The 57,671-nt window shown below is 42.4% G+C and carries 51 protein-coding genes, 7 tRNA genes and 1 pseudogene; 12 read left to right on the forward strand and 47 right to left on the reverse strand.

The window, feature by feature from the left end; translation table 11 throughout:
* Both AB5642_RS06435 and AB5642_RS06440 read right to left on the reverse strand, forming a co-directional pair.
* A pseudogene (locus tag AB5642_RS06435) lies at positions 1 to 318 on the reverse strand (AI-2E family transporter); the annotation flags it as partial.
* 249 nt (positions 319 to 567) lie between these two features.
* The gene (locus tag AB5642_RS06440; protein WP_368371506.1) at positions 568 to 654 is read right to left on the reverse strand and encodes a DUF6783 domain-containing protein; all 87 of its coding nucleotides are present in this window, start codon (positions 652 to 654) and stop codon (positions 568 to 570) included.
* Between the two features lie 43 nt (positions 655 to 697).
* On the opposite strand from AB5642_RS06440, the gene ilvB reads away from it, so the two are divergent.
* The 3 genes from ilvB (at position 698) to AB5642_RS06455 (ending at position 3,970) form a co-directional block, all read left to right on the forward strand.
* Positions 698 to 2,416 (forward strand): biosynthetic-type acetolactate synthase large subunit, encoded by a 1,719-nt coding sequence (gene ilvB, locus AB5642_RS06445; protein WP_148461747.1) that lies wholly within the window; start codon positions 698 to 700, stop codon positions 2,414 to 2,416.
* Between the two features lie 19 nt (positions 2,417 to 2,435).
* Positions 2,436 to 2,948: an acetolactate synthase small subunit gene (gene ilvN, locus AB5642_RS06450; protein WP_118579761.1), complete on the forward strand. Its 513-nt coding sequence runs from the start codon at positions 2,436 to 2,438 to the stop codon at positions 2,946 to 2,948.
* A 68-nt stretch (positions 2,949 to 3,016) separates the two neighbouring features.
* Positions 3,017 to 3,970: a DMT family transporter gene (locus AB5642_RS06455; protein WP_202031446.1), complete on the forward strand. Its 954-nt coding sequence runs from the start codon at positions 3,017 to 3,019 to the stop codon at positions 3,968 to 3,970.
* 82 nt (positions 3,971 to 4,052) lie between these two features.
* On the opposite strand, the gene AB5642_RS06460 is transcribed toward AB5642_RS06455, so the two are convergent.
* The 6 genes from AB5642_RS06460 to hflK form a co-directional block, all read right to left on the reverse strand.
* On the reverse strand, positions 4,053 to 5,963 hold the full coding sequence (locus AB5642_RS06460; RefSeq protein ID WP_118579764.1) for an ABC transporter ATP-binding protein: 1,911 nt from the start codon (positions 5,961 to 5,963) through the stop codon (positions 4,053 to 4,055).
* Entirely contained in the window at positions 5,960 to 7,717 is a 1,758-nt protein-coding gene (locus AB5642_RS06465; protein WP_237925656.1) for an ABC transporter ATP-binding protein, read from the reverse strand. The genes AB5642_RS06460 and AB5642_RS06465 overlap by 4 nt, the downstream gene beginning before the upstream one ends.
* 23 nt (positions 7,718 to 7,740) lie before the next feature.
* Positions 7,741 to 8,241 carry a MarR family winged helix-turn-helix transcriptional regulator gene (locus tag AB5642_RS06470; protein WP_237925655.1) on the reverse strand — a complete coding sequence of 167 codons (501 nt, stop codon included), beginning with the start codon at positions 8,239 to 8,241 and terminating at the stop codon, positions 7,741 to 7,743.
* A 190-nt stretch (positions 8,242 to 8,431) separates the two neighbouring features.
* On the reverse strand, positions 8,432 to 8,704 hold the full coding sequence (locus tag AB5642_RS06475) for an acylphosphatase (RefSeq protein WP_195392020.1): 273 nt from the start codon (positions 8,702 to 8,704) through the stop codon (positions 8,432 to 8,434).
* Positions 8,705 to 8,766: 62 nt separating this feature from the next.
* Positions 8,767 to 9,630, reverse strand: coding sequence for a protease modulator HflC (hflC, locus tag AB5642_RS06480; RefSeq protein ID WP_330638288.1), 864 nt, complete (start codon positions 9,628 to 9,630; stop codon positions 8,767 to 8,769).
* Between the two features lie 38 nt (positions 9,631 to 9,668).
* The gene (gene hflK / locus AB5642_RS06485) at positions 9,669 to 10,619 is read right to left on the reverse strand and encodes an FtsH protease activity modulator HflK (protein WP_195392019.1); all 951 of its coding nucleotides are present in this window, start codon (positions 10,617 to 10,619) and stop codon (positions 9,669 to 9,671) included.
* 585 nt (positions 10,620 to 11,204) lie between these two features.
* Here hflK and AB5642_RS06490 point away from each other — a divergent pair.
* The 4 genes from AB5642_RS06490 to AB5642_RS06505 all read left to right on the forward strand — a co-directional run bounded on the left by AB5642_RS06490 (position 11,205) and on the right by AB5642_RS06505 (position 16,241).
* A complete protein-coding gene (locus AB5642_RS06490; RefSeq protein WP_195392018.1) occupies positions 11,205 to 11,882 on the forward strand; it encodes a response regulator transcription factor in 678 nt (225 codons plus the stop codon).
* The gene (locus AB5642_RS06495) at positions 11,875 to 12,774 is read left to right on the forward strand and encodes a sensor histidine kinase (RefSeq protein ID WP_368371500.1); all 900 of its coding nucleotides are present in this window, start codon (positions 11,875 to 11,877) and stop codon (positions 12,772 to 12,774) included. Before AB5642_RS06490 ends, AB5642_RS06495 begins: the two co-directional genes overlap by 8 nt.
* 134 nt (positions 12,775 to 12,908) lie before the next feature.
* The gene (locus tag AB5642_RS06500; protein WP_272105113.1) at positions 12,909 to 13,580 is read left to right on the forward strand and encodes an ABC transporter ATP-binding protein; all 672 of its coding nucleotides are present in this window, start codon (positions 12,909 to 12,911) and stop codon (positions 13,578 to 13,580) included.
* Positions 13,581 to 13,595: 15 nt separating this feature from the next.
* Positions 13,596 to 16,241, forward strand: a complete 2,646-nt coding sequence (locus AB5642_RS06505; protein ID WP_368371501.1) for an ABC transporter permease — start codon at positions 13,596 to 13,598, stop codon at positions 16,239 to 16,241.
* Between the two features lie 152 nt (positions 16,242 to 16,393).
* Here the strand turns inward: AB5642_RS06505 and ade are convergent, their stop codons facing one another.
* From ade to uxaC, 16 genes are all read right to left on the reverse strand, one after another.
* On the reverse strand, positions 16,394 to 18,091 hold the full coding sequence (gene ade / locus AB5642_RS06510) for an adenine deaminase (RefSeq protein WP_148461756.1): 1,698 nt from the start codon (positions 18,089 to 18,091) through the stop codon (positions 16,394 to 16,396).
* 253 nt (positions 18,092 to 18,344) lie between these two features.
* Positions 18,345 to 19,103, reverse strand: a complete 759-nt coding sequence (locus AB5642_RS06515; protein WP_195392065.1) for an RNA polymerase sigma factor region1.1 domain-containing protein — start codon at positions 19,101 to 19,103, stop codon at positions 18,345 to 18,347.
* 301 nt (positions 19,104 to 19,404) lie between these two features.
* Positions 19,405 to 19,485, reverse strand: a tRNA-Leu gene (locus AB5642_RS06520).
* Between the two features lie 62 nt (positions 19,486 to 19,547).
* A tRNA-Lys gene (locus tag AB5642_RS06525) sits at positions 19,548 to 19,620 on the reverse strand.
* 8 nt (positions 19,621 to 19,628) lie between these two features.
* Positions 19,629 to 19,700, reverse strand: a tRNA-Gln gene (locus AB5642_RS06530).
* 9 nt (positions 19,701 to 19,709) lie between these two features.
* Positions 19,710 to 19,783 (reverse strand) — tRNA-His (locus tag AB5642_RS06535).
* 5 nt (positions 19,784 to 19,788) lie between these two features.
* Positions 19,789 to 19,862, reverse strand: a tRNA-Arg gene (locus AB5642_RS06540).
* 20 nt (positions 19,863 to 19,882) lie between these two features.
* Positions 19,883 to 19,953 (reverse strand) — tRNA-Gly (locus AB5642_RS06545).
* 33 nt (positions 19,954 to 19,986) lie between these two features.
* Positions 19,987 to 20,061: transfer RNA gene (locus AB5642_RS06550), tRNA-Pro, on the reverse strand.
* 287 nt (positions 20,062 to 20,348) lie between these two features.
* Positions 20,349 to 20,828 carry a metallophosphoesterase gene (locus AB5642_RS06555; protein WP_148461758.1) on the reverse strand — a complete coding sequence of 160 codons (480 nt, stop codon included), beginning with the start codon at positions 20,826 to 20,828 and terminating at the stop codon, positions 20,349 to 20,351.
* On the reverse strand, positions 20,825 to 21,415 hold the full coding sequence (locus AB5642_RS06560; RefSeq protein WP_118579802.1) for an XTP/dITP diphosphatase: 591 nt from the start codon (positions 21,413 to 21,415) through the stop codon (positions 20,825 to 20,827). The genes AB5642_RS06555 and AB5642_RS06560 overlap by 4 nt, the downstream gene beginning before the upstream one ends.
* Positions 21,412 to 22,593, reverse strand: coding sequence for a class I SAM-dependent RNA methyltransferase (locus tag AB5642_RS06565; protein ID WP_148461759.1), 1,182 nt, complete (start codon positions 22,591 to 22,593; stop codon positions 21,412 to 21,414). Before AB5642_RS06565 ends, AB5642_RS06560 begins: the two co-directional genes overlap by 4 nt.
* Before the next feature lie 17 nt (positions 22,594 to 22,610).
* Positions 22,611 to 23,153 (reverse strand): phosphodiesterase, encoded by a 543-nt coding sequence (gene yfcE / locus AB5642_RS06570; RefSeq protein WP_195392066.1) that lies wholly within the window; start codon positions 23,151 to 23,153, stop codon positions 22,611 to 22,613.
* A 143-nt stretch (positions 23,154 to 23,296) separates the two neighbouring features.
* Positions 23,297 to 23,614 (reverse strand): rhodanese-like domain-containing protein, encoded by a 318-nt coding sequence (locus AB5642_RS06575; RefSeq protein ID WP_148461761.1) that lies wholly within the window; start codon positions 23,612 to 23,614, stop codon positions 23,297 to 23,299.
* Between the two features lie 127 nt (positions 23,615 to 23,741).
* Positions 23,742 to 24,749 (reverse strand): LacI family DNA-binding transcriptional regulator, encoded by a 1,008-nt coding sequence (locus AB5642_RS06580; RefSeq protein ID WP_368371502.1) that lies wholly within the window; start codon positions 24,747 to 24,749, stop codon positions 23,742 to 23,744.
* A gap of 59 nt (positions 24,750 to 24,808) precedes the next feature.
* The gene (gene uxaC, locus AB5642_RS06585) at positions 24,809 to 26,215 is read right to left on the reverse strand and encodes a glucuronate isomerase (RefSeq protein ID WP_118579817.1); all 1,407 of its coding nucleotides are present in this window, start codon (positions 26,213 to 26,215) and stop codon (positions 24,809 to 24,811) included.
* Between the two features lie 257 nt (positions 26,216 to 26,472).
* On the opposite strand from uxaC, the gene AB5642_RS06590 reads away from it, so the two are divergent.
* Together AB5642_RS06590 and AB5642_RS06595 are read left to right on the forward strand one after the other, a co-directional pair.
* The gene (locus tag AB5642_RS06590; RefSeq protein WP_173716170.1) at positions 26,473 to 27,954 is read left to right on the forward strand and encodes a UxaA family hydrolase; all 1,482 of its coding nucleotides are present in this window, start codon (positions 26,473 to 26,475) and stop codon (positions 27,952 to 27,954) included.
* Positions 27,955 to 28,063: 109 nt separating this feature from the next.
* Positions 28,064 to 29,548 (forward strand): tagaturonate reductase, encoded by a 1,485-nt coding sequence (locus AB5642_RS06595; RefSeq protein ID WP_118579823.1) that lies wholly within the window; start codon positions 28,064 to 28,066, stop codon positions 29,546 to 29,548.
* A gap of 188 nt (positions 29,549 to 29,736) precedes the next feature.
* Here the strand turns inward: AB5642_RS06595 and AB5642_RS06600 are convergent, their stop codons facing one another.
* Positions 29,737 to 29,907 (reverse strand): hypothetical protein, encoded by a 171-nt coding sequence (locus tag AB5642_RS06600; protein ID WP_173716171.1) that lies wholly within the window; start codon positions 29,905 to 29,907, stop codon positions 29,737 to 29,739.
* Between the two features lie 524 nt (positions 29,908 to 30,431).
* Between AB5642_RS06600 and AB5642_RS06605 the strand changes: the two genes are divergently transcribed.
* Positions 30,432 to 31,424 carry a Fic family protein gene (locus tag AB5642_RS06605; RefSeq protein WP_173718878.1) on the forward strand — a complete coding sequence of 331 codons (993 nt, stop codon included), beginning with the start codon at positions 30,432 to 30,434 and terminating at the stop codon, positions 31,422 to 31,424.
* Positions 31,425 to 31,478: 54 nt separating this feature from the next.
* Here the strand turns inward: AB5642_RS06605 and AB5642_RS06610 are convergent, their stop codons facing one another.
* The 7 genes from AB5642_RS06610 to AB5642_RS06640 all read right to left on the reverse strand — a co-directional run bounded on the left by AB5642_RS06610 (position 31,479) and on the right by AB5642_RS06640 (position 38,291).
* Positions 31,479 to 32,633, reverse strand: a complete 1,155-nt coding sequence (locus AB5642_RS06610) for a site-specific integrase (protein ID WP_173771173.1) — start codon at positions 32,631 to 32,633, stop codon at positions 31,479 to 31,481.
* Between the two features lie 56 nt (positions 32,634 to 32,689).
* Positions 32,690 to 33,028, reverse strand: a complete 339-nt coding sequence (locus AB5642_RS06615) for a hypothetical protein (protein ID WP_368371503.1) — start codon at positions 33,026 to 33,028, stop codon at positions 32,690 to 32,692.
* A gap of 109 nt (positions 33,029 to 33,137) precedes the next feature.
* Positions 33,138 to 34,244 carry a hypothetical protein gene (locus tag AB5642_RS06620; RefSeq protein ID WP_173719182.1) on the reverse strand — a complete coding sequence of 369 codons (1,107 nt, stop codon included), beginning with the start codon at positions 34,242 to 34,244 and terminating at the stop codon, positions 33,138 to 33,140.
* 15 nt (positions 34,245 to 34,259) lie between these two features.
* Complete coding sequence (locus AB5642_RS06625; protein ID WP_173719181.1) at positions 34,260 to 36,026, reverse strand: hypothetical protein; 1,767 nt, start codon at positions 36,024 to 36,026, stop codon at positions 34,260 to 34,262.
* 37 nt (positions 36,027 to 36,063) lie between these two features.
* Complete coding sequence (locus tag AB5642_RS06630) at positions 36,064 to 36,771, reverse strand: hypothetical protein (protein ID WP_173719180.1); 708 nt, start codon at positions 36,769 to 36,771, stop codon at positions 36,064 to 36,066.
* Between the two features lie 3 nt (positions 36,772 to 36,774).
* On the reverse strand, positions 36,775 to 37,677 hold the full coding sequence (locus tag AB5642_RS06635; protein WP_173719179.1) for a zinc ribbon domain-containing protein: 903 nt from the start codon (positions 37,675 to 37,677) through the stop codon (positions 36,775 to 36,777).
* A gap of 143 nt (positions 37,678 to 37,820) precedes the next feature.
* Entirely contained in the window at positions 37,821 to 38,291 is a 471-nt protein-coding gene (locus AB5642_RS06640) for a hypothetical protein (RefSeq protein WP_173719178.1), read from the reverse strand.
* 158 nt (positions 38,292 to 38,449) lie between these two features.
* Here AB5642_RS06640 and AB5642_RS06645 point away from each other — a divergent pair, with 158 nt between their 5' ends.
* Positions 38,450 to 38,755: a helix-turn-helix domain-containing protein gene (locus tag AB5642_RS06645; RefSeq protein ID WP_173719177.1), complete on the forward strand. Its 306-nt coding sequence runs from the start codon at positions 38,450 to 38,452 to the stop codon at positions 38,753 to 38,755.
* A 58-nt stretch (positions 38,756 to 38,813) separates the two neighbouring features.
* Here the strand turns inward: AB5642_RS06645 and AB5642_RS06650 are convergent, their stop codons facing one another.
* The 13 genes from AB5642_RS06650 to AB5642_RS06710 all read right to left on the reverse strand — a co-directional run bounded on the left by AB5642_RS06650 (position 38,814) and on the right by AB5642_RS06710 (position 53,500).
* Positions 38,814 to 39,095 (reverse strand): hypothetical protein, encoded by a 282-nt coding sequence (locus tag AB5642_RS06650; RefSeq protein WP_118581757.1) that lies wholly within the window; start codon positions 39,093 to 39,095, stop codon positions 38,814 to 38,816.
* 149 nt (positions 39,096 to 39,244) lie between these two features.
* Positions 39,245 to 39,466 carry a DUF3791 domain-containing protein gene (locus AB5642_RS06655; protein WP_173719176.1) on the reverse strand — a complete coding sequence of 74 codons (222 nt, stop codon included), beginning with the start codon at positions 39,464 to 39,466 and terminating at the stop codon, positions 39,245 to 39,247.
* 67 nt (positions 39,467 to 39,533) lie between these two features.
* On the reverse strand, positions 39,534 to 39,818 hold the full coding sequence (locus tag AB5642_RS06660) for a DUF2442 domain-containing protein (RefSeq protein ID WP_118581763.1): 285 nt from the start codon (positions 39,816 to 39,818) through the stop codon (positions 39,534 to 39,536).
* Between the two features lie 19 nt (positions 39,819 to 39,837).
* On the reverse strand, positions 39,838 to 40,098 hold the full coding sequence (locus AB5642_RS06665; RefSeq protein ID WP_118581766.1) for a DUF4160 domain-containing protein: 261 nt from the start codon (positions 40,096 to 40,098) through the stop codon (positions 39,838 to 39,840).
* A gap of 437 nt (positions 40,099 to 40,535) precedes the next feature.
* Entirely contained in the window at positions 40,536 to 41,069 is a 534-nt protein-coding gene (locus tag AB5642_RS06670) for a methylated-DNA--[protein]-cysteine S-methyltransferase (RefSeq protein WP_148461765.1), read from the reverse strand.
* Positions 41,070 to 41,444: 375 nt separating this feature from the next.
* A complete protein-coding gene (locus AB5642_RS06675) occupies positions 41,445 to 42,728 on the reverse strand; it encodes a phosphodiester glycosidase family protein (RefSeq protein WP_173719175.1) in 1,284 nt (427 codons plus the stop codon).
* 203 nt (positions 42,729 to 42,931) lie between these two features.
* Entirely contained in the window at positions 42,932 to 44,590 is a 1,659-nt protein-coding gene (locus AB5642_RS06680) for a hypothetical protein (protein ID WP_148461767.1), read from the reverse strand.
* Between the two features lie 335 nt (positions 44,591 to 44,925).
* Positions 44,926 to 46,059, reverse strand: coding sequence for a hypothetical protein (locus AB5642_RS06685; RefSeq protein WP_173719174.1), 1,134 nt, complete (start codon positions 46,057 to 46,059; stop codon positions 44,926 to 44,928).
* 10 nt (positions 46,060 to 46,069) lie between these two features.
* Positions 46,070 to 47,485 carry an MBOAT family protein gene (locus AB5642_RS06690; RefSeq protein ID WP_195379506.1) on the reverse strand — a complete coding sequence of 472 codons (1,416 nt, stop codon included), beginning with the start codon at positions 47,483 to 47,485 and terminating at the stop codon, positions 46,070 to 46,072.
* 252 nt (positions 47,486 to 47,737) lie between these two features.
* Positions 47,738 to 49,342, reverse strand: coding sequence for a xylulokinase (locus AB5642_RS06695; protein WP_118581787.1), 1,605 nt, complete (start codon positions 49,340 to 49,342; stop codon positions 47,738 to 47,740).
* 103 nt (positions 49,343 to 49,445) lie between these two features.
* Positions 49,446 to 50,945 (reverse strand): L-arabinose isomerase, encoded by a 1,500-nt coding sequence (gene araA / locus AB5642_RS06700; RefSeq protein ID WP_148461770.1) that lies wholly within the window; start codon positions 50,943 to 50,945, stop codon positions 49,446 to 49,448.
* A 127-nt stretch (positions 50,946 to 51,072) separates the two neighbouring features.
* The gene (locus AB5642_RS06705) at positions 51,073 to 52,164 is read right to left on the reverse strand and encodes a GntR family transcriptional regulator (protein ID WP_148461771.1); all 1,092 of its coding nucleotides are present in this window, start codon (positions 52,162 to 52,164) and stop codon (positions 51,073 to 51,075) included.
* A gap of 316 nt (positions 52,165 to 52,480) precedes the next feature.
* Positions 52,481 to 53,500, reverse strand: a complete 1,020-nt coding sequence (locus AB5642_RS06710) for a low specificity L-threonine aldolase (protein ID WP_148461772.1) — start codon at positions 53,498 to 53,500, stop codon at positions 52,481 to 52,483.
* A 553-nt stretch (positions 53,501 to 54,053) separates the two neighbouring features.
* Here AB5642_RS06710 and AB5642_RS06715 point away from each other — a divergent pair.
* The gene (locus AB5642_RS06715) at positions 54,054 to 55,190 is read left to right on the forward strand and encodes a sodium ion-translocating decarboxylase subunit beta (protein ID WP_148461773.1); all 1,137 of its coding nucleotides are present in this window, start codon (positions 54,054 to 54,056) and stop codon (positions 55,188 to 55,190) included.
* Between the two features lie 330 nt (positions 55,191 to 55,520).
* On the opposite strand, the gene AB5642_RS06720 is transcribed toward AB5642_RS06715, so the two are convergent.
* Together AB5642_RS06720 and AB5642_RS06725 are read right to left on the reverse strand one after the other, a co-directional pair.
* Positions 55,521 to 56,690: an ATP-binding protein gene (locus AB5642_RS06720; protein ID WP_148461774.1), complete on the reverse strand. Its 1,170-nt coding sequence runs from the start codon at positions 56,688 to 56,690 to the stop codon at positions 55,521 to 55,523.
* Positions 56,691 to 57,083: 393 nt separating this feature from the next.
* Positions 57,084 to 57,527, reverse strand: a complete 444-nt coding sequence (locus tag AB5642_RS06725) for a DUF1700 domain-containing protein (RefSeq protein WP_118581793.1) — start codon at positions 57,525 to 57,527, stop codon at positions 57,084 to 57,086.
* Between the last annotated feature and the right edge of the window lie 144 nt (positions 57,528 to 57,671).

Raw genomic sequence — 57,671 nt, forward strand, 5'->3', positions numbered from 1 at the left:
CAGTACTACAACGAGAATCGCCAGCACCACCAGAACAATGGAAAAGATCAGGCTCACCGGTCTTGCAAATTTTGCTGCTGCACGTCCCCTCCTGTCTTCTTTTTCCTTTGCTTTTCCAAAAACATGCCGCTCAATAAATGCCATAGGTACATTCAGCACAAACGCCATAGCTCCACCCAACACAAATGGCAGAAGAAGTCCCCACACAATTTTCACATACTTCAGCACCACATCCAGATTCTGCACTCCCAGATACAGAAGCACTGAAAAAGCGATCAGCCACCTTATCTTTTTCATATTTTCCTTATTTAGTTCCACTATTTTCAACCTCCTCCTTTCTTTCTCAGTACACTTTTGTTCTGCATATCTTACCACAAAATCCACTTTTTGACCAGTTATCCCTTTCTTTTTCCCATCTCTTTTAATTCAACGTGTTACTGTTCCCTCCGTGACCAGTAACACGCTTCGCGATGCAAAAGAATCATGCTTTGCATGATTTCGCGCCGCAATTCTCTGGTTTTCTGTGAACTTTATTGACACTTTTCCACGTTAACGCTATAATATTGATTAAATATCGTTTGCTCTAGAGCGTGTTTGAAAAAGGCTTTCTGCAAGATGTGCGTCACAACTTGTGGGAGATTTTTTTATAATTATATTGTGGGGTTTTTCCCCGGCGAAAAGGAGGTATCTTCACTAAATGAAACAGATATCAGGCAATAAGCTGCTGGTAAAAGCACTGAAAGAAGAAGGTGTTGAGTACGTTTTCGGTTATCCCGGAGCATGTACCATTGATATCAGCGATGAATTATACAAACAGGATGATGTCACCGTAATCCTTCCACGTCACGAGCAGGCACTGGTTCACGCAGCCGATGCTTACGCACGTACCACTGGAAAAGTTGGCGTATGTCTTGTAACAAGCGGTCCTGGTGCTACCAACCTTGTCACAGGCCTTGCTACAGCCAATTACGACAGCGTTCCTCTGGTGTGCTTCACCGGTCAGGTAGCACGTCATCTGATTGGAAACGATGCATTCCAGGAAGTTGATATTGTAGGAATTACCCGCAGTATTACCAAGTATGGAGTCACTGTACGCAACCGTGAAGATCTTGGACGTATCATCAAGGAAGCCTTCTATATTGCACGTACCGGACGCCCTGGACCGGTTCTCATTGACCTGCCCAAGGATGTAATGGCTGAACTGGGCAGTGCAGAATATCCAAAGAACGTAAATATCCGCGGCTACAAGCCAAACACCAGTGTCCATATCGGACAGCTGAAACGTGCGATCAAAACACTTTCCAAGGCAAAGAAGCCTCTCTTCCTGGCAGGCGGCGGAATCAATATTTCCCATGCCAATAAGGTATTCCAGGAAGTAGTGGAAAAGACCGGTGTTCCGGTTGTAACTACTATTATGGGACGAGGTGCAATCCCTACCAACCATCCGCTTTTTATCGGAAACCTTGGCATGCACGGTGCCTATGCAGCCAATATGGCTGTAAGCAACTGTGACGTACTTTTTTCCATTGGAACACGTTTTAACGACCGAATCACAGGAAAGCTTCATGAATTTGCCCCTAATGCCCAGATTATCCATATTGACATTGACACGGCCTCTATTTCCAGAAACATCCAGGTAGATATTCCAATCGTTGCAGATGCAAAAGATGCCCTTGCAAAAATGTCCGAATACGTTTCCGACTATGCCAGCAAAAAATGGAACAGTGAGATAAACAGCTGGAAGCAGGAACATCCTCTTGTAATGCGTCCAAATGACAGATTAAGTCCGGTTGACATCATTAACCAGATCAACTGCCAGTTTGAAGAAGCCATCATTGTCACGGATGTCGGACAACACCAGATGCTGGTTTCCCAGTATGCTGAGATCACACCAGGCAAGCAGCTTGTTATGTCCGGGGGCCTTGGTACCATGGGATACGGTTTTCCTGGTGGTGTAGGAGCAAAGATCGGTAATCCGGACAAACCGGTTATCGTTATTTCCGGCGACGGTGGAATGCAGATGAATATTCAGGAATTTGCCACAGCTGTTCTGGAAGAGCTCCCACTGATTCTTTGTGTATTTAATAACGAATATCTTGGTATGGTTCGTCAGTGGCAGAAGCTTTTCTATGGCAAACGCTACAGCATGACCAATCTTCGCTCCGGTGCCCTTTCCCGCCGTACAAATGGCGAGGAATACCCGAAATATACACCGGATTTTGTAAAGCTGGCAGAAAGCTACGGTGCCAAAGGGATCCGGGTTTTCAATAAAAATGAGGTTGCCGCAGCCTTTGAAGAAGCAAAGAAAAATACCAAAGTTCCGACCCTGATCGAGTTCATCATTGATCCTGAAGAAATGGTTTATCCGATGGTAAAGCCTGGCGGAACACTGGAAGATTTAATTATGGATTGTTAATTAACAGGAGGTTTATCCAATGGCAGATAAAGGCATGAAAAAAAGATGGATTTCCCTCTACGTAGAAAACCAGGTAGGTGTTCTGTCCAAGATTTCCGGACTTTTCTCCGGCAAAAGCTATAACCTGGACAGCCTCACCGTTGGTACTACAGAGGATCCTACCGTTTCCCGAATGACCATCGGAACTGTAAGCGACGATGAAACGTTCGAACAGATCAAGAAACAGCTGAACCGAATGGTAGAAGTCATCAAAGTTATTGATTTCACCAATATGTTCGTCCGCATGAAAGAGATTCTTTACATCAAGGTTTTTAACTGCTCTTCTGAGGACAAAGTTGAATTATTCCAGATTGCTGAGACTTTCAAAGCCAGAGTCATTGATTACGGTAAAGACAGCCTGCTTCTGGAATTCGTACAGACAGCGACCAAAAATGATGCAGTTGTCAAACTGATCAAAGAAGAATTCGGCCGCATCGAAGTAGTCCGAGGTGGAAGTGTAGGAATTGAATCCATCAGCATGATGGAAAGATAATTTAAACGATGATGCCCCTCCTGTTAAAGGAGGGCATTTTTGTAAATTTTACGAGGGGATAATTCATTATGAAAAAACAACAAATACCATTAAAAAATTCACTGCTTCTCCTTTTGACAGCAACGATCTGGGGAATCGCCTTTGTAGCACAAAGTGAGGGCGGTGAAGCTGTCGGCCCTCTCACTTTCAATGCCACAAGAAACATTATCGGTTCTCTGGTGCTGATCCCGGTTATTTTACTGCTCAATAAAATAAATCCACAGAGCAATTCAGCTGATTTCACAGAATCCGACAGACAGCCAATGGCATCCAGCGGTTCAAATCCATTTTCCCGCAACAAAACCTTAATTGCCGGCGGCATAATCTGCGGTATCTGCCTGTGTCTTGCTTCCAACTTCCAACAGTTTGGCATCCAGTACACCTCCGTTGGAAAAGCAGGTTTTCTCACTGCATGCTACATTATCATCGTCCCGATCCTTGGACTTTTTATGAAAAAGAAATGCAGTCCTTTTATCTGGGTTGCGGTTGTAATGGCACTGATTGGTCTCTATCTGCTTTGCATCACAGACGGCTTTTCCATTGGAAAGGGAGACTTTCTGGTCCTGATCTGTGCTTTCCTGTTTTCCCTGCACATTCTGGTCATTGATTACTTTTCACCAAAGACAGATGGAGTAAAAATGTCTTGCATCCAGTTTCTGGTCTGCGGAATCCTCACTGCTATCCCAGCCATAATTCTGGAGCATCCCAATCTTTCTTCATTCAGTGGTGCCTGGGGCGCTACTCTCTATGCCGGCGTTATGTCCTGCGGTGTCGCCTACACCCTCCAGATCGTGGGCCAGAAAAATATGAACCCAACCGTAGCCTCCCTGATTCTCAGTCTGGAATCCTGCATCTCTGTCCTCGCCGGCTGGATTATCTTAGGACAGAAATTAAGCACCCGGGAAATCATCGGTTGTGTGGTAATGTTCGGGGCTATCGTTCTTGCCCAGCTGCCGCAGAAAGAAACTGCCAGTGAAAAATAACACGCTCTAAATCTTCCAAAACCCAAAGTAAGAGGTAACGCTTGAACCTTCCAAACGTTACCTCTTACTTATTTCCCCCATATCACCCATTATACAGCTGATAATATTTACCTTTCTGCGCAATTAACTCATCATGAGAGCCTCTCTCAATAACACGTCCCTGCTCCAGAACCATAATACAGTCACTGTTTCTGACTGTGGATAACCTATGTGCAATTGCAAATGTAGTTCTGCCTTCCATCAGCTTATCCATACCATCCTGTACAAGCTTCTCTGTACGGGTATCAATAGAGCTGGTAGCCTCATCCAGGATCAGAACCGGCGGATCTGCTACTGCCGCCCTGGCGATTGCAAGCAGCTGTCTCTGTCCCTGGCTTAAATTAGCACCATTATTGCGAAGCATAGTATGATAACCATCCGGCAGTCTTCGGATAAAGCCATCCGCATTCGCCAGCCTGGCAGCTGCAATAACTTCCTCATCTGTGGCATCCAGTTTTCCATAACGGATATTCTCCATAACGGTAGCAGTAAACAGATTAGTATCCTGAAGAACGATACCCATGGAACGTCTCAGATCACCCTTTTTGATCTTATTTATATTGATGCCATCATAACGGATCTTACCATCCTGAATATCATAGAAACGATTCAGAAGATTGGTAATTGTCGTCTTACCGGCACCCGTGGAGCCGACAAATGCAATTTTCTGTCCTGGCTTCGCATACATCTTCACATCGTGAAGCACGATCTTGTCATCACGATATCCGAAGTCAACGCCATCCAGAACAATATCACCTTTCAATTCGATATAATCTGTTTTGCCAGTGGCTTTGTGAAAATGCTTCCATGCCCAGCGTCCTGTACGTTTCTTGGACTCAACCAGCTTACCATTCTCTTCTTTCACATTTACCAGGGTCACATATCCGTCATCTACCTCCGGCTTCTCGTCCAGAAGGTCGAAGATACGCTTCGCTCCGGCAAGTGCCATAACAATACTGTTAAACTGCTGGCTTACCTGGTTGATCGGCTGGCTGAAGCTCTTGTTAAAAGTAAGAAAACTTGCCAGGCCGCCAAGAGTAAATCCACCCACACCATTTACTGCCAGCACGCCGCCAACAATGGCACACAGCACATAGCTGATATTCCCAATCTGTGCACAGGTAGGCATCAGCACGTTTGCAAATTTATTGGCATTATTCGCGCTCTCAAACAGCTGGTCATTCAGCTCATTAAACTTCTCAAGGCTTTCTTCCTCATGGCAGAATACCTTTACAACCTTCTGGCCTTCCATCATTTCCTCGATGTAACCATTTACAATACCAAGATTCTTCTGCTGCTCCATGAAATACTTGCCGCTGAGTCCTGCAAGATTCTTACTTGCCACCAGCATCACTCCAACCATGACCAGAGTCACGATGGTAAGAGGCACATTCAAAATAATCATACTTATCAATACACTGACAATGGTGATCACACTGGAGATCAGCTGTGGAATACTCTGGCTGATCATCTGGCGCAGTGTATCAATATCATTGGTGTAGATAGACATGATATCGCCATGTGCATGTGTATCAAAATATTTAACAGGAAGTGTTTCCATGCGCTCAAACATCTCATTTCGAAGATTGCGTAGGGTGCCCTGACTGACATAGATCATCAGACGGTTGTACGTATATGTGCACGCCACCCCAATTGCATAAAAACAGGCTACACGAAGAATTGCCATTGCAAGAGGATGGAAATCCGGAGTCTCAGATTGAAGCATAGGCATGATATACTGGTCAATCAAAGTCTTCATAAACATGGTTCCCTGCACATTGGCAAGAACACTTACCACAATGCCGATCACAACTACAATAATATGGATCCTGTAGTTCTTAAAAATATACCCCATCAGTCTTCCAAGCATCTTGCCCGGATTCTCTACCATAGGGCCTGAACGGAAGGCTGCCCCGCTGCGGCCTGGCTTCTTTATCGGTCTTTCATTGCTCATGCCTGCTCACCTCCTCTATTCTCATCAAAATCTCCACCACCCTTTATCTGTGAATTATAAACCTCCTGATAAATGGCATTGGTTTTCATCAGTTCCTCATGAGTTCCAAATCCGCTGATTTTTCCCTCATCCATGACAATGATCCTGTCCGCACTCTGAATACTGGAAATACGCTGTGCAATGATCAGCTTGGTAGTATCCGGAATTTCTTCTGCAAAAGCTCTTCTGATACGTGCATCTGTGGCAGTATCTACCGCACTTGTGGAATCATCCAGAATCAGTACTTTGGGTTTCTTAAGAAGAGCTCTGGCGATACACAGACGCTGTTTCTGACCGCCGGAAACATTGGTTCCGCCCTGCTCAATATAAGTATTGTATTTGTCCGGCATTTTCTCAATGAAGTCATCCGCACAGGAAAGCTGACACGCTCTGCGGCACTCTTTCTCCGAAGCCTCTTTATTTCCCCAGCGCAGATTCTCCAGAATGGTACCGGAAAACAGCACATTCTTCTGAAGTACAACTGCTACCTGGTTACGCAGACTATCCATATGGTAGTCACGCACATCCACGCCGCCAACTTTCACTGATCCGGAGCTCACATCATAAAGACGGCTGATCAGGTTTACCAGACTGGACTTGGCACTTCCGGTTCCACCGATAATACCAATAGTTTCTCCTGCGCGGATAGAAAGATTGATATCCTTCAGCACCGGCTCCTTACTGTCCTTCTTATAGCTGAAATCCACATGATCAAATTCAATACTTCCGTCTGCAACTTCCATAACCGGATCCTGCGGATCATGAAGATCTGCTGTTTCATTGATAACCTCAGTTACACGCTCTGCACTTGCTGCGCTCATGGTGACCATAACAAATACCATGGAAAGCATCATAAGGCTCATAAGAATATTCATACAATATGTAAGAAGACTCATCAATTCACCTGTAGTCAGACTGCCGCCAACGATCATATTCGCACCCAGCCAGCTGATTCCAAGAATACATGCATATACTGTAAACTGCATAACCGGCATATTCATAACTACCAGTTTCTCAGCTCTTATAAACATTTCGTAAACTTTATTGCAGGCTTTCTGAAACTTAGTGGTCTCATATTCTTCACGTACATAAGCCTTCACAACGCGGACTGCGCTGATATTCTCCTGCACGCTGGCATTTAAATCGTCATATTTTTCAAATACTTCCCGGAAATACTTAGTCGCCTTTTTCATAATAAATACGAGAAAACATCCAAGAAAAATAACGGCAATAAGGTAAATGCTGGCAACCCTTGCATTGATCATAAACGCCATCGCCATGGCACAGATCAGACTGGCCGGGGCACGGGTACACATACGCAGGATCATCTGGTATGCATTCTGCAGGTTGGTCACGTCTGTAGTCAGACGTGTGATCAGACTTGCAGTACTGAACTTGTCAATGTTTGAAAATGAAAATGTCTGAATGTTCGTATACATTGCTTTACGAAGATTACGGGCAAAACCGGAGGATGCGTATGCTCCGTATTTTCCCCCAAGAATACCGGTAACAAGTCCTGCAACAGCAAGAAGCGCCATAATGGCACCCTTTCTGTAAAGATAACTGATATTACCGGCTTCCACACCGTTGTCGATCATATCTGCCATTACAAGAGGAATCATTGTCTCCACCACAACCTCCAGTATCATAAATACCGGTGTGAGGAAGGAGGCCTTCTTAAACTCCTTTACCTGGGCAAGTAATGTCTTTATCATCAGGTTCTCCCCTTTCTTTTTTGTTAGTTTTCATCCCGCAGACAGCACTCTCTTTGGGCATTTTCCCGGATCATGTCCAGAACTTCCAGGAAGCATTCCAGTTTTTCCTGGGGAATATCAGACTTTAACACATCCTGGATCCTGTCAAAATTCTCCATAATTTCCATCTGAAATTCCATCCCCTTTTCCGTAAGCACCAGACGCTTCAGTCTGGCATCTCTTGGAATAGGTTCTCTGGTAATAAGCCCTTTCTTCTCCATTGCCTGAAGGATTCCTGAAGCAGTAGAACGCGCCATCTGAAATTCTGCTTCCAGGTCTTTCTGGAAAACAGCCTCTTCTGAATGTCGGTACAGATAACCAATGATCCACCCCTGCATGCGGTTAATTCCGGCTTTTTCATCCACCTTGGACTGATACGAATTCACCAGACGCCCAATTACCTGATTGAGAGTACGAACCTCATACCCTATTTGCCGTTCCGCCAGGCAGCACTCATCAAGACCCTTTTTTTTCTTTTTTTCCATATTTCCCTTCTTTCATATACTTCCATGCAAAAATAGTTCATATGCAAACTGTTCGGATTCGAACTGTTCGTGTACGAACTAATTATAAGGGGCATGTTTCTGAATGTCAATCCTGTTTTTCAATATCTGCTTTGCTATTTGCTCAAAAAAATACCAGAAGCAAAATTCCCATTGCTCCTGGTATCCCTTTTCATTTCGAATAAAAGCTCCACTCGCTTTCATCCACAGGCAGGTCTTCCATCTGATAATTCTCAATCCGGATGAAACTTCCCATCTCGATTTCCTGAATCATACGCTCAATTCCGGAAAGCTCTCCCTGAACTTCCATTTCCACTCTGCCATCCCACAGATTATCCACCCAGCCGGTAAGATCATTGGCTCTCGCCGCATTTTTTGCACGGTAACGAAATCCAACACCCTGCACCTGCCCGGAAAAATATATGTGCTTTCTCACTATCGCCATCTTTTGTCACTCCTTATGTTCCTTATGATATACGTCAATGGCGGCAGATGCAAGAATTTTTATTATTTTCCCTCAAAAATCTGAGCAATAGGGGAATCCGATGACAAAATAACGGTCTTGTTTTCTCCTTGCATAGAAGTTTTCAGGGCTTCAAGGCTTCTTACAAAGGAATAAAATTCACTTCTCTCATCTTCCCCATAAGCCTGGGAAAGAATTTTCATATATTCCTGTTCCCCTTCTGCTTTCAAAATCTCAGCCTGCTTCTTCGCATCTGAAATCTGAATGGTCACTTCCTTATCCGTCTTGTTCTGGATTACTTTTGCTTCTGAATCACCTTCTGCTTTATATGTAGCAGCAATATTATCACGCTCTGAGATCATTCTCTCATACACAGCTGCCTTATTATCGTCCGGCAGATCCAGCTGCTTTGTTTCAAATTTAATCAGCTCTATTCCATATTGTTTCATATTATCTCCAATGGCTTCCATCACCATATCCGATAATTCTCCGTCACGGCTTGTGATCACTCTGTCCTGGGAAAGACTGCTGATCACATTTTTTGTGGCATTATATACAGCCGTATTAATTCGACTCTCGCTGTTTTCCAAAGAAGAGTTCAGAGTCTGTGCAAATTTAAGGGGATCTGTGATTCTCCACAAAACATAGCTGTCACTGATCATGGTTTTCTTGTCCTTGGTAATCACATCAGATGCTTCCAAATCGTATAGTAATGTTTCCTTTGGTAAAGACTGTGTTCTTTCTATCAATGGAATTTTAAAACTGATTCCCGGTTCGCAGATCACTCTGTCAACTTTACCAAACTGACGGATCAGCTTGTATTCATTTTGCTGGGTTATGGTTATGGAAGAGCCGATTATTACGGCTCCGAGAATGCCTGCTATAAATGCCGCTTTTTTCATTTTCATAATTTTTTTATCCTTTCTGTCAGATACTTACCTTAACTTCACTTAGTTTCTTCATTTGTATCGTCTGCTGTTTTCCAGTCTCCGGCAAAAGAATCCAGCGGCAATATCTTTTCCACGCCACTTCCGTTGTCAATCACAATCTTCATACCAGGTAACACATCTTCCATGGTTTCATAGAACATTCGCATTTTTGTGGTCTCCGGATTCTTCACATATTCCTCATACATTGCATTAAATCTTGCCACCTCAGCTTCTGCCTCATTGATCCTCACCTGTTTTTGTGCCTCCGCATCCTGAATAATCTGGTCTGCCTGGGCTTGCGCTTCGGGAAGCTTTTCGTTCCTGTATTTATTGGCATTGTTAAGCGCCGTTTCCTTTCCCTGTTTTGCAGTTTCCACTTCTTTAAACGCTTTCATCACTTCTTCAGTAGGCGGCTCAGAATCCTGTATTGTTATGTTAACCAATTGAATTCCCAGATCCTGTTCCTCCATCTGATTCAAAATCATCTCTTTGATTTTGCTCTGGATTTCTCCTTTTCCGGTGGTCAGAACCTCATCCACGTTATAGCTTGCTATCACAGTTCGGATACAGCTCTGCGCAATATTTTTTAAAATATCTTCCGGCTGCTCAGAGGTGTAAAGATATTTTACAGGTTCTGAAATTCGATATTCTACAAAGAAATCCACATCAATAAAATTATAATCAGAAGTGATCATGATTCCTTCATTTTCCACCACCGCATTGTTCCCCATACTGTATCCTATTGGAAATCCCTGAATCGTGGTATTTACCTTCTGCACCTGCTGTACAAAAGGGACTTTGAAATGTAATCCCGTTTCAGTCACTGCCTTTGGCACTCCAAAGGTTGTGAGTACTGCCTGTTCCTGCTCCTGAATCTGGTAAGTTGCATCCAGAGCCAATCCCCCTGCCGCTATAAGCCCGGCAGCACCGATTGCCAGATATTTCATTTTTCCATTTCGCTTACTCATTTTTCTCCTCCATCTCTTTTACCAACAATAGTTTTCAAAAAGGGAGAATAAAAAAAGACTTTTATCCCAGGCACTGTCATAATGCCTGAAATAAAAGTCTCGCTGATTATCTCATAATGCGGGTAGTTTCATCTACCGTTCTGACGCATTTATGCACCATTCAGAAAAAACGGAATTCCATTTATCTCTTCATGGCCGCTACTCCCTTTTCTTTGAGCGATATCATATCATAAGTATTCATGAAATTCAAGATGTTTTTTATATTTTTTCACTTATCTTAGCTTCCACGCCCATAAATCCCCATTCCCGCCGTGATTGGCAGGTGTTTGACTCTTTCTACTATGGTTATGCCGATTTTTCAAAAAACAGGACAACTTTTCAGAGAATATGGATTTCTTTACATTAGCATGATACAATTAAGAAAGTAAAAAAACGAGACAGCAGAGATCATCCGGCTTGCTGATTGGGATACAGTGAAAACAAACAAATTTACAAACAGAGCAATAGCCTATCTTCTGAACTGTGAGAACGAAAAATTGCCCAAGGAAATAATGGTGGCATTTGAATAACGAGGGAGTGAGATATATGGAGCAATTACTGATTGTTGAAGATGATATCGGTTTGAATCAAGGCTTATGCAAAGCACTGAAAGCAGATGCTCGGCAGATCATTTCCTGCCAAGACCTAAAAACGGCGAAGGAACAGCTGCTTTGCGGCGGTGTATCCCTGATCCTGCTGGATATCAATCTGCCGGATGGCAGTGGGCTTGAGCTACTCCGGGAGGTCAAGGAAAACACACCCTATATTCCTGTTATTCTGCTGACTGCCAATGACACCGATCTGGACATCGTAGACGGACTGGAGAGGGGCGCTGATGATTACATTACCAAGCCCTTTTCTCTTTCGGTTTTGCGGGCAAGGGTGAATACCCAACTGCGAAAGCAAGCGTCAAACCAAAAAAATGCGCCGTTCCATATGGATCTATTTCACTTTGACTTTGAGGCTATGACCTTTTATGTGGGAGATTCAAAAGTGGAATTGAGTAAAACCGAACAAAAATTACTGCGTCTGCTTGTTGAAAATCGTGGTCGAACCATGACCCGTGGAGACCTTGTCGACCGGATCTGGACAGATGGCGCAGAATATGTGGATGAAAATGCTTTGTCTGTTACGATCAAGCGTCTGAGGGATAAGCTTGGTGCACAGAAATACATTAAAACCGTCTATGGAATCGGTTATAGCTGGGTGATAAAAGATGAATAAAGCCGGCATTGTGATCCTGCTGCTGTGTTTTCTGGCGGCGGCAGCTATTGTATTATGTGAGCGGAGAAAGGCCAGAAAAACGATGAAAGAAATCGAAAGGATGCTGGACGCTGCCATGACCGGCTCCTTTTCTGAAACCAATTTTGATGAAAGCCAGCTGTCTGCTTTGGAAACAAAGTTTGCACACTATCTTTCTGCCGCAGAAGCATCTTCTCGAAATGTAGCGCAGGAAAAAGACAAAATCAAAACCTTGATTGCAGACATCTCCCACCAAACAAAAACGCCAATTGCAAACCTGCTGTTATACAGCGAGCTTTTGATGGAGGAAACTCTGCCTGCATCGGCGAAGGCAAATGTGGAGGCGCTGTACAAACAATCGGAAAAGCTGCGATTTCTGATCGATTCTCTCGTAAAGCTTTCCAGACTGGAAAACGGGATCATTTCACTCTCCCCTCAGCAAGCAGCGCTGCAGCCGCTGCTTGAAAGCGTAGTAGAACAATATACTGCCAAGGCTTCTGAAAAAGGATTGTCTTTGCGACTGCAAGATACCGATGCTTTTGCTGTATTCGACTTCAAATGGACAGCGGAAGCGCTGGCTAATATCGTAGACAACGCCATCAAATATACAGAGCATGGCACCATTACTATTTCTGCCGTAAGCTATGAAATGTTTTCAAGGATCGATATATCGGATACCGGTTCGGGCATTTCGGAAAGTGAGCAAGCGAAGATATTTGCTCGCTTTTACCGCTCAAATAGTGTGCAGAAGCAAGAAGGTGTGGGCATCGGCTTATACCTTGCCCGACAGATCATATCCGGCGAGGGCGGTTATATCAAGGTTGCTTCCGTTCCGGGAAAAGGAAGTACGTTTTCCGTGTTTCTGCCGAAATAACAACAATTCCATCAAAATTGTTAGATTTCATTTTCCGCCGGAAAGAATGTGGAAAGAATCCTATGCGATAATCTGTATGTATAAAGGATCATTTCCTTTCATACATACAGATTTTTTCATGGAGGTACTCATTTATGGAGGTTTTACAGGCAAAAGCCCTGAAAAAGATTTATGGCTCCGGCAATAACGCAGTTCATGCGTTGGATGGAGTTGATTTAAGTGTAAAGAAGGGCGAATTTGTTGCAATTGTAGGCACATCCGGCTCCGGAAAGTCTACCCTGCTGCACATGCTGGGCGGGCTGGATCGTCCTACAAGCGGCACAGTCATGGTGGACGGACAGGATATTTTCTCCCTGAAGGATGAAGCCCTGACCATCTTCCGCCGCAGGAAAATCGGCTTTGTGTTCCAAGCATATAATCTGGTTCCGGTGCTGAATGTGTATGAAAATATTGTTCTACCCATTGAGCTGGACGGCGGCAAGGTCAACAAGGATTTCGTACAGCAGATCGTGCAGACCCTTGGGCTGGATGAGCGCCTGGATGCGCTGCCCAATCAACTCTCCGGCGGTCAGCAGCAGCGTGTGGCAATCGCCCGTGCGCTGGCGGCAGCACCCTCTATCATTCTGGCAGATGAACCGACAGGTAATCTGGATTCCAAAACCAGTCAGGATGTATTGAGCCTTTTGAAAGTCACCAGTCAAAAGTTCGCTCAGACAATCGTAATGATCACCCACAACGAAGAAATTGCGCAGATGGCAGACCGCATTATCCGTATCGAAGATGGTCGGATCGTCTCCCAGAACTAACGGGAGGTAGTTACGATGAATGTCAAAAACAGAAAATGTATTCGGAAGCTCAGCTTAAAGTCTCTTTATGCGAACCGCCGCCGCAATCTGATCGCCATTTTTGCCATTGCGCTGACAACGCTGCTATTTACGTCCATGTTCACCATTGTCTTGTCGTTGAACGCCAGTTATGAAACCTACCAGTTTCGGCAGGTAGGCGGCTATGCACACGGTACCTTTAAAGATGTTTCCCCCGAGCAGGCGGAACGTATCGCTGCCCACCCAAAGGTGAAGGCTGCTGGGGCACGGAAGGTGATCGGCATCACGGTGGATGGTGTCTTTTCCAAAACCCCTGCAGAGATCAGCTACATGGATGCCGACTGCACCAAATGGAGCTATGCCACCCCCACTACCGGGCGGATGCCCGAAAGCGGCAAAGAGGCGGCCATGGATACGGCAGCATTGCAGCTGCTTGGCGTGACGCCGGAGCTGGGCGCAGAGGTCACGGTTTCCTATTCCATCACGGACAAAGATCAAATCGCCTTTGCTGTAACGGACACCTTTACGCTGGTGGGCTATTGGGACTATGATGAACTAATGCCTGTTCACTACATCAACATCAGCTGTGATTACGCAGATGACATCGAAGCGCAGGCAGTGAAAACTGGGTTACAGCCTTTCCGCACCGATTTGAATGTCATGCTGGCTTCCGGCACAAACATTCAAGGGCAGATGGAGCAGGTGGACACCGATCTTGGCTACACATGGGACAGCTATACCGATCCCAACAGTGTCCGAATCGGCGTCAACTGGGGATATACCTCATCCCAGCTGGAGTCGCAGCTTGATCCGGAACTTGTGCTCGCCATAGCGGCTTTTTTGCTGCTGGTGATTTTTACCGGGTATCTTATCATCTATAACATTTTCCAGATCTCTGTTGCGGGGGATATCCGGTTTTACGGACTTCTGAAAACCATTGGCACAACGCCCCGGCAGCTCAAACGCATCATTCGCCAGCAGGCACTTCTGCTTTGTCTGATCGGCATTCCGGCGGGGCTGCTGCTGGGCTACGGCATCGGCGCTGTTCTGGTACCTGTTGTCTTGCGCTCCACCCAGTTGGAGGTTGGCATCACCACCATCAGCACCTCACCTGTGATCTTCCTTGGTTCCATGCTGTTTGCCCTGTTGACGGTGCTCTTGTCCTGCTCCAAGCCCGGAAAAATGGCAGCCAGGGTCTCTCCAGTGGAGGCTACCAAATATACGGATGTAATACAGACTAAGAAAAAACAGCGCAGCACCCGGGGAGCCAAGCTCCATCAGATGGCCTTTGCCAATCTGGGACGAAACAAGAAAAAGACGGTGCTGGTGGTGGTGTCTCTGGCACTGTCGGTGACACTGTTCAATGCGCTGTGTGCCTTTGTGGGCGGCTTCAGCATGGAGAAATATGTGTCCTCCATGACCTGCGCCGATTTTATCGTCAGCACGCCCGACTATTTCCGTTACAACCCGGCAGATGAATTCATCACGCCAGAACAAATCGAAGAGATCGCAGCAAACACAAAGGCCAATCTTTCCGGCACGGGATATGCTGTACGAAAACCCGCATACCTGTGGATGACGGAAGCTGCTCTGCGGCAGGACTATGCAAGATACGAAAGCGCCGAGCAGTTGGACAGCCATATGAGCCGGCTGGATCACCGGGGCAATATGGTGATGGGAGATACCAGGATCGAGGCTCTGGATAACAGTCTGTTTGACAAGCTGCAAGTGTTCGACGGAGATATTTCTCCTATGCTGGAGCCGGACAATAACGCCATTGCCATTGCGGTTTCTTTGGATGATTACGGCAATCTGCCCAATCTTGAATACTACCCAAAGGTGGGAGACACGATCACGGCTACCTATGCGGATGATGTGAAATATATTGACAGCCGCACAGGGGAACTCTGCAACGAAGATACACCGGAGGAGTACCTTCAGACAAAATTGTATGGAGCCAGAGATGTAGAGTACACGGTCTGCGCCTTGGTAGAACTTCCGTATTCCATGGGTTATCGTTATGGTGGTATTGGATATAACGCTGTTTTGCCTGTGGACACCGCACAGAGGGACAGCGGTGGTGCGGCCATTCCGATGCTCTACCTGTTCGACACAGCGGACGAAGCTGACGAGGCCGAAGCAGAGCAATATCTATCGAAGCTCACTGCCGGTGAGTTTTCGCCCTTGATGTATGAAAGCAAGGCCACGGCTCGCTCTGAATTTGCTCAGTTCCGGCAGATGTTCCTTCTGATAGGTGGTATCCTCTGTGCTATCATTGGGCTGGTGGGACTCTTAAATTTCTTCAACGCCATGATGACCGGTATTCTTTCCCGCCGCCGTGAATTTGCTGTGCTTCAGGCTGTAGGAATGACGAACCGGCAGCTCAAAACCATGCTGATCTACGAGGGATTGTTTTACGCAATGTCCTCCGTAGCGGTGGCTTTTATTCTGTCGCTGGCGGTGGGACCTCTTGCAGGAAAAATGCTGGGCAGTATGTTCTGGTTCTTTGAGTATCGATTCACCATTCTGCCTGTCCTGCTGACAATTCCGGTATTTCTTCTGCTGGGGTGGCTGATTCCTTGCATGATGTATGACAACGCAGCGAAATGCAGTGTTGTAGAGCAATTAAGGGATGCTCAATAACTGTTAAGCAAAAAACGGCCCTCTGCCAATGAAAAGGCAGAGGGCTGAAAATCTACGGGTTTATATTCCGTCACAGTTTTTAAATAGGTTTCGGGGTTTCGTTCAAAACAAGACAACCGTCTCGTGTATTGCACTCCCGCAATCCTGGTATCTTATAAAAACTTCCACGCTTCCACATCAAAAACGCCTCTTGGTGTAATTCGGATCTGCGGAATAACCGGCAAAGCCATAAAGGACAGCGTAATAAACGGATCATGACCGTCTTTCACACCCATTTCATGAGCTTTATGGATCATTCGCCCAAGAGTCTCATTGTCTTTCTCAAAACCATTATCACTCATCAGTCCCATTACAGGAAGGGCAAGAGTGTCAAATACTTTATGATTCTCTACGATCGTATAGCCTCCCTGAGTACGCATCAGTTCCCGCACAGCAAGCTCCATGTCCTCATCATTATCTCCGATCACAATAATATTATGGGAATCATGGGATACACTGGACGCAATTGCTCCACCACGGATACCAAAACCTCCGATCACGCCACAGCCGATTTTCCCCGTCATCTTATGACGTTCTACAACTGCAATCTTCTGATAATCGTCATCGGACTGGAATTTGCAGGGACCATCCCCTGCTTTCAGAGTTCCCTTTCTGGTAGTAATCTGTCCTTCTTCTGCCAGAATCACCGGAAAGATTCCATCTGCAGACTCCAGCTGAAATGCCTCTCTGGAAAATTCAGCCACATGCACTGTATTTTTCAATTCAGGGGCACACGGCTTTATAACAATCTTTGCATTTTTATCTACCAATTGCCCTTTAAAGTACACATCTTCTATGGTCACACTGACAAGATCCGAAAGAACCAAAAGATCTGCCTGTCTGCCGGGTGCCACTGCCCCCTTGTCTTTCAGTCCATAACAATTAGCTGCATTGATGGTTGCCATCTTAATAGCGGACACCGGATTCATGCCAAGGCGGATAGCTTTTCGCACGTTATGGTCAATATGCCCTTCCCGCTGGATATCCTCAATATGCTTGTCATCTGTGCAAAAGCAGAATCCGTCACCATTCATGTGTCTCTGTACCAGACCGCCCACAAGTGCCTCAAGATTTCGGGCAGCACTGCCTTCCCTTACGAGAATGGTAAGGCCGTTCCGCCGTTCTCGCATTGCATAATCAAAGAAGCTGCACTCATGGTCCGTAGCAATCCCTGCCATGGCATATGCCTGAAGATCTCCCTCTTCCAGAAACGGAGCGTGGCCATCACGGATTCTGCCCTCAAACAGTTCTAGCTTGTCATGCATGCTTTTCTCGCCCTGTACCACAGAAATGCTGTCCATTACTTCTCCAAGTCCAAGAATCCGGCTGTTATGAAGGTAAGGAACCATATCTTCAGCAGTAAGAGTGCATCCATTATCATCAATGGCAGTAGCAGGAACACAGGATGGCATCATCACATATACATTTGCTTTCACATCTTCGGTTTGATCCAGAATATAATCAATTCCTGCCAAACCGGACACATTGGCTGATTCATGGGGATCCACGATAAAAGTAGTGGTTCCGTGCCTGGAGGCAGCTGTTACCAGTTCAGCCGGTGTAACCAGTGTAGATTCCAGATGAAGATGGCTGTCAATAAATCCCGGACATACATATCTGCCGGCCAGATCACGTTCTTCTTTCCCATGGAAGCTTCCAATTCCTGCTATAATCCCATCCTGTATGGCAATGTCTCCGCGGATGATCTCTTCCGTAAAAACATTCACAATCCTCGCATCCTTCAATACCAGGTCTGCCTTTTCCAAACCTCTTGCAATTCTGGAATACTGCTGATATTTTTCCAAATTCATATATATCCTCCTTTCATTTATCAAATAATATTTATTGTACGCAAAAATATTTTGATTATTATTTATGATAGTAACACTTGTACAGTGAAATTTCAATGTAAATTTCAAAACATCCAGAAAAGACAAAAAAACACCAGAGATGATTTTTACTTTTAAATCACCTCCGGTGTTTCCATCAATTCTGCAGCATTGTTTTCATTTCCGACAGGATAGCCTTATCTCCATAATTTTCCCGGAATTTCACTTGCCATAATTATTTATCGTCTCCTGTAAGACGCAGAATATCCCTGATCTCATCCACATTCATATCGAGAATAACCGCCAGCTCATCAATGGTAAAACGGTTCTCCCCGTCATCGTCCGTCAGATCCTTCACTGCCGATTCCAGTTTCTCCACCTTTGTTACCAGACAATCATCCTGGAATTTCTGCTGTGTCTGCTCCTCAATGGCAGCGATGATTCCCTTGCGAAGCTGAAGACGTAGCCAAGCATCATCTTTACGTTCTGTCTCCGGGTCGGAAAGAGCCGTAAGCAGCACCACATTCGCCTCCTGAATCAAATCTGCAAGTTGAATCTCTGTACAGTTCATATCTGCGGCCATATTTGCCGCTACCGGCAGATAAATGCTGGTAAGAGCTGCCTCTGCAATGGCATCCCCATCTGCCAGATTCTCAAACAATGTGTGAAGCATCTCCGAACTTACTTCCTTACCGTTGCTTACCTCTGCCAGGTAATCCTTCAGATATGCTTCTTCCTCTGAAGTAAGCGGGGTGCTGGTTCCTTTTGACTCCGGTTCCGTCTCACCCACTTCCTCTGTCTCCACCGGGGCAGTGTCTCCCTCTATCATAATTCCCTGCAGTTTCAGATACTGCAGTACCTTTAACATCTGACTGGTCTCAAGATCAGTACTTGCAAAATGCTCCCGAATCTGCTCATGCGTCAGCATATTTCCATTCTGCTTTCCAAGCTCACAAATATTCCTTAATTTCTCCTGAAACTGAATAACGTCCATATTATTCCTCCATGCTTCTTCGTTGTGTAAACTATAACAAATCCGTCCTGTAAAATCAAGGCATTACTGTTCACTCCGTTCACAGTAGCGCGCTTCGCGATGCACAGAAAGACGAACCTTCTTGTGACAAGCACAAGAAGTAGCGTTTGCTGCGCAAACTTAACTCTCGGGTTTTCTGTGAACTTTGTTCACAAAAAACACCTCACGGAACGTTACCAGTGAACAGCAACAAACAAATTAAAAAAATGACCCAGATCTAATTTTCATCTCGAAAATCCGATCCAGATCATTCCTCATTTCCTGCGGATGACAGGACTTGAACCTGCACGTCGTAAACACCAGAACCTAAATCTGGCGCGTCTGCCAATTCCGCCACATCCGCATATATATTATTTAAAAAACCGGAATGCCCTAATCATAAGGCTTCCGGTTCTCATTCGCAAGTGAAGCATCGGGGATTCGAACCCCGGACAACTTGATTAAAAGTCAAGTGCTCTACCAACTGAGCTAATGCTCCATATAGGACTGGGCTAGCTGGATTCGAACCAGCGAATGCAGCAGTCAAAGTGCTGTGCCTTACCGCTTGGCGATAGCCCAAAGGCAAAGGGTGGATACAGGGATTCGAACCCTGGGCCTCCAGAGCCACAATCTGGCGCGCTAACCAACTGCGCTATACCCACCACAGCGTGTCAGAAGGGATTCGAACCCCCGACCCACGGCTTAGAAGGCCGTTGCTCTATCCAGCTGAGCTACTGACACATATCTCTCTTCATCAGAGAAGCGGGTGATGGGAATCGAACCCACGTATCTAGCTTGGAAGGCTAGTGTTCTACCATTGAACTACACCCGCATTTACGCTGAAACGGTAATGTTGTTACAGCAGTCGGGGTGACAAGATTCGAACTTGCGGCCTCCTGGTCCCAAACCAGGCGCTCTAGCCAAACTGAGCCACACCCCGATGTCTTACAACATCATTTCTATGAAGTTGTCGTTCCTTGTGCTCTCAAGAATTTCTTTTCTCTCGATCAAGGCAAGAGTTATTATATTATATGGTCTCCCATTTGTCAACACCTTTTTTATAAATTTTTATATTTTTTTCGAAAAAAGATGTAATTCCCGAAAACCCGCTAAAAATGCGGGTTTTCAGGCCCTCCACCACCTGCATTTTTCTCTTTTTCGACTATTTTCAAAAAAATATTTCAAAAAACATTTCATTTCCACAGTCAAACATACAAGTATTTTCAGTTACAAATACCGAATTTCAATTTCCGGCTCTTCCCCTTTATACAGCTCCATCACCGCATAACTTGGTCTGCGGCCTTCCTGTCTCGGAAAAGAAAGGCTTCCCGGATTGATCACCAGTACACCATTTTTCTTCTCCACCACTGGCTTATGGGTATGTCCAAAGCAAACAATCTCACAGCCTCTGGCTGCCGCCTCTTCCGAAACCCCATAAAGATCCATGGACACACCATAATTGTGCCCATGAGTCACCATGATCTTATGTCCTTCCAGCAAAATCTCATCCTCTCTTGGAAGATCACTGAAAAAATCATTATTTCCTGCCACAATGGTACAGGGACATTCTGCCAGCGCTTCAATAAAAAATTCCCTGCCCTCCACGTCGCCGCAATGAATCAGATAGTCAAAGGGCTGCTCCAAAGCTACTGCCATCTCCAGTGACTCATCTCTCCCATGAGTATCACTGACAACCAGCACCTTCATCGTAATTCTTCCTTTATTGCCTGCAAAGCTTTTCCTCTGTGGCTGATTTTATTTTTTTCTTCCATAGACAGCTCTGCAGATGTACAGCCATATTCCGGCAGGAAAAAGATAGGATCATACCCAAATCCATTGGCACCCTTTTCCTCATATCCAATACGGCCTTCCATGGTTCCACGCACAGTTTCCACTCTTCCGTCTGGAAAGGCAGCTGCAATAGCGCAGACAAAACGGGCTGTACGCTGCTCATCCGGCACGCCATCCAGCCTCTGGATCAAATTTGCATTCTTAATATGATAGTCTGTATTCTCGCCCATATAACGCGCAGAATAGACTCCTGGCTCCTTATTCAGATAATCAATCTCAAGTCCAGAGTCATCAGCAAGTACAATTTCGCCATCACTGGTAAGCTTGCTGATGGCAGTCGCCTTGATCACTGCGTTTTCCTCAAAGGTTTTGCCATCTTCCACAATATCAGCCTGAATCCCGGCTTCTTTCATAGATACCACTTCTGCATCCAGATCTGCCAGGATTTTACGGATTTCTTTCATTTTATCTGCATTTCCTGTTGCAAAAATTATCTTCTTCATTTATCAGTGCCCTCTTTCTTTTCCTGTGCCGCACGTCTTGGAGGCTTTGGTCCCAGGAACTGGTAAAAATATGTTTTCAACATTCCGTTATAGATTTTACGGTTCTTATCTGCCTTGCGTCCAATGTCATTCTCAGCTTTGTCATAAGAAGTGATCAGATACATTGACCACTTATCCAGACCGCGGTAGCTCTCACCGATCTCGCGGTAAAGCTGCGGCAAAGCTGCTTTTTCTTCCAGACGCTCACCATAAGGTGGATTCGTAATAATAAATCCGTAAGGCTTCGGGTGATGAAGCTCCTTCACAGGACGCTGCTGAAAATGGATCAGGCTTTCTACCCCTGCCATTTTTGCATTTGCCCTGGCTGCCTTCAGTGCCTCAGCATCTATGTCATAGCCCTGAATATCTGTCTCGATTTTCAGATTTACTCTGTCCTGAGCCTCTTCTACAGCCTCATACCAGCATCTTCTCGGCACAACCTGCTTCCAGTCCTCGGCAAGGAAAGAACGGTTCATACCCGGTGCAATATCTGCAGCCATCATAGCTGCCTCGATTGGAAAAGTACCGCTTCCGCAAAAGGGATCCACAAGACTTCTGTCCTTTTTCCACGGAGTTAACATAATCAATGCGCTGGCAAGAGTCTCTGTAATAGGTGCCTTCACGGTCATCTGACGATACCCTCTCTTATGAAGAGAAACACCGGAAGTATCGATTCCAATAGTTGCAACATCCTTCATAAACGCCACACGGATAGGAAAACTTGCTCCATCCTCCGGGAACCAGGACACATTGTATACGCCCTTCAGACGCTCTACAATGGCTTTTTTCATAATAGACTGGATATCAGACGGGCTGAACAGCTTACTCTTCACTGAATTGGCTTTCGCAATCCAGAATTTGCCATCTGCTGGAATGTAACGTTCCCATGGCAAAGCTTTCGTTGCCTCGAAAAGCTCATCAAATGTCTCAGCTTTCACTTCCGCAATCTTCAGAAGAATACGCTCTGTAGTGCGCAGAAAAACATTGGCATCTGCAATTCCCTGGGCATCTGCCAGGAAAGTAACCTTGCCATCCTCCACCTTGCTGATCTCATATCCCAGATCCAGTATTTCTCTTTTCAAAACCGCTTCCAGGCCAAAATGGCAGGGTGCGATCAGTTCAAATCTTTCTGTACTCATTCACCGTTTTTCCCTTCTTAAAGCACTATGCTTTTTACAATATTTCCGTCAAAATCCATGATGGAAAAAACACCGTCCTCAAGCATCGCATAGGTAGGCGGGTTTCCTTCTTTCGGAATGGATACGGAACCCGGATTCAAAAGAATGTATCCCTCCATCTGCTCTGCTTTCAGCACATGGGTATGACCATGGATCAGAATATCTCCCTCGCATAAAGGCGGAAGGTTATTCTGATTATAAACATGTCCATGCGTCGCATAAAGTGTCTTGCCGTCAATTGACAGAATACAGTAATCTGCCATCACCGGAAACTCCAGAACCATCTGATCCACTTCTGCCTCACAGTTACCGCGCACAGCATAAATTTTGTCTTTCATGGCATTCAGCATGGGAATTACCTGCTTAGGTGCATATTCTTTTGGCAGATCATTTCTTGGTCCGTGATAAAGCAGATCGCCCAGCAGAACCAGGCGCTCTGCCCCTTCTTTCTCAAAAGCATCCAGCATTTTCCTGCAATAGTAAGCAGAACCATGGATGTCAGAAGCAAACATATATTTCATAAACTTGGTTTCTCCTCTGTTTTTAGTGTTCGAATTGTCTCTCTCCTTTTCGGTTTACATAACCTCATGAAAAGGACATTTTTCTTCTTTACATTATCATGCCTTGATGGAAATTACAAGATAGTACTCTTTTGAATTTTTTCTCATATATCGCATATCAGATTTCTCCCTCTGTACTCCTTCATTCCCCCGATCACCGTTTTTGTCTTATATCCATTTCGCGCCAGAATCCTGGCCGCCTGAAGACTTGCCCCGCCCCGGTCGCAATACAGCACCAGTATTTTCCCTTTTGGAAAATCATATGTCTGCATTTCTTCAAATTCCTCATATGGCACATTTACCGCTCCCTTTATATGTCCGGTATGGTACTCTTTCGGATTTCTTAAATCTATAAGAAAGGAATCTTTCCGTCCAACATAATAATCCAGCATTTTTCCGGAAATCGGCTCTACAGGAAACATGGAAAATCCCCTTTTTTATCAGTATATCCGCAAATACAAAAAAGGTGCCAAAATGCACCTTTTTTAAGTATTGCTTTTCGCAACCTCCGCAGGGGACTTACTTGATTCAGTTAAATATGAAATAAGATCAGAAATCCGTTGTACATCTGCGGACTATTTCGCATGGAACACACACATTCTTTTCAATTTGTATTTCTCTCTCAAGAAGGTCTATCATCCGTTCCACTGTCTTTTTGCACATTACCCCCAGCTTACTGTCCACCGATGTAAGCTCAGGATCACTGCTGATTGCAAGAATTGAGTTATTATATCCGACGACCGCCAGTTCCTCAGGAATCGCCAGTCCCTTAATCTTTGCATACTTTACTGCTCCGATTGCAATTCCATCCTCCGTTGCAAGGACGCTGTCGAAATCGAGGATCCGGTTGTATTCAAGCAGCATATCCCGCGTATATTCAATGTCATTTTTGGTCTTGAATTTCAGATTTCCACGAATGGGATATCCGGCATCCTGCAATGCAGCTTCGTATCCCGCCATTTTCTGCCTGGCACTGTAGGATTCTGAATCATACATAAAAAGAATTTTCTCTTTTCCTCTCCGAATAAAGGCTTTCGTCACTTCATAAGTAGCCTGAAAATCATCCGCATAGGTGCAGTAAATATTATCGCCTGAAACCTTTGCGTTAATCATAAATATGGAAACCTGTTCCGCTGCCTCCCGAATATAATCTGTGTCAGATTCATCTTTACCATTTCCTGCATATGTAGAACCAACCAGTATCAGCGTGTCTATTTTCTTAGACAAAAGGAGTCTGACATAATCCTCCTTTTCTTCCTGTTTAAATCTGCTGCAGCCAAGAATACAGTCATATCCATGAGCATGAAGATTTTGCTCCAGATAAGATACTGCTTTTGCCATATAGATATCGTCAATATTTGGACAGATGATTCCTACTGTTTTCATCGACCCAAGACCAAGGCCTCTGGCAAACGCATTCGGCGTGTATTCATTTTCTTTCATAACCGCAAGAACCTTTTCTTTTGTCTTCGGGCTGACTTTCGGACTGTTATTGACCACTCTGGATACTGTTGCGATGGAAACATTTGCCAGCTTTGCAATATCATATATATTCACTATCGTTCTCCTGTTCGTTCTGGTAATAATAGAAAATAAGCTTTCTGATATCAATCATTTTACAGGTCAAACCCAAAATAGTCTACTGCATTATTGTATGAAATTCCACACACGATTTCCTTTAAAGTCTTATAATCAGCCGGATATTCTCCATTTTCCACCCATCCGCCAATAAGCTCGCAAAGAATTCTGCGGAAATACTCATGTCTGGTATAGGACAAAAAGCTTCTTGAATCAGTAAGCATGCCAACAAAGTTTGCAAGCAGTCCCAGATTTGCAAGTGATGTCATCTGTGCGATCATACCTGTTTTGTGATCGTTGAACCACCATGCACTTCCCTGCTGAATTTTACCTGCTGCCTCTGTTCCCTGGAAGCAGCCAAGGATTGTTCCAATTGCTTCATTGTCATTGGGATTCAGGGAGTACAGGATTGTCTTTGGAAGTTCATTTGATGCGATCAGAGAATTCAGGAAATCTGCTGTCTGAGCACTTGGCGCATAGTTATTGATGCAGTCATATCCGGTATCCGGTCCGAGCTGCTCATACATAAATGCATTGTTGTCTCTCTTGCATCCATAATGGATCTGCATTACCCAGTTCTTTTTCTGATATTCTTTTCCAACAAACTGCATAAAAGCTGTCTTGAAGATCATTTCTTCTTCTCTTGAAATGCTTTCGCCATTCAGTCTCTTTTTAAAGATCTCATTTACTTTTTCTTCTGCTGCAGGCGCATACATAACATATTCCAGTGCATGGTCAGATACGCTGCATCCCATCTGTGCAAAGAATTCCATTCTCTTAAGAAGGGCTTCTTTCAGATCTGCGAAATCAGCAATTTCAACGCCACTGACCTGTGAAAGCTTTTTCATGTATTCCGGATATTCCGGTTTTTCCAGATTCATTGCCTTGTCCGGACGCCATGCAGGAAGCACTTTCACCTCAAAGCTGTCATCCTCTGCAAGAACTTTATGCCATTTCAGATCATCTACCGGATCATCTGTTGTGCAGATTAATTTTACATTGGACTTGCGGATAATGTTTCTTACAGACATATCATCTTCCTGAAGCTTTTTGTTGCACAGGTTCCACACTTCTTCAGCTGTATCTCCGTTCAGATATCCTGTATATCCGAAATATCTCTGCAATTCCAGATGGCTCCAGTGATAGAGCGGATTTCCGATTGCTTTCCCAAGAGTTTCTGCCCATTTCTGGAATTTTTCACGATCACTGGCACCACCTGTAATGTAGTACTCATCTACTCCATTTGATCTCATCTGACGCCATTTATAATGATCGCCACCAAGCCACACCTGGGTAATATTCTCAAACTTACGATCCTCTGCAATTTCCTGGGGATTGATATGGCAATGGTAATCTACAATTGGCATTGTCTCTGCATACTCATGAAATAACTTTTTTGAAGTTTCTGTTGAAAGTAAAAAATCTTTGTCCATAAATGCTTTCATAAAATAATTCTCCTCTCCTTTCTATCCGTTTCAACAAAATGTAAGGTCTTACATTTTATTTACAGTATACGACAAATAAGTATCATTTTCAATTCACGAAGTATTTGCAGAACAGACAAATTTTCGCACTACACATTGTGTATTTTTACCATTTTCAGCTTTTTTTCCATTTCCTATTGACGTTCCCGTTTTGTTGATGTAATTTGTATGTAAGCTCTTACATACATTATTTTCACATAAAGGAGGTTGTTGATTTCTTGAAATCTTTTATTAAAATTAATCCTTCAGATAATGTAGCCGTTGCGCTTCAGCCTCTGGCGAAAGGCACTGTGATCAAACTTGATAACTCCACACTCACTCTTACAGAAGAAATCATGCAGGGACACAAGTTTGCATTAAAAAGTCTCAAGCCTGGTGATTCCATTATTAAATATGGTAATCCCATTGGACGTGCAACCGCAGAAATTCCTGCAGGTTCCTGGATTCATACTCACAATTTAAAAACAGGGCTGGGAGATCTTCTTACTTATACATATAACAAAACTATCACAGAGCTTCCACACCGGGAGCCAAAGTTCTTCCAGGGCTATCGCAGAAAAAACGGTGGTGTTGGTGTACGCAATGAAATCTGGATCATTCCTACAGTAGGCTGCGTTAACAATGTGGCATCTGCTATTGAACGAGCCACACAGAAGTACATGACAGACCAGATTGATGGTGTCTGTGCTTTTCCACATCCTTACGGATGTTCCCAGATGGGTGATGATCAGAATAACACACGTCAGATTCTTGCTGATTTAGTGAACCATCCTAATGCAGGCGGTGTTCTGGTTCTTGGACTTGGCTGCGAAAACAGCAACATCGATGAATTAAAGAAATTTATTGGGGACTATGATCCTGAGCGTGTACGTTTTCTCGTTGCCCAGGAATGCGAAGACGAGATCCGTGATGGTATTGAAACTGTCAAAGAACTGATTTCCTATGCATCCTCATTTAAACGTGAACCAATCCGTGCATCTGAACTGATAATCGGTATGAAATGCGGCGGCTCTGATGGTTTGTCCGGAATCACGGCAAACCCTACTGTTGGTGCATTTTCTGACAAACTGATTTCTATGGGAGGATCTACAATTCTTACAGAAGTTCCTGAAATGTTCGGTGCTGAGGAATTACTTATGAACCGCTGCGAGACAGAAGATCTGTTCAACCAGACAGTTGCCCTTGTCAACGATTTCAAAAACTATTTTAAAAGTCACAACCAGACCATTTATGAAAATCCTTCTCCTGGAAACAAAAAAGGCGGTATTTCCAGTCTGGAAGATAAATCTCTCGGATGTACGCAAAAATCCGGAAGTGCACCTGTCATGGGAGTTCTTTCTTATGGAGAACCTGTAAAGGAAAAAGGATTAAACCTGCTGAGTGCACCTGGCAATGATCTTGTCGCCTCTACTGCCCTTGCTGCATCCGGTGCACACATTGTACTTTTTACCACCGGACGCGGAACACCATTTGCAAGTCCTGTACCTACAGTAAAAATCTCCACAAATAACCAGCTTGCAAAAAAGAAGCAGAACTGGATTGATTTCAACTGTGGAGTCATGGTAAATGATACTCCTCTTGATGAGCTTTCAGAAAATCTTCTGGATTTTGTCCTTGAGATTGCATCCGGAAAGAAATCAAAATCCGAAGAAGCAGGTTTCCATGATATGGCAATCTTCAAACAGGGCGTTACTTTATAAAACATAAATCGAATTGCGGAAGCAGCGTAGCTGCGTAGCAATCCGGATATCAAATGAGTGTCAAAAGACCTTTTAACACTCATATCATTATATATGAGGAAAAATGAAAATGAAAAAATTATCTTATGCTGTTTTAAAAGAACAGGGCTATGATGGATACCTTCTTGAATCAGCGCCGGAACGTGTACTTCAGTTTGGTGAAGGAAACTTCCTCCGTGCATTTGTAGATTATTTTATAGATGAGTTAAACGAAAAAGCCGGATTCAACTCCAAAGTTGTTCTGTGCCAGCCAATCGCTCCAGATCTCGATGACAGGTTCAACGAACAAGAGGGTCTTTATACCTTATTTCTCCGTGGATTCCAGGATGGCAAAAAAATAAATAAAAAGCGTGTTATCTCCTGTGTAAGCCGTTGTCTCAATCCATATAAGGATTTTGAAGCAGTTCTCGCATGTGCAGATAACCCGGACCTCCGTTTTATCGCATGTAATACAACAGAAGCCGGAATTACTTATGATTCTTCCTGTCAGTTTACTGATGTTCCGGCTGGCAGCTATCCTGGAAAACTTACTCAATTTATGTATCGCCGTTTCCAGAAATTCGGTCAGGAAGCCGGCAAAGGATTTATCATTCTTTCCTGTGAGCTGATCGATGATAATGGAAAAGAGCTTGAAAAATGTGTATTAAAATATGCTGAACAGTGGAATCTTGGTGAAGACTTTATCAACTGGATCAAAGCTGAAAACATCTTCTGCTCTACACTTGTAGACCGTATTGTAACAGGTTATCCAAGAAATGAAGCTGCTGCAATCTGTGAAGAACTTGGCTATAAAGATAACCTGATCGACACAGGTGAAATCTTCGGCTTCTGGGTAATCGAAGGACCTCAGTCAATCAAAGACGAATTCCCGGTTGACAAAGCGAACCTTCCAATCCTGATCACAGACAATCACAAACCATACAAGCAGAGAAAAGTACGTATCTTAAATGGTGCTCATACCTCCTTTGTACTGGGTGCTTACCTTGCAGGACAGGATATTGTCAGAGACTGCATGAACGACGATGTGATCTGTGGATTTATGAACAAAACTATTTATGATGAGATCATCCCTACTCTGGACCTTCCAAAAGCAGAGCTCAAAGATTTTGCCGCTGCTGTTACAGAACGTTTCAAAAACCCATTTATCGATCACGCTCTTCTTTCCATTTCTCTGAACTCTACATCCAAATGGAAAGCACGTGTTATGCCGTCACTCAAAAAATATGTTGAACGCAAAGGTACACTTCCTGCATGCATCACAGCTTCTTTCGCCTTCTACATTGCATTCTATAACGGATATGCTATGAGCGAAGACGGACTTACAGCCAAAAGAGCAGCTAATGAATACACTGTAAAAGATGACAAAGCAGTTCTCGAATTCTACCTTGCACATAAAGATGATTCCGCAGCGGATCTTGTTCATGCAGTCTGCACCAATACTTCCTTCTGGGGCGAAGATCTGACACAGATTTCCGGATTTGAAGCAGCTGTATGCAATTACTTAACTCAGATCCGTGAAAATGGTGCGTATGAAGTAATGAAAGCACTGGCTTAAATATATTACTGAATCATAAGTTCTTTCCATGATTGAAAGCGACGGTGCAGGACGCGTGCAACGTTAGAGCGTGTCTGAAAAAGGCTCTGGATTTTCTTCCGCATTGCTCATCAAAAACCTCCGGCATACATTAAACCTCCCAACATGGGCGCAGAGTCAACAGACCCTGCGCCCTTTCTTAAAATATTTTAATATCTGGAAGTAGTATCTTCCCCAGACTCGTAAGAATTACGACTCTTGTTTTTGCTGCTGTTTTTTGAGTAAGAATTCTTGCAATCCTGAGAATTCATCTCATTTTCATAAGATCTGTTTGTTGAATTTTTGCTGTTCTTGTTTTCAGACTCATAATTTTTTGCCATTTGAGTATTCCTCCTGTTGAATGCCGCTGTTCGCGTTCTGTTCCGCACCCAGCAGCTGTTTTCAAATTACTTTGTGTATTGTAACCAATTGCAGAAAGAATATTCATCAAAATGATATTGCTTTTTTTTCCAATTTATATTATAATTGGCTTTGTAAAAGAATTTACCCTTCAAAAATTTTTTTACATAACCCCTTATTTAATTATTTATACTCCCCTCGAAACACCCGGTAGCTCCCCTACCGGGTGTTTCTCTTTGGATTTATAAGGGTTTGCGGGGTTTTGGGGTTCACCATTCTCGTAATATTTCTGTAACATTTACTCCCCGTACCCAAAATATACCCAAGATTGCATTTCAAGTACCCAAATCAGTTTCCTCCGACGCAAAAATGAGGGCAGCTTTTAACCACCCTCACTCAAATTCTTCAAAAACAGAAATTGTTTTTTTCTTTCTTCCCATGTATAATTAAGCAAGAAAATACGCAAGTTAATAAGCAAGTTAATCATTATACACGGAGGTATTTTATGGGAGATTACGCACCACCTTTTACCATTACCAACAAAATACTAACATATGTGTCCTCTATTTCAGAAAAAATCGGACGCATTACAGCTACCAGCAGCCTTGAATCCAAGCCGCACCTTAGACGAAACAACCGCATTAAATCCATCCACTCATCTCTGAAAATTGAAGCCAACTCCCTTTCTTTAGGACAAGTCCGGGATGTAATAGGGGGAAAAACAGTTCTTGGAAAACAAACAGAAATACAGGAAGTAAAAAACGCATACGAAGCTTATGAATGCCTGTCAGAAATCGACCCTTACAGTATCAAAGATTTAAAAACATTTCACGGCATAATGACCAGATATCTTGTAAATGAATCTGGGGACTTCAGACATGGGGAAGAAGGCGTTTTTAATGGTGACCAGTGTATTTTCATGGCTCCACCCGCACACTTTGTTCCAGAATTAATGAGTGATCTTTTTAACTGGATGAATAAATCCAGAAACACGATCCATCCTTTGATTCTTGCCAGCGTGTTCCACTATGAATTTGTTTTTATCCATCCATTTTCTGATGGAAATGGCAGAATGGCAAGGCTATGGCACACCGCTATTCTCGCAAAATGGAAGCCTATATTTGAATATATTCCTATCGAAAGCCAGATTGAGAAATTCCAGACTGAATATTATGACGCAATCGCCCAATGCCATAGGGCAGGCTCTTCCACTGGCTTTATTGAATTTATGCTGTCACAGATTGATAAAATCCTGGATGACATCCCGGCCCAAATCAATGAAGAAAACCATCTGCTCTCAGATTATGTTCAGAAACTACTTTCTGTAATGGAGTATGACATTCCTTATACCAGCAACGCACTAATGAAAAAACTAGATTTGAAATCAAAAGAAACTTTCCGAAAAAATTATTTACATCCTGCCATTAAGCTTGATCTGATCCGCATGACTATCCCGGATAAGCCCAGGAGCAGAAGTCAGAAATATATTAAGCTTTGAACCCAAGCAGACTTTCTGGCAGAAAAATTCAAGGGGGGACTTTGCTCCCCCTTGCTAAAACATCGCTGCTAACTTGTTAATTTCCTCAGCCTTCTTGTCCGGAAGTACATGAGAATAGATATCCAAAGTCATCGTGATTGACTTATGCCCCAGAATTTCCTGCATGACCTTTGGCGGGATTCCCCTCTCAAAACCGCGTGTTGCAAATGTATGACGAAGCGAATGGGGTGTATGCTCTCCAAACGTGTGTCCGTCCTCCCTGATTTGAACTATGATTTTTTTCATGTCCTGATACAATGCATTCTCAGAAATGCACCTTCCAAAACTGCCTGTAAACACCAGATTTTCAAAACCTGGCTCTGGTCTCCATTTATCACCCAGAAGCATTCTTGTCGCGAGCTGGCGCTTCCTGTGCTCTCGCAGTACGGTCACCAGATTGTCAAGCATTGGAATGTCCCTTTTGCTTGTTTCAGACTTTGGCTCATCAATCATATATTTTACTTTAGCCTTCGCTATGTACTTCAAAGTCCCATTCACATGTATAATTTTATTATCAAAATCTATGTCTGCCCATTGCAACGCACGCAGTTCTCCGTTACGCATTCCCGTTCCAAGGGCTACCATATAAAGATCATAGAACTGACTGTTCTTCGAATATCTCATAAACAAATTCTGTTCTTCTATCGACATTACTCGTATCTTCTTTTTCTTCTTTTCTTTCTTAACAGAAGTGTTCTTAACAGGATTTCGCAGTACCATTCCATTGCGTACAGCCTGTGTATACATCCCACTCAATATAACCTTCACCAAGTTAATGGTCGTGGAACTATAACGACGTGCCATATCATTAAACAACTTCTGTATGTGTTCTCCTCTGATATCTTTCAAGTGCTTTCTGCCAAAGGGTTCTTTGATATGTGATTTATATTCATCCAGATATACCTTGTAAGTTCCGTATTTTACACTGTTCTTTTTATACTCTTCCATCCATGTATAAAACCAGGAATCTACAGTCACATTGCTTTCTTTCGCATAAAGCCCATGCTCAACTTCATATCTTTTTTCAGCAATTTCACTCTGAAGCAATTTGAGATTTGTATTGTATAAAGTATATAATTCTCCTTTATAGGTAAAACGAGCTTCATATAGTCCACTTTTTCTACGCCTTATACCCTTGGGTAGCTTTTTTTCTTTAGAATCTGTGCTCATATTATCCCTCCAGTTTTCAAGTGCCCTCCAGCATTTACTGGAGAGCACCATAGACATCACTTTAAGTTTGTTACATCTGAAAGATACTGATTAACCTTTGGCATATAAATCAGTACCCGCCTTCCAATTTCAACCCGCGCCCCAGACTGGCGTGCGATCTTGTCAGCGGTGTACTGTCCACAGCCCAGAATTTTCATAAATTCCTTCCGGTTTACACATACCGGAGTAGCTGAAATCTCATTAATAGTATATTTACCATAGTAAATAGCATTAAACAGTTTCTGAGAAGCTTTCTTACGCTGGTTGTAAGTTGTTCCAGCACTTACCGGTACAGCCATAGCAAAACACAAAATAACAGAGATTAATAATACAAACAATCTTTTTTTCCTTGACATAATAGCATCCTCCTTGTATAAAAGTTTTTAGACAAAAAAGTATACACTTCTCTGACCTGATAACATATACCTTTACAACATATGCTTAAAATCCAATAATTAAATACTGTCACTCTTCAGGATATAAATAAAAATAGTCTCCAAATCTTGGAATAAATGTTTCAATGTACTCTTCCTCTCCATTAATATACGGAGCTAAGCTCATACAGAATGTTTCTGACTGAATTTGAGATACATTACTTGGAAATGCAGTACCAAGTTCAACTAATTCCTTGCCTTGCCATATAAATTTGTAAGTATAGTAGCGACCATCCGGATCATACTCCATAGTTATATATGAATCATCTCCAGCTAATCCACCTGTAATTTTATATTTCCCTGAAAAATCAGCTGCCCTTAAATATATATCATATGCCGATGAGTTTTTATGGAAAATCTGATAATCTCCTGTATCGGGATCTGTAAACGTCAGTGTATCAACTGTATCATCAGTTACATCCGAGCAAGTCATTTCAAGAACTTTTGTTCTTCCACTTTGATATATATCATATGTATCATCAGTTTCAAAGTCCATTTCTGCCATAAGTATAATATCATCACTCAAAATAATATCATAAAACCTATTGTATAAATCAATAACAGTTATCGTTGTCCCATCATCCGCAATATATTCTCCCTCTGGATGTATATCTCCCCATAAATGAGTTGGTCCCTCCCAAGCAGAACTAACAGAAAACTTCTCCAGGCAAATTTGTATACTGGAATCTGAATAAATAAACCTACTACTATTTTCATCAAATGCTAAAAAAGCTCCATTATCATCTACCCATTTTTCCCCATCCGAATCAAAATACAATTCTACAGGATGTTCATTTGACGCATATAAATCATCCCCAAGTAAACTCTGCATAGAAACAAAAATGCTATCGCTTTCTCCTGGATATATGCAAATATAAAGCGTATCTCCCAGTCCCGAACCATAATATAGTTCTGACTCTTCACACGATGGTATAGTATAATAAAAACCATATGGGTCTCTAATATCTCCTAATAGTCTCTTCTTTGTTTCATTATACCAATCATCAGAAGTATCACTTTCCGATTCTGCCAGACTAGCAGTATAAGTATCAAACGCCTCTACATTTTTCATCGGAATAAACATCCCAGAAATCAGTAAACATATACCCGATACTGTTTCTATTGCTTTTTTTCTCATAAGCCCCCTCCTTTGTCATCCTTCTAACAACGAATAATCATTTGCATACGCGGTCATTATTTCATTCGGATATGTGATATAATTCTCATCATAATTTATGCTGTCCGATAAAATCAATTCTTCCTCTAGCTCTGAACCATTCTTTGTGATTCGTGTAACCTCTTCTAAGCCTTGATTTCCCCAGACTGCATAAATTCCATTGCCATCCGGAGCTTCGTATAACACAACCGGTCTGGCAAATGATCCAATTCCAAGTCCCAACCCATAGTCATTCACACAATATACATCATTAATCCAATCTGCATTACATGTACCTTCTGAAAGAATCAGCTCTTTTACACCATCATTGTCAAGATCAAACAGAGTATATTTGCAAGACTCTCCATAATGTTTATATGCATCTTCAAGTATATACTGGAATGCTGCACGATAATTCACAGTATTTCCTGATGATTCAAGTACACATGAATATGTTTCCGAACTAATACTTGGAATTTTAATTTGTATATCAGAACCATTCAATATGTAATCCGAATAATCCATTATAAAATCAGCTGACACTATTCTATATCCAAGATTCCCAGTACAAATTGCAGTTGAAGAACTTGTATCAATGCTTGTTCCATTTACAGATATATCATAAGAAAATAATTCGCTTTCTTTATCATATTTCAAATTTATAGTAGCATTAAGATCTTTAATACTATATGTACCAGAATATATATCTTGATTCAATGCTCCATCAAAATAATCTTCTGAACGTTTTAGATAATATTCATTTTCATCTTCACCTAACAACGAATATACGCGAATGGCAGTTGCAATTCTATTTTCATCTAAATCTACTCCATCAATATAATACTCCGTACCATCTATATTAATCGTGAAATCATTATAAATATATTCGCCAAGTGTCTGTTTTTCTCCAATTACGGTGGTTGTCCCATCTTTCGTTTCTAACATGACGCAATAGTATTTCGTATTATATAAGTTGTATATATACACCGTCAAACCATTATTCATCCCAACTTCTGACACAAAGGCTCCTTCAAGCATAGGATCTTGATAGCTATATTGTTGGTGCGAGCTGTCATACAAAGCAGCACTTTCTGATGTAATTTCTTCTAAGCAAACTCTAATTTTGTCGTTCGTAAAAACATACTTACCTAAAGCAGAATCGTATTCCAACAAAATATTGCCTTTGCCTTCCCATCTTTCTTTTTCTGAATTATATTTTACTTGTATCGTATCGTCTAAGCTATCATTTATAGCTGCTGTAATATCAATAATCGCATAATTTTCCTTGTTATCCAAAGATTTTGATATTACAAATATAATGCTGTCGTGATGTTTTTCTCCCCAGTAATCATCCATATCCTCGCATTTAGGTGTTGTATAGTATACACCGTAAGGATTAGAGATTTTCTCCGCTATATTCTCTTCAGATTTTTTCCCAAATCCCTGTATAGCCTTTAATCCTGTTTCTGGTTCATTGTCCTGTGCCTCCTGTATTTCATCTGGCTGTTCATAATCATTGGGTTCTGAATAACTTTCATCATCATTATCATTTGATTCTGCAAAATTTTTCACACTGGTATCTGATTCTGCAAAACTGTTTTCTGTATAATCGTTACTATTCGTATACGATTCATCACTTGAGCTATCCTCATCATAAGCCAAACTATTAGCACTAACAGCTACATATGCCATATTTCCACATAACGCAAAACCACACAGACTAAGACAAGTCCACTTTATTCCCCATATAAGAAATCTTTTCATTTATTCCCTCCATTTTTCAACCATTTACATCATTTTTTTATGGCAAACAATTAAGTATTCGCTCCTTAATCTTCTTCCATACACCCCCAATCTTTATATCCTTATCAAATTTTCTATGTACAGTTGAAATATTCCATAGTAATTCCACTCCCTTAGGTATCATCACCCAATCTTTCACTTTATACGCCCAACGTAAGCAAACCAACAAAAAGTCTACATAAAACTCGACACTCGTCCAATCTGGAGCCCCCTCGAAAAGTTCAAGAACTTCTCCTGCATATCTTAAACAAAGAATCCCACATAAAATTTCAACAACCGGATACAGCCAGCTTAATGCATTCTCTAAATCGCTCAAAATTGTTCTACTAATACCAAATGTTCGCATTTCAGTGTTCCCAGCGTATTTTTCTATAAGCCATTCTCGAGCTTTCGTTAGCCCTGCACATATAACAACATAAAATACAAAACTTCCCCAGAATCCATCCAATATCTTCGGAATACCAGTTGCAAGCATTTGCCATGTAAAAATTAGTTCTGCAATACTTAGCCCAATTACAGTAGGAATCAAAAATTGCATTAGAAAATGTTCATATGGTGGTATCTCTAAATTTTCAATATCGCAATGCACATTCCCTGCTTTACTACTATTTTGCGATTTATCCTTATTAATCAATATGCACCCACATTCAGAACAATAGCGTTTATCTTCAGAATAATATTTATTACATTTTTCACAATACTTCATATTTTACTTATCCTTTGCCAAATATTTTTCAATATCTGTGTTATCCAATTTCAATATATCTTGAACAGTTAAATCCATAGACGATATATCAGTTCTGAATTTATCCACATCGTCTAACAAAATTTCACTTAGTCCATATGTATTCAGATAATCTTTCAACTCATCTGATATGTAATATGTATCTCCATCAGACATAAGAGTATATTCATCCTTTCCAACATCATACATTAAAATAGATATATTGCCTTCCGAAGTATCGACGTCAAGATATATATTTATCTGATTTTTATTAAAAATATATGCAAATGTTCCATCATTTCCGAGATTATCCGTATCAAACCAGCCTGAAAGACATTCTTGTATTTCTGGCTCTGTAATTCGTACCGAAACATTTTCATCCGAATATTTAATTTTCCATTTGTCTCCGTTGCAAAAACTATATATTGTGCCATCCCACTGCTCAAAATATTCAGATTGCAATGGTGCATTTTCCTTGAGCTCGGTGATTATATCAATCTTTTCCTGACTGAGCTTATTTTTATTCTGACTTCTGGAAACAGCATAACCAACAACACATAATGCAGCTACAGCAATAACAACATTTCTTATCAAATGAGATTGCTTTTTAGGAACACCTGGATTTTCAATAACTGCCCCCTTTGGGTTTCCACTATTTTTCTGCACAGTCTTTTCTTCTGTGCTTTCTCTCTGATTTACCTGTTTTTCTTCCATATTATCTTGCATGGTACTTCTTTTGGGTATTTCCTGTTCGGGTATTTCGTCAGTTCGTATTTCATGCGAAATCTCTTCCTCAACTTTTTCTTCTGTTCCTACCAACTTGGTTCCACAATATGGACAGAACTTATTACCTTCCTCAATTAACTTACCACAATTTTCACAATACATATTCTCCCACCCTTTCCTAGCATTTGTTTTTATCGTTATTTTTATACGTTTATACGTATTATTTTACAATATATTTTGTTTAATCTCAATAAAAAAAGACATTGAATATAGCTTTTTTTCTATAGTTCAATGTCTTTTCCTTATTATTCTTTAATCTTTGGCTGTGAATTAACCGGATTGATAGAATCTTCCTTTCTAATTGAATCCTCATTTTCTGATAATGATTTATTCATTTTTTTATTGATATCCATAACATTACGAACCAGCATGACGCCCATCATCTGTAATTCAAAAATGAAGCGCATTGTTATTGGTCCAACGATTAAAAGTACCAATCCAGTTGTAAAGTTACTCTGATCCCCGAAATACGTTTCAGTAACTGAGAACATCATAAAAAATCCAAAACATACGCACATAACTGTTCCCACTACAAATAAGAACTTTAAGATGTCCTCTATATACAACCTCTTAAAATTAAAATAATTATGTAACCACTGTAAATATTTGTTGTCCAGTTTGCCATCATATTTCTTTGGCAATACCTTCACATATAACAGCACGATTGCTGCTACTGTTGCGATCATTCCTATTGTTGCTGCAATTCCAATTGACATAAAGCAGTCCCCCTTCTTTTCTCTTATGTACTTACTATTATAACAGCTTTTTTTCGTTATTCAACTAATATTCGTTATTTAAATACGATATAGCATATTATTTTATCACTGTTTTTCCTCTACTATAAACCATATACTAACAGAAAGACGGTGATATTATGGTGCCTGTGCTTGATAGAATTACATCTTATCGTAATCAAAAAGGCTGGACAGAATACCAGCTTGCTACAAAATCTGGTCTGACTCAATCAACCATCTCTTCCTGGTATCGGAAAGATTTAGTGCCTTCAATTCCTTCTCTTGAAAAAATATGTAGTGCTTTCGGGATTACCCTCTCACAATTCTTTTCTGAAAACGAGGAACCCTATGTGCTTACCAAAACGCAGAGAAATTTACTTGAAGCATCAGCAGCCCTCTCAGAAGAACAACAGCTTGCATTAATCGAATTTATAAAGACTCTTTAAAAGGCTATGCGTATTCCCCACGCATAGCCTTCTCTTTAACACCTTGTATCATTTGAACCTATTCCCTTTTGCATTCCATAAAAAGCTGAAAGGCACACTTGAAGCCTTGTGTAAACCCAATTTCTTCTCCTATCTCAGCAATCGCAAATGCCAGATCAACGCCTTCTCGTCCAGTTTTATCTTCAACCTGGATAGAAGCCTTGTTATTTTCCAGAAGTTTTCTGACTTCTGACAGTAATTTTTCATCCTGCCAGCCGCTCCGTCCCAGTTCTTCCAGTTCCATGTCATACAATTTTTTTATCATACTGTCCATAATGTTCTGAACCTGCTCTGGTTCCAATTCTCCCTTCTATGAGCATATCTAAATATTTACACCTTGCTACAGATTTGAAGATATAAAAAAAGAGACCAGAATTCAAATTTCCAGTCTCTAATCAATCTTCTATATAAAATTACAATCCTTCATCACCTTTTGGAATATCAGCTAAATTATGCCTTTCCCAAACCATTGCCTGTAATACTGCTGATATAATCGTCAATGTCCTGTACAATGCAATGATCTCCCATTGTATGCAGCGATTCAAAATACTTTGTAATATCCCCACAGATACCGTATTTTTCAAAAGTTTTTGTCACATCAGCTCTAGAAAGTCCTTTAAAATGGCGGTATCGTTCCATGCAGTAAATTAAGAAATTTGATTCCTTACTCATCTCTCACGTCCCTTCTCTACGTGTCACGTAATCGTCATTCAATACTTTACTTCTGACTGACAGCATTTCACGCTATCATACCATTGATTTCCTCGAGTTCATATAACGTAAATGGATCAATATCTACGCAATCAGCTTCGTCCCATTTGCCAGAAATATCCCAGGCAAGCGTTCCATTCATTACCGTACAAGCATTTTTGAAGTTCTCAATATCCCTCATTGGTGCCATAATCTCAGCCTTTAAATCGTTTGTAGCATCATAATCAACTATTTTTCCATCATCAAAAAAGACCTGTACATGAAAATTATCCAAAGGAATCACCTGTACAACTGTAGGAAAATACTCATTCATAAACGTTCACCTCCACATATTATATAAGCGGATTAATTCTGTTCAACGGCTTCATGTCCTTTGACAGCTCCCAGTTCTGCATCAATTCGTCCTGGTGAATTGTACACCACGCCAGTATCAATCGTAATTGCTTATTTGGTAATGATCCCTTTATTACCTGTATATTGTTGATATCAACTAATGCTTTATGTCCATTGTACTCTGCATGGAAATGCGGTGGCATATGGTCATTATAATACATCGTTACCCGAATCCCATAAAATAATGATATCTCTGGCATATACAACATCTCCTTTTCAATGCTTTTTTATAGTGTACCATTTTTTTATAATAAGCGCCATAAAATAGGATAAGAATTTGCCTTTTCATTCTGTTTCCGTACCCAAAATATACCCAAGATTTCTTCCTCACCTATAAACTTTCGTAAACTTCAACACCCGATTTTCCGCGTATTTACGCCATTTCATACCCTATCAAACTATGCCGTTTATAACCCCTTATTTAATTATTTATACTCCCCTCGAAATACCCGGTAGCTCCCCTACCGGGTGTTTCTCTTTGGATTTATAAGGGTTTGCGGGGTTTTGGGGTTCACCATTCTCGTAATATTTCTGTAACATTTAATAGATATGTCCAAAATATGTCCAAGATTCTATTTTCCGTCCAATCTTGGCTCTCCAAAATAACCCAAAATGAGGACAGTTTTATCACTGCCTCCTACAATGCTGTCCCTTTCTTTGGAACAAATAAATAACTCATATCCGCGTGTTCCAGTTCAAGCAACGAAAGCTTTTTATCAATTCCCCCGGCATACCCTGTCAAACTTCCATTTGTGCCTATCACACGATGGCAGGGAATGATAATAGAAATTTCATTGTGTCCAACCGCACCTCCAACTGCCTGGGCAGACATGCGGGATACATTTTTCATCTCTGCCATTTTGCGGGCAATTTCTCCGTATGTGATCGTCTGTCCATAGGGAATCTGCAATAAAATCTTCCACACTGCCTGTCTGAATGTTGAGCCGTCCGGATGAAGTGGCGGAGTAAATTTCGGTTCTTCACCGGAGAAATAAACATCCAGCCATTTTTTCGCTTCCGTGAGAATCTCTGTTTCCTGTGGAATATGCTTGTCTGGAAGTGTATTCCCAAAATATTTCTGTCCTTCAAACCATAGACCAGTAATTCCCACTTCATCTGCCGCCAGTAAAATATGCCCTAACGGCGATTTATATTTGTATGTGTATATCATATTTATACCTCAAAAATGCATGGAATCCTACGATTCCTATGAACAGATTTACAAAACAAAGTTTCCATTTTCCCTTAACCACTCATCCGCTGAGCAAAATCATCACCATCTGCACACAAGTGGTTCCGCAGGTGTAGCCACCATACTGACGCAGGTTCGGGATATCGATAAAAACATCAGCATCCTGGGTCTGCCCAGACTAAGGGAGACTGAGCAGATGGACTCTCTACCGCCTGCACCTGGTAAGTGAATAACAAGAAACATATGGCACCATCAAAAGCACCTGGTATCAAAATTCTGCATAGCTTTTTCATTTAGGCTCCTCATTCACCGTTCATACAACATGCTCCTTAAATGCTTTTCATTGTCAACACATCAATTTGTAAAATACAGAAAATCCCCACATGGTCTCTCATAATTATTAATCAGCTTATTCATGACCTGACCATTGTAATACAATGTGGCGGAGCCGCCGCCATCCAGGTTGTAGGCGTACTGACAACCATAGCTATTGAAGATATTAACAAGATCCCAGTGGTTCAGACCGGCGTAACTGCCAGTGTCGGTGACAAGAAGCACATAAATGCCAGGTTTCACCATTCCCACAGCAGTTCTCGGATAATATTTGGCTGTTTCTGACCAGGCAGGCTGGGCCTGTCCATCTTTGATCAGAATCGGACCAAAATTATAGGTATCTTTCACGCCCTCTTCCAGAAGAGCTTCGCCTTTTAATCCCTGCTCTGGTGTATAAATAGTGCCATCATATTTTACAGCCATTACGCTGTAACTGGTCTCATAATTTCCATAAATCACACCATTCTTGATACACATTCCAAGAGGTGACGGCCGCCCTGTCTGGTAACTAAACGCACTTCCATTCACTCCGATAATACCCCCATTACCAGAAACCGCACCGGAGGTAGTCTGTCTGGCACCACCATAGGTTCCATAAGATAAAGCGGATTTCAGCTGTCCGGAATTTTTGATTTTTATCAGCGCTACCCAGTAAGGAACATTATGTGTGGATTTTCTGCGCAGATCAATATTAAGAGAGCTGCTTTTATATGTATAGCGGTTATCATTCACCTTCACATCCGGTCTGGTCTGTCCGGTTCTTCTCCCGCTATCATTTACATAATATTTTCCCACCCACACATTTGTATACAAAGCACCTGTTTTCTTATCAAAATAATAACGATATTCACCAATTTTCTGCCATCCTGTTGCCATTCTGGAATTAGGAAGGAAATAATATCGCTTTCCTCCGTAGCTCAGCCAGCGGTTGGCAATTGCCACACCTGACTTATTGAAATAATAAGAGTATTTCGTTCCTGTAGCCCATCGGTTGCGGAACATAATGCCATTCTTCCGGTTGTAATAATACCGTTTCCCGCCTGATTTCAGCCAGCCTGTATAGCGTTTTCCATTCTTTGTGCTGTAATAACGCTGACCTTTGTAGGTAATTTTTCCCCAAAGCAGTTTTCCCTTGGAATTATAAAAATAATAGTCTTTTCCCCGCTTCACCCAGCCATGCTTTTTCGAAGTGATACTCACAGTCGTATTGGAAGCCTTCACATAAGAAGCGGCCCACACCGGAGAGGAACACATGGTAAATATCAAAAACAGAAAACAGATAATCCCAAAGCTTCTTTTTTTCAATTCCTTCTCCCCCCTCATTTCAATAAAAAATCGTAACAGTTCAGTACTTTCACAGTTACACGCTCCGTGATGTACAGAACTCACTAAGCATTTGCTTTCTGGTTATAAAAAATTCGGGGCAGACAAATTACTTCGTCTGCCCCGCTGTATTTGCCTTGCTGCAGGTAATTATTATGCGGCTGCCTGCTCGCATAAATTACTGATTAAGCTGCCGGTGTCTCACTGTCATCCAGTGTATCTCCAGCCATATCTGTCTGCTCTTCGGACTCAGCAACACCATCTGTCTCCGTACTCTCAATATCGCTGTCGCCTGTAGCAGCGATCACATCGTCCAGCCATCCCTCAGGCATGCCTGCGCTGGTCAGATTCTCTGTGATTGCATCCATATTCATGGAAGCTGTATAAGCTTCAATTTCATCATCATTACTGAAATCATAAACATCTGTCAGGGAAGCAACATCAACTGCTGCAAGTGCCTCACCGCCATTGCCGCCTGTCAGAGAAACTGAACCAAGAGTTGCACCACCTGCTGCAATAGCAAGATTCCAGTCAATGCTGTCCTCATCTGCACCATCGGCTGTAAAGATCAACTGCATTCCACCAAATGGATCATAGGAATTTCCATCTTCATCTTCCACAGGCGCACCGGAAATTGTGTAAGTTCCCTTCCAGATTCCGTCCTGTACTGCCTTGGTATCATAATCTGTAACATCAATCACAGCTGCATCCGCTTCACCGGAAGAAATCGTGTAAGTTCCGCTTAACAGGTCACCTTTCAGCTCACCGCTTCCTTCAATTGCAACCTTGTCATCTCCGGAACCCAGCTGCATGGAAAATCCTCTCTTATCTCCATCCGCTGTACACAGATATCCGAAAAGCTCTTCCTCCTGCTCATCATTCAGAAGGAACTGGCGTCCAACAACCTCTCCGTCACTGTCAACCCATGCCCTTAAAATAAATCCGGACTCGTCAGTCTCATCAGCTTCTGTATCCAGATCTTTCTCCATATCCTCGATTGCTTCCAGGAAAGTCTCATAAGTATAATCTGGATCATTCATGGCTTCTGTCCAGGTCTCAATAAGCCCCTTCAGTTCTTCATCAGACTTGGCTGTATCCAGAATCTGCTGGAACATTGGAAGTGCCTCTGCCTGTGTAACATGTCCTTCCAGAACGCTAAGCTCCTGACTTACATCTCCTGCAACAGCTTCCTGTGCTCCAGGATTCTCAGCATCTGCAACATTATCAAAAATAATATCTGTGTATCTTGTAAGAATAGATGTCACTAAGTCTGCTTCCGGAAGGTTCTCCAGAGTGGAAAAATAGCTGTTCATGCTATCTGCCAGATCAAGACTCGTGGTAAAGGAAGAATCCAGTTCCTGATCTGCCTCTTCCACTGCTTCCTGAGTCATCTGCTCCATATTCATTTTAATATAGCCATCACTCAGCTCCGGAATTCTCATATAAATTTCAGAATTCTCTGTATCAAAATAATATTCTATTGTACAGATCTTGGTTCCATTTACATTCACATCCATAAACTCAGTCATGGACTTATCAGACATGCTTACATTTCCACTGATGGAAGCATCCGCCAGCCAGGAGATATCCACAGGAGAAAGCATTCCCAGAATTGCTTTTCCACCATCTTCCAGACTTACCTTTATTTCCGCATTTCCCTTAACTTCTTCTGTATCCATTTCAGAAAGGCTCTTTGCGTAATCAGCACCAAATTCCTCGATCATTTTGGCAAAGGCTGCTTTCTCAGTTTCCTTGTAAGAATCTGCTGCCCATGTGGTAGCCGGTACTGCACTGATTCCCATAAGGGATGCTAACAAAATTGCGGTAATTTTCTTTCTCTTCATAAGATCCTCCTTTGGTATAAATCCTTACGGATTCTGCAATCTTCCCGTTGCTGTTTGCTGGTAATTCCCAACTGCTCTCATTACCAGTTAAGCAACCAGTTTCTGTCAACGATCCGTCACGGACTATACAAAGTTCCATAACAGACATATCTGACAAAACAAGTTAATATCAGAATAGCATTTGCCGAACTTATTGTCAATAACCCATAAATATTCTGACGATTCCCGTGACAAAAAAGTGGTTACTGTTCCATCTGTGACCAATAAAACAAAAATTTTTCCCACAAACAAATCCTATAATTCCGGACAGGCTCTGATATATCATATTGTACCATTTACTCTCCACTGTCCTGTATAATATAACTATCCAGTTTTTCCATATACCTCTGGTCACGCTCAACAGTAATCACAATCACGTCATCCGGTTCATATTTATCCAAAAGCTCCTGGTCAAAGTCATCAATTCTCACAAATATGGTTTTCTGATAGCGATAGGGCATGTATTTTTCAAGGCGGAGTCGAAAAGAATCCCCGATCACCATTAAAGTTTTCTCATTCTCCGAATTGGATTTAAACACTTTCAGGATCTCCTCGCCGCCTTCACTCTCCTCTTTTTTCACCTTGTAACGGATACCATCGTGAAAATAATTCAACCCATACTCCCTGTCATCATTCAGCTCTTTATACCGCCCGATCATCCTGGACAGATCCCCCCTGCAAGGTTTAGTTCCGATCAGAACCTGAATATCTTCGATTGGCAGACTTTCACCTGTCATATCCTGTACAATTTTCTCGTTGGTAATATAGCCGCCTAAATTGTTCATATGAGTATCATATTTTCGGAACAGCTGGTATTTTTCAGTAAACTCCCTCAGATAATCTGCCAGAAAATCAAATTCCACGTCGGAATTTTCTTTCATATATTTTGCAAAAGTCTCCATTCTGGAATCCCCGATTCCAATCACCTTTGGCTTCTCCGGCATATACTTCGAATAAAGTGTCTCTTTGTTGGGAGCCACGTAGTAATGGAATTGTTTCACACCCCTGTCCAGGAACCAGTCCCGTACTTTTGCAATTCCGGATGCAATTTCCGCACTTTGTTCCAGTGTATACACATTGGTTTTCTGGTAATCTGCCATGGCATTTTCTCCCTCCCTTTCCGGCAGGTAAAACAGCCAGTTATCTTCTCCGATCACCACATCCCCGATCTTTGTATTGCGGAAAAATTCCGTATCAATAAAGTTGCAGAACTTCACCAGGTCATTTTTGAAGGGCACATGATCCTTATAATACGCCTCAAACTGCTCCGGGAAGTCTCCCAGAGATTCCAGATTCACCTCCGGAAATTCAGCCAGTTTTCTGTTTTCATTGTTTTCCGTATCAAATCTGCCGGAAAATCCAGCCCACACCACTCCTGGCAGAACCAGACTTCCTGCAAATAATACAATCAGAATTTTCTGTTTTCTCATATGCTTCCTGTTAAAATCTGAAATAAATAAACGGGTTATAGCTGTTATTTACAAGTGCCGCCACACTCAGCCAGAAAATCACCATACAGGCGATCATTCTCGGAACTGTCACCATTCCATTGGCAGGGATTTTTCCAGCGGAATGTACCCGGACCTTCTCATATATCTTCTGCAAAACTCCTGCAAATAAAACACCCATAACGATCAGAAAGATCATTTTGCTGTCAAGATATGCAGAAAGAAGAATGGTTCCTCCATGTGCCACAAACATATTTCTCACATAAGTGAAAAACAGGGAAATATTTTCTGCACGGAACAGAATCCATCCAAAAAACACCGCGGTCACTGTGTAGCCCCAGCCCACGATTCCAGGCAGTTTTTCCAGTTTTTTCCCAAGCCACACACGTTCCAGTATAAGAAAAAGGCCATGATAAAGCCCCCAGAGGATAAATGCCATTCCAGCCCCATGCCACATTCCGGTAAGGAAAAATACGATAAGCAGGTTTCGATAGGTGCATGCCGCGCCTTTACGATTTCCTCCCAAAGGAATATAGACATAATCACGAAACCAGGAAGACAGGGAAATATGCCATCTGTGCCAGAATTCCTGCACGGAACCAGCTGTATAGGGATAATTGAAATTCTCCTGGAATTCAAATCCGAACATTTTTCCAAGACCAATGGCCATATCGGAATATCCTGAAAAATCGTAATAAATCTGCATCATGTAAAGAATTGCGCCCAGCCACAGAGCCTTCCTGGATACCGCATATGGACCATATTTAAAAATTTCATCCACCACACGGGCAAAGGAATTGGCAAGGAGAACCTTTTTCCCAAGTCCCCAGCAAAAACGCATTATCCCGGCTGCAAATTTTCGGATAGTCTCTTTTCTTCCTGTAATCTGAGCTGCAATGTCGCGATATTTTACAATAGGTCCTGCGATCAGCTGTGGAAAAAAGGAAATATACAAAAGCATATGCCAGAAATTGTGCTGTGCCGGCACCTCTCCCCTGTACACATCGATCACATAGGACAACGCCTGGAAAGTATAAAAAGAAATTCCAATTGGAAGCGCCACCTGAAAAAGAGTGGTTCCTGTTCCATCTGCTGAAAAAAGTCCGGTTATGGCTTCTGTCAGAGTGCCAAAATACTTGAAATATCCCAGCAACCCCAGATTAATAATCAAAGTTGCCACAAGAATCTTTTTTTTCCTGGTCTGATATTTTTCAATCAGAATTCCGCCGGTAAAATTCACCGCCACGGAAAACAGCATAAGGAAAACATAAAGCGGCTCTCCCCATGCATAAAAAAGCAGACTGAAAAATACCAGGATTCCATTTCGGATTTTTCCGGGACTTATATAATATGCTGCCAGTACTAAGGGCAGAAAGATCCATAGAAAGAGCATCGAGCTGAAAACCATGTGTATCTCCTTTATTTTTCAAACAGGCTCTGGAGCATGTTTGTCTGTCAATGCTCAGTATTATAACATAAAAGACCCTCCCCATACCAGTATCCTGAAAAAATTCACATTCTGGTATGAGAAAGGTCTCCGTTTTTAACTGAGAGAAAAATCCATCCGTTCTCACTTATTTCGTTTTATAACTACACAGAACTTTTTTCGCGTGCAGATTGCAGGAATGATCTGAGGCATCTCCGCCTCATTTCAAGCCACTTACCAGATTTTGGAGTCCACAGCTGCGCGCTCGATCGGCAGGCCTTTCATATATCTTTCCATGAACATATTAAAGCCTTCTACACCCTCCGGATCCGGATTCAGGGTGCTTCCCTGATTTCCTGCAAATACCTTGGTATCCAGGAAGTCTTCCAGGGTCTCATTCTCCTCTTTGTTTACAAGATAGGAAGCGAGCACTGCAATTCCCCATGCACCGCCTTCACCGGCAGTCTCCATAACAGAAACCGGGGCATTTACAGCATCTGCAAGGATCTGCTGTCCAACACCTTTTGTCTTAAACAGTCCGCCATGACCAAGAAGACGGTCAACCTTTACCCCCTCTTTCTTAAACAGGATGTCAAGACCAACTCTCATAGCGCCAAGGCAGGTATAAAGATTGGTTCTCATAAAGTTGGCAAGATTGAATTTGCTCTCTGGAGAACGTACAAACAGTGGTCTTCCTTCTGTAAATCCAGTCATATGCTCACCGGAGAAATAGCAGTAGGACAAAAGTCCGCCGCAGTCCACATCTCCCTCCAGAGCCTTGTTGTATAAGGTTCCGAAAAGCTTGTTCATATCAGCTTCCATACCCATTGCTTCTGCAAACTCACGGAAAATATTTACCCATGCATTCAGATCAGAAGTACAGTTATTAGAGTGTGCCATTGCAACCGGATGTCCGGATGGAGTCGCAACCATATCAATTTCAGAATATGGTGCAGATAACTCCTTTTCCAAAACAATAGAGGCAAATACGGAAGTACCTGCGGAAACATTTCCGGTACGCTTTGCAACGCTGTTGGTAGCTACCATTCCAGTGCCAGCATCACCTTCCGGCGGGCACATAGGAATTCCGGCTTTCAGCCTGCCTGTTACATCAAGAAGCTTTGCTCCTTCTTCTGTCAGGCAGCCAGCGTCCTGTCCCGCAACAAGACATTTCGGCAGAATGCCGCGAAGCTTCCATGGGAATCCATAAGAAGCAACCTGCTCATCGAACTGCTGAACCATTTTTTCATTGTAATCCCTGGTAGTGCTGTCCACCGGGAACATTCCTGCAACATCGCCAATTCCAAGAACTCTTTTTCCAGTCAGTTTCCAATGTACATATGCCTCCAGAGTGGCAATGTAATCAATATCTTTTACGTGAGGCTCGCCTTTTAAAATTGCCTGATACAGATGTGCGATACTCCATCTCTGAGGAATATTATACTGAAAAAGTTCGGACAGTTTTCTGCTTGCCTCTCCCGTAATATTATTTCTCCAGGTTCTGAACGGAACCAGAAGATTTCCTTCTTTGTCAAATGGCATGTAGCCGTGCATCATGGCGCTGATTCCAATAGCACCAACGCTTGTCAGCTCTACACCATATTTCTCCTCTACGTCCTTTGCCATCTGCTGATAACAGTCCTGCAGACCGGACCAGATATCTTCCAGACTGTATGTCCATACCCCATTCTCATAGCGGTTCTCCCACTCGTGTCCGCCGGATGCGATTGGTGCATTATTTCCATCTACCAGAACTGCCTTGATTCTTGTGGAACCGAACTCGATTCCAAGTGCTGTCCTGTTATCCAGGATTGCCTGCTTTGCTTCTGCTGCTCCCATGTGTAAAATCCTCCCGTTGTCTTTTTATAATGTGTAACATTCTTCACTGTTCAACCCAACGCCGTAAACAGGCTCCAGAGCGTGTTTGCCATTCTATGCGTTTTTACCTTCGAAACGCAATTTCATTCCAGCGAAGCTCATTCTTGAAGTTACGGATTGTAGTATCTTTGTCAATGTATACAGCTTCAATTCCCATTGCTGCAGCCCAGTCACCCATCTGCTCTGCTGTAAGATCATAAGTAAAGGCAGTATGATGTGCTCCACCTGCAAGGATCCATGCTTCTGCGCCGGTAGCCAGATCTGGCTGTGGTGTCCAGAATGCACTTCCTACAGGAAGCTTCGGCATAGGTTTCTCAACCTTCTTGCAATCTACATCATTGATGATCAGACGGAATCTATCCCCCAGATCAACAAGGGATGTTGCGATTGCAGGGCCTGTCTTGGATGTAAATACAAGTCTCGCAGGATCCTCTCTCTCACCCATGCTAAGCGGGCAGACTTTAATAGCCGGCTTGCCATCTGCTACGGATGGGCAAACCTCCAGCATATGTGACTGCAGGATTCCCTCTTTTCCAGGAACAAGATTGTAGGTGTAATCTTCCATCATGGAGGTTCCCTTAGCGTCCTTCATGCCTGCTGTCATAATCTTCATCAGACGAACCATTGCAGCTGTTTTCCAGTCACCTTCTGCGCCAAATCCATAGCCCTTCTCCATAAGTCTCTGGATTGCCAGTCCCGGAAGCTGCTTCAGTGCTCCAAGATCACCGAAATGAGTTACGATTGCCTGATAGTTTTTCTCTTCCAGGAATTTCTCAAAGCCTATCTCAATTCCTGCTTGTACTGCTACATGACGTTTGAATTCTTCCGGGTCTCTTCCCTCAGAAAGAATGTCATATTTATTATAATATTCTTCCACAAGAGCGTCAATATCTCCCTTGGAAACAGCGTTCACATATTCTGCGATTTCATTTACCGGATAGGCATCAACTTCCCAGCCAAATTTAATTTGAGCTTCTACCTTATCCCCCTCTGTAACGGCAACATTTCGCATATTGTCGGCCACACGGCAAACTCGGATGTGGCTGCTCTCCATAATGCCAACAGCAGTTCGCATCCAGGAAGCCAGACGCTCCTGAACCTTTTTGTCAGCCCAGTGGCCCACAATTACCTTTCGCTCGATTCCCATGCGGGTTACCATATGACCATACTCGCGGCCACCGTGTGCGGACTGATTCTCGTTCATAAAGTCCATGTCAATGGTGTCGTAAGGGATTTCCTGGTTGAACTGTGTGTGAAGGTGGCAAAGAGGCTTTCTATATTCTTTCAGACCAAGTATCCAGGATTTTGCCGGGGAAAAAGTATGCATCCAGGTGATCACACCAGCACAGTCTTCATCAGCATTTGCCTCATTGAAAGTCTTACGGATAAGTTCATTGGTAATCAAGGTTGGTTTCCATATAATCTCGTATGGAAACATACCGGATTTGTTCAGCTCTTCCACAATAATACAGGAATGCTCAGCTACTTTACGGAGACACTCATCCCCATAAAGATCCTGTGAACCTGTACAAAACCAGAATTTGTAATTTCTTCCTGTTTTCATTGTAAAAATCCTCCTGTTTATTATATTTTTGTAAATATTGTTATTGATTCAATTTTTCAGGTGATGGTTTGCAATGTATATTTCCAATTGTAAGGAAACAATTATCAGTAATTCTTTGCAGAAAATATCATTTAAGCCTTCTGCAGGAACCACGAACAATTAATTCCGGCTGAATCAGACGTTCTACTTTGCTATCCTCTTCTGACACTCCATTGATTTTTTCTAATATCAATTCTGCTGCCATCTCTCCAAGCCGCTCCTGTGGATGGGCAATGGTTGTGATTCCGGTTCCGCGCTGGGCATAGAGGGAATTGTCATAGCCTGTGACGGAAATATCCTTTGGTACTTGAAGACCACAATCTTCAAGAGATTCAATCACCTGTACAGCAATCTGATCATTGTAGCAGACGATTCCATGAGGAAGCGATCCGGTTTTTACCATTTCTTTTACCATCATAGATGGTTTACTCCGCCGATCTTCGGTGTGGAACCATACTACCAGATCTGGATCATAAGGAATACCAGCCTCCTGCAATGCCCTCACATACCCTTTATGTCTCTGGATACCCTGAATGTCATCTGCCTTGAAAAAACCGGTAATCCTGCGGTGTCCCTGCTCCAGAAGGTACTTTGTCACCAGATAGCCGCCCCTGGCATCATCCATAAGAATGTGGGGCTTGTCCTTCATTTCCGTGTAAATTCCCTGGATAAAAATGTATGGAATCTGATATTTCTCTAGATTTTCGTAAAGGCCAGGATGCCGACAGCTAAGCTGGCTTTTACTTGGCTCTATGATCAGACCATCAATATCTTTCTGCAAAAGCTCTTCTAGACATTTTGCCTCTTTCTGACGGCTGTTACCTGTATTTTTCAAAATGATGCTGTAGCCCTGTTCAGACAGTACATTATCCATTCCCTGAATCAGCCTTGGGAAAATGTAGTCAGAAATATAAGTTGTCACTACCGCAATATTTCTGGACTTTTTCATATGGCGCATTTTCTCGGAACAAAAAGTTCCTTTTCCATGGCAGGCTTCTATATAGCCTTCCTGTTCCAGAAGACTAAGTGCCTTTCGCACCGTATGCCGGCTGAGGGAATATTGTACTGTAAACTGATTCTCTGATGGCAGCTTCTCTCCTGGCTGAATCCTGCCGGAAATGATCTTCTCTTTTAGTTCTTCCATCAGAGTAAAATATTTTGGCTTGCCATTTTCAGTCATTCTTCCTTCCTCCTGTTTCCATCTTACAACTTGTACGCACATACGGACAAGTTGTTGTGTTTGGATATTGTATACAAAATAATCAGCTATATTTTATGCTTTTTTAACAAATGTTGGGGATTCTAAAATGAAAGAAGTGAAAACATAAGATTTTATTTACAGAATGGCTATGTAAATCAACGCTTACATAGCCATCTGTTTTACACAAGTGTTATCTCATTTACACAATGGGCATCCGAAATTCATGCTTTCACAGGACCTTACCGCCTGCACGATAACAAACAACACTCGCGAAACATAACTTTTTCTTGTTTTATTACAATGTCTCAATCAGCGAGTCAATGTCTTCCATTTTCGTTGCCCAACTTGTTGCAAAGCGGACTACTGTATGACTATCATCATATTTTTCCCAGAAGCTGAACTTCACTTTTTCGCCCAATTCCTCCATTTTCTTATTTTCCAGGATAACAAAAATCTGATTGGTTGGGGAATTAATGAAAAATTCATAGCCCTTCTCTTTTAATGCAGCTTTCAGTTTTGCAGCGGTTTCGATAGCATTTTTGCTGATTTCCAGATACAGATTTCCTGTGAAAAGAGTATCAAACTGAATTCCAAGCAGTCTGCCTTTCGCAAGAAGCGCTCCCTGCTGTTTGATCATAGTAAAGAAATGTTTCGGTGCTTTCTTCGGAAAAACGACTGCTTCACCGCACAGGGCACCAACCTTGGTTCCTCCGATATAAAATACGTCTGTATAATTTGCAATATCTTTCAAAGTCACATCTGTCTCTGCCACCAGTCCATAGCCCAGTCTGGCTCCGTCCAGAAATAACGGGATCTCATATTCCCTGCATACACTGGAAATATCTGCCAGTTCCTGCTTTGTGTAAAGAGTTCCGTACTCTGTCGGATGTGAAATATAAACCATGCCCGGAAAAACCATGTGGTCATAGCTTCCGTCTGCATAGTAGGTCTGAAGATAATCTTTCAGATTTGCGGCAGAAATTTTACCATTGTCCTGGGGAAGTGGAAGAACTTTATGTCCGGTAAATTCAATTGCTCCGGCTTCGTGCGCATTTACATGACCGGTAACTGCGGAAAGCACTCCTTCATACCGGTTCAACACGGACGCGATCACCACTGCATTTGTCTGGGTACCCCCTACCAGGAAATAGACCTCCCCATCTGGACAGCCACATGCCTCTTTTATTTTTTCCTTCGCTTTGTCACAGAAAGGATCCTGTCCATATCCCGGAACCTTTTCCATATTGGTTTCCATTAATCTTTTTAAGATTGCCTCATGAGCACCTTCACAATAATCATTTTCAAAATACAACATGATGTAACTCCTTTGTTTCATATTTTTCACTTGTACCATACAGGTATATTTTACTTTGATTTCGTTTTTTAATCATATACCTGCCCTGAATTTTTTACAAGAAAAATGTTTCCGGATAACAGTTCCGTAACCAAATGGCCAATAAATTCTTTCTTTTATATAATTCAGGGTTGACATTCCCACCTTTGCCGAATTATAATTACCACAACAAAATACATTTGCAGTCACGCTTCAATAAAAGGGAGTAGCTGGCATATCAAATGCATTGTTTCTGTTTTAGTGCATTTTTGTATATGGATTTTCATGCGTCAGAACGGTAGACAGTTCCATGAATCTGTCGCCCGCAGAAAATTGAAATGGCAAGACTTTTATTACAATAGTCGCATATCTTCAGATATGCAGTATTGTAATAAAAGTCTTTTTTATACCCCAAAAACAGGTTATAAAATTCCTTCCCTACAAAGCTTTCATTTTTATAACAATATTAACATTATGCAAGTATTTTTATCTATTTAAGCACTTACATTCAAACACCCAAAAGGAGGAAAAAGAAATGGAATTTTTAACAGACGGAATCCTTGCATTAACCTGGCAGCAAATTGTGATGTTTGCCGTCGGAATCACCCTGATCTGGCTGGCTATCAAAAAGGGATTTGAACCAGCCCTGCTTCTGCCAATGGGCTTTGGTGCCATACTTGTGAACCTGCCTTTTTCCGGAGTTTTAAACCAGACTCTGGCTGGCGGGATCCAGGCAAACGGAGTCATTGAATGGCTGTTCCATGTGGGAATTGAAGCCTCAGAAGTCATGCCGATTTTACTTTTCATCGGAATTGGCGCTATGATCGACTTCGGTCCCCTGCTTTCCAATCCCTCTTTGTTCCTGTTTGGCGCAGGTGCACAGCTTGGAATTTTTGCTGCAATTTTACTGTCCACCATCCTTGGATTTGACCTAAAAGACGCTGCTTCTATCGGAATCATCGGTGCTGCCGACGGACCTACTTCCATTCTGGTATCCCAGGTCCTGAATTCCAAATATATCGGCGCCATTGCAGTTGCCGCCTATTCCTACATGGCACTTGTCCCAATTGTACAGCCCTTTGCCATCCGGCTTGTCACTACAAAGAAGGAACGCTGCATTCACATGGAATATAATCCGAAATCCGTTTCCAAAACCATGAAAATTGCTTTTCCCATTATAGTTACTGTAATCGTTGGGCTGGTAGCACCTCAATCTGTTGCGCTGGTTGGATTTCTCATGTTCGGCAACCTGATCCGGGAATGCGGCGTCCTGGGCACCCTGTCCGACACAGCCCAGAATATTCTGGCAAATCTGATCACCCTGCTTCTTGGAATCACCATTTCCTTCAGCATGCGTGCAGACCAGTTTGTAACAAAAGAGACTTTACTGATCCTGGTGATTGGACTTTTTGCTTTTGTCATGGACACCATCGGCGGCGTTCTCCTGGCAAAATTTATGAATCTTTTCCTGAAAAAAAAGATCAACCCAATGATTGGCGGTGCCGGAATTTCTGCATTTCCAATGTCCTCCCGAGTTGTTCAGAAAATGGCCATGGAAGAAGATCCCACAAATGTAATTCTCATGCAGGCCGCCGGTGCCAACGTGTCCGGACAGATTGCTTCTGTAATCGCAGGCGGCATGGTTATCAACCTGGTCACAAAATTTTTATAAAAAAATTTTTATAATGAGGAGGGTCTTATCTATGAATACATCCAATATCATTATTGCACTTGAAATCATGGCAAAAGGAATGGCAGGAATCTTTACTGCCATTCTGTTCATCATTCTTTGTGTATGGCTTCTCGGAAAAATCGGAAAATAAATACTCCAATATATCTATAGCGCTTCTCTTTTCATCCCCGACAAAAAACGAGCCAAGGTCACATGCAGCATTGACCTTGGCTCAATATTTTTACTAATACATCGTTTCGTAAATAACTATACCAATCGCGTAGGATGTAGATCCGAGTGTGCAGGTCTAAAATCCACATTTTCTCTCTGTTACTCTACTGCATCAGCAGCATTCTCAGAGGCAGAACCGGGCTCCCCATCATAATTTTCCAGGAAAGAATGTCTCACACCATATTGTTTATATCCCACAACTGTATCAATATTTACATTCTCTACGCTCTTGAAAATGTTGCCCTCTACAAACGGATTCACCTTTTTCAGGTCACGGATCAGTTCCTTGATTTCTACACGTTTGGAGCGATTTTCGTTATTGCAGGTAGTGCAGGTATCTGTAAATTTACATGCACACTGAATAAAATGGAGATCATTGTAGTCACGCCATGCCTTAATATCATCCTCCCGCACCAGATACAATGGACGGATCAATTCCATTCCCTCAAAGTTGGTGCTGTGAAGCTTGGGCATCATAGTCTGTACCTGGGCACCGTAAAGCATGCCCATAAGAATGGTCTCAATCACATCATCATAGTGGTGACCCAGTGCAATCTTGTTGCAACCCATTTCTTTTGAAAAAGCATAGAGATGCCCGCGGCGCATTCTTGCGCAAAGATAACAAGGAGATTTCTCCACATTAAATACAGACTCAAAAATATCAGACTCAAAAATACGAATAGGAATATTTAACCTTCTGGCGTTTTCCTCGATTACCTGACGGTTGGCCGGACTGTAGCCCGGATCCATAACCAGAAATTTCACCTCGAAATCAAATTTATTATGAAGCTTCAGTTCCTGGAAGCACTTTGCCATCAGCATAGAGTCCTTGCCGCCGGAAATACAGACTGCAATCCTATCTCCCGGCTTCACAAGCTCGTAAGTATTGATTGCCTTGGTAAACCTGGACCAGATTTTTTTCTTAAATTTCTTGCGAAGACTGATCTCCACATTTTTCACAAAATCTTCGTCCTGTGAACTCTTCATGGCATCCATAAGCCAGGCAATGTACCCTTTCTCAAGGCTTACTGCATCCAGCCCCTCTTCCTCGAGCTTCTTAGCGATTTCTTTACTATTGATTCCGCGGCTGCAGCAAATAACCAGTTTTCTGGTCTTATCCACTTCCGGATTCTCCATGATTTCCTCTGGCTTACAGGCCAAAGCCCCCTTAACAGCGCCATGGGAAATCTCAATCTCGTCGCGGACATCAATGATCTGATAGGACTCCGCTGGTAACTTTTTTAATTCTTCTATTGTTATACTGCTCATTTAAATCCTTCCCTGAATATATTCTATAATGTCCATACTTTATATCACGATCTCAACAAAACTGTAACTCGTTCCTGCTCAGAAGAAACCTTGCTGAATATGATTGTTACTGTTCACTGGTCACGTTCCGCGAGGCGTTTTTTGTGAACAAAGTTCACAGAAAACCCGAGAATTGCGGCGCGAAATCATGCGAATGCATGATTTCTGTGCATCGCGAAGCGCGTTACTGTGAACGGAGTGAACAGTAACATATGATTCTCTAAAGCATGTCCGACATTTTTTTGTTACAAAACGGACATGTCGTCTATCGGCGACATCTCTATATATGAAAATCAGCTGCTGTGCGCCTGCGACACTCCCGCATCTGCCGTTCGTGACGTTCATAGTATCATGTTAATTCCGATTTTTTATCAGTGACACAATAAACAAAATCAACGCCAGTACCGCAAAAAACGGAATCACTGCCACCAGAATATGAAACAGCAAAAAGACGACTATCAGCAGGATCACCACGCCCAGAAGTTTGCTGTACCAGGTATCAAACCGCCATACATGTACATGATTCCGGCTGGAGCTCTGGGTATTCTGTGCGTCATCCGAATAGGTGCTGTACTCCTCATAATCCAGCTGCCCGTTATCCACATCTGTATCCAGCAAAGTCCTGGCGATCAGCCTGGGATCTCCAAGTTCATCAAGAACCTGCTGCTCATCGCGTCCACTACGTACCTGTGACTGAATATAATCTTCATAGTAACGCACATGCGCCGCCACCTTACCCTCATGCATCTGTCCGGACAGCTGACTTCTCAATGTATCCAGAAATTCTGTTCTATTCATTCAATTATTCAACCTTTCTTATATAAAACCACGAATCATTATCCTGTTTCAAACAGGCTCTGTGCATTTTCTATTCTAACAATACTTGCCCTCATACGCAACTATCCAAGTCATAAAATTTTTATGAAGTCAGAAGCGGAGATT

The sequence above is a fragment of the Ruminococcus sp. 1001136sp1_2201st1_G3_2201SCRN_220225 genome (assembly GCF_040924365.1).
Taxonomy (GTDB): Bacteria; Bacillota; Clostridia; order Lachnospirales; family Lachnospiraceae; genus Blautia_A; species Blautia_A faecis.

What these genes read in the sequence shown, in the direction of transcription:
- ade (WP_148461756.1), bottom strand. Translation starts at nt 18,091, where the DNA reads ATGAATTTGGAAAAATATCAGCAGTATTCCAGAATTGCAAGAGGTTTG.
- AB5642_RS06680 (WP_148461767.1), bottom strand. Translation starts at nt 44,590, where the DNA reads ATGAAGAGAAAGAAAATTACCGCAATTTTGTTAGCATCCCTTATGGGA.
- AB5642_RS06600 (WP_173716171.1), bottom strand. Translation starts at nt 29,907, where the DNA reads ATGGCAAAAAATTATGAGTCTGAAAACAAGAACAGCAAAAATTCAACA.
- ilvN (WP_118579761.1), top strand. Translation starts at nt 2,436, where the DNA reads ATGGCAGATAAAGGCATGAAAAAAAGATGGATTTCCCTCTACGTAGAA.
- AB5642_RS06620 (WP_173719182.1), bottom strand. Translation starts at nt 34,244, where the DNA reads ATGAGAAAAAAAGCAATAGAAACAGTATCGGGTATATGTTTACTGATT.
- AB5642_RS06460 (WP_118579764.1), bottom strand. Translation starts at nt 5,963, where the DNA reads ATGAGCAATGAAAGACCGATAAAGAAGCCAGGCCGCAGCGGGGCAGCC.
- AB5642_RS06605 (WP_173718878.1), top strand. Translation starts at nt 30,432, where the DNA reads ATGGGAGATTACGCACCACCTTTTACCATTACCAACAAAATACTAACA.
- AB5642_RS06470 (WP_237925655.1), bottom strand. Translation starts at nt 8,241, where the DNA reads ATGGAAAAAAAGAAAAAAAAGGGTCTTGATGAGTGCTGCCTGGCGGAA.
- AB5642_RS06575 (WP_148461761.1), bottom strand. Translation starts at nt 23,614, where the DNA reads ATGTTTCCTGTAGAGCCGATTTCCGGAAAAATGCTGGATTATTATGTT.
- AB5642_RS06595 (WP_118579823.1), top strand. Translation starts at nt 28,064, where the DNA reads ATGAAAAAATTATCTTATGCTGTTTTAAAAGAACAGGGCTATGATGGA.
- AB5642_RS06710 (WP_148461772.1), bottom strand. Translation starts at nt 53,500, where the DNA reads ATGTTGTATTTTGAAAATGATTATTGTGAAGGTGCTCATGAGGCAATC.
- AB5642_RS06455 (WP_202031446.1), top strand. Translation starts at nt 3,017, where the DNA reads ATGAAAAAACAACAAATACCATTAAAAAATTCACTGCTTCTCCTTTTG.
- AB5642_RS06690 (WP_195379506.1), bottom strand. Translation starts at nt 47,485, where the DNA reads ATGGTTTTCAGCTCGATGCTCTTTCTATGGATCTTTCTGCCCTTAGTA.
- AB5642_RS06505 (WP_368371501.1), top strand. Translation starts at nt 13,596, where the DNA reads ATGAATGTCAAAAACAGAAAATGTATTCGGAAGCTCAGCTTAAAGTCT.
- AB5642_RS06725 (WP_118581793.1), bottom strand. Translation starts at nt 57,527, where the DNA reads ATGAATAGAACAGAATTTCTGGATACATTGAGAAGTCAGCTGTCCGGA.
- AB5642_RS06655 (WP_173719176.1), bottom strand. Translation starts at nt 39,466, where the DNA reads ATGAGTAAGGAATCAAATTTCTTAATTTACTGCATGGAACGATACCGC.
- hflC (WP_330638288.1), bottom strand. Translation starts at nt 9,630, where the DNA reads ATGAAAATGAAAAAAGCGGCATTTATAGCAGGCATTCTCGGAGCCGTA.
- AB5642_RS06720 (WP_148461774.1), bottom strand. Translation starts at nt 56,690, where the DNA reads ATGAGCAGTATAACAATAGAAGAATTAAAAAAGTTACCAGCGGAGTCC.
- AB5642_RS06705 (WP_148461771.1), bottom strand. Translation starts at nt 52,164, where the DNA reads ATGACTGAAAATGGCAAGCCAAAATATTTTACTCTGATGGAAGAACTA.
- araA (WP_148461770.1), bottom strand. Translation starts at nt 50,945, where the DNA reads ATGAAAACAGGAAGAAATTACAAATTCTGGTTTTGTACAGGTTCACAG.
- AB5642_RS06500 (WP_272105113.1), top strand. Translation starts at nt 12,909, where the DNA reads ATGGAGGTTTTACAGGCAAAAGCCCTGAAAAAGATTTATGGCTCCGGC.
- AB5642_RS06630 (WP_173719180.1), bottom strand. Translation starts at nt 36,771, where the DNA reads ATGAAGTATTGTGAAAAATGTAATAAATATTATTCTGAAGATAAACGC.
- AB5642_RS06555 (WP_148461758.1), bottom strand. Translation starts at nt 20,828, where the DNA reads ATGAAGGTGCTGGTTGTCAGTGATACTCATGGGAGAGATGAGTCACTG.
- uxaC (WP_118579817.1), bottom strand. Translation starts at nt 26,215, where the DNA reads ATGAAAGCATTTATGGACAAAGATTTTTTACTTTCAACAGAAACTTCA.
- AB5642_RS06610 (WP_173771173.1), bottom strand. Translation starts at nt 32,633, where the DNA reads ATGAGCACAGATTCTAAAGAAAAAAAGCTACCCAAGGGTATAAGGCGT.
- ilvB (WP_148461747.1), top strand. Translation starts at nt 698, where the DNA reads ATGAAACAGATATCAGGCAATAAGCTGCTGGTAAAAGCACTGAAAGAA.
- AB5642_RS06640 (WP_173719178.1), bottom strand. Translation starts at nt 38,291, where the DNA reads ATGTCAATTGGAATTGCAGCAACAATAGGAATGATCGCAACAGTAGCA.
- AB5642_RS06635 (WP_173719179.1), bottom strand. Translation starts at nt 37,677, where the DNA reads ATGTATTGTGAAAATTGTGGTAAGTTAATTGAGGAAGGTAATAAGTTC.
- AB5642_RS06715 (WP_148461773.1), top strand. Translation starts at nt 54,054, where the DNA reads ATGGAATTTTTAACAGACGGAATCCTTGCATTAACCTGGCAGCAAATT.
- AB5642_RS06475 (WP_195392020.1), bottom strand. Translation starts at nt 8,704, where the DNA reads ATGGCGATAGTGAGAAAGCACATATATTTTTCCGGGCAGGTGCAGGGT.
- AB5642_RS06695 (WP_118581787.1), bottom strand. Translation starts at nt 49,342, where the DNA reads ATGGGAGCAGCAGAAGCAAAGCAGGCAATCCTGGATAACAGGACAGCA.
- yfcE (WP_195392066.1), bottom strand. Translation starts at nt 23,153, where the DNA reads ATGAAATATATGTTTGCTTCTGACATCCATGGTTCTGCTTACTATTGC.
- AB5642_RS06490 (WP_195392018.1), top strand. Translation starts at nt 11,205, where the DNA reads ATGGAGCAATTACTGATTGTTGAAGATGATATCGGTTTGAATCAAGGC.
- AB5642_RS06625 (WP_173719181.1), bottom strand. Translation starts at nt 36,026, where the DNA reads ATGAAAAGATTTCTTATATGGGGAATAAAGTGGACTTGTCTTAGTCTG.
- AB5642_RS06670 (WP_148461765.1), bottom strand. Translation starts at nt 41,069, where the DNA reads ATGATATACACATACAAATATAAATCGCCGTTAGGGCATATTTTACTG.
- AB5642_RS06515 (WP_195392065.1), bottom strand. Translation starts at nt 19,103, where the DNA reads ATGGACGTTATTCAGTTTCAGGAGAAATTAAGGAATATTTGTGAGCTT.
- AB5642_RS06645 (WP_173719177.1), top strand. Translation starts at nt 38,450, where the DNA reads ATGGTGCCTGTGCTTGATAGAATTACATCTTATCGTAATCAAAAAGGC.
- AB5642_RS06560 (WP_118579802.1), bottom strand. Translation starts at nt 21,415, where the DNA reads ATGAAGAAGATAATTTTTGCAACAGGAAATGCAGATAAAATGAAAGAA.
- AB5642_RS06615 (WP_368371503.1), bottom strand. Translation starts at nt 33,028, where the DNA reads ATGTCAAGGAAAAAAAGATTGTTTGTATTATTAATCTCTGTTATTTTG.
- AB5642_RS06660 (WP_118581763.1), bottom strand. Translation starts at nt 39,818, where the DNA reads ATGAATGAGTATTTTCCTACAGTTGTACAGGTGATTCCTTTGGATAAT.
- AB5642_RS06685 (WP_173719174.1), bottom strand. Translation starts at nt 46,059, where the DNA reads ATGAGAAAACAGAAAATTCTGATTGTATTATTTGCAGGAAGTCTGGTT.
- AB5642_RS06495 (WP_368371500.1), top strand. Translation starts at nt 11,875, where the DNA reads ATGAATAAAGCCGGCATTGTGATCCTGCTGCTGTGTTTTCTGGCGGCG.
- AB5642_RS06665 (WP_118581766.1), bottom strand. Translation starts at nt 40,098, where the DNA reads ATGCCAGAGATATCATTATTTTATGGGATTCGGGTAACGATGTATTAT.
- AB5642_RS06465 (WP_237925656.1), bottom strand. Translation starts at nt 7,717, where the DNA reads ATGATAAAGACATTACTTGCCCAGGTAAAGGAGTTTAAGAAGGCCTCC.
- hflK (WP_195392019.1), bottom strand. Translation starts at nt 10,619, where the DNA reads ATGAGTAAGCGAAATGGAAAAATGAAATATCTGGCAATCGGTGCTGCC.
- AB5642_RS06565 (WP_148461759.1), bottom strand. Translation starts at nt 22,593, where the DNA reads ATGAGTACAGAAAGATTTGAACTGATCGCACCCTGCCATTTTGGCCTG.